The organism is Sphingomonas panni, from assembly GCF_022664435.1.
Lineage (GTDB): Bacteria > Pseudomonadota > Alphaproteobacteria > Sphingomonadales > Sphingomonadaceae > Sphingomonas > Sphingomonas panni.
Map to the genome: position 1 here is coordinate 168,526 of NZ_JAKREU010000007.1, position 57,671 is coordinate 226,196.

The window sequence follows — 57,671 nt, forward strand, 5'->3', positions numbered from 1 at the left end:
GCGCACTGCCCAGGTCTCCAGCGCGCGAGTCGCGCGGTAGCGGGCGGAGCCTTCGGTACCGGTCCCGTTGCCGACGGCAGCATCTTCCCAGAAGGCCCGGATTTCGTAGACCAGCGGCAGGTCCCGCCGCCGTGCGACGCGCAGCGCGGCGAGCGCGTCCAGCACCGGCGAATGGGCGTGGAGGATATCGGGCCGGAACGCATCCACCACCCGGTCGATCGATGCCGAAAACGCACGGATTTCGGCCAGTTCCCCCAAGGGGGCCGGCCATGCACGCGGCGGCACGGTGCGATGAAAGTCGATGCCGTCCACCGTCTCGCGCGCGACCGTCGTCGCCCCCTGTCGCGCGCCGGTGACCGCCGCGACCTGCCACCCGCGCGCCATCTGCGCGGTCAGGATCGCCCGCGTCCTGAAGGTATAGCCGCTGTGCAGGGGCAGGCCATGGTCGAGGATGTGAAGGACTCGCATGACAACCTCCTGCCACGTCAGGGTTAAAGGAGACGTAACGGCCCCTTACTACCCCGCTCAGTCGCCGGCAAAGGCGAAGGGGGTCAGCCCTCCTTCCCGATCGTCCAGCCGCATGGCGCGGGCGAGCGGCGGGGCGGAGCGTTGCGGACAATCGCCCCGCGTACAGGCGCGGCACCCCGGCCCCACCGGTACCCCTCCCGCCGACAGGTCCAGCCCGCGCGCCGCCGCCAGCGCGCCCGCCTGATCGGCAGCGACACCCAGCATCACGACGAAGCGCGCCCGCACCTCCCCGGCCAGCGCGCCGGGCGGGGTGACGGTACGCGACAGCGTCAGCCAGCGGCCACCCTCCTCCGGCTCGACCAATTGCACGATCGTTTCCCCGCCGCGCGCGAACGCGTCGAACGCGCCGAGCAACGGACAGGGTGCCCCTTCGACCAGCGGCGACTGGCTGGCCCCCGCGAAGCGCTTCGACACCTGTCCGGCGCGGTCGAGCCGGAGCAGGCAGAAGGACAGCCCCCGCGCGCCGACGCGGTGGAGGGTGGTCAGGCGGTGGGCGACATGTTCGAACCCCGCACCGAACCGCCGGCCGAGCAGCGCCAGATCATATCCGGTCGCCTCGCACGCCCGCAGGAACCGGGCATAGGGCATCATCACGGCGGCGGCAAAATAGCCGTGCAGGTGCCGCCGCAGCCATTGTTCGGCGGTGCGGTCGGACAGGCCGGCACCGCGCACTACGGCGTCGACCTCCGCCCGCGCCTCGGCATGACCGAGCGCCCGGGCGAGCGCGAAGGTCCGCGACGCCGGGTCGAGCCGTTCGGACAGTTGCAGCTGGCGGGCGTGGAGATCGGTGCGGTGCAGCCGGTCGGGCATGACCTCCACCGGTAGTAGGCGGACCGACAGGTGATGCCGCACCCGCAGCCGGTCGGCCATCGCCGCCGCCGGATCGCCACCGGCGAGGCGCAGTTCGTCGGCCAGCGCCTCCGCCTGCGCATCGAGGTCGGGGAAATGATTGCGCCAGCGCTCGATCGTTGTGCGTGCCTCGGCCGCCGGATCGGCGGTGACCGGCGCCCCCGCCCCGCTGCCGCCTAGCCGGTCGAAGACGCGGGCGAATGCCTCGGCCCCGCCGGGCGCAGCGGACAGCCATTCGGCGATGTCGGCGCGGTCGAGCGACAGGTCGGCGAACATCGGATCGGCCAGTCGGCGACGCAGCGCCTCCGCCCCGCCGCCCGGCTCGCTCGCTGCCAGCGTGCGCGGATCGAAGCCATAGCGTTCGGCCAGTGCGACCAGCAGCGTCGCGGTCAGCGGACGCTGGTTGCGTTCGATCAGGTTGAGATAGCTGGCGGAAATGCCCAGCGCTTCGGCCATCGCCGCCTGGGTCAGCGCCTGCCCCCGGCGCAGGCGGCGGACGGCATGGCCCGCGAACATCTTGCTTTCCATCGGCCCCACCCCGGCTTCGCCTGTAAAGAGATTACAGCAGCGGACGGTTGTTACAAGATGGCGTGACAGACCCTTTTTTGTCGCTTCGGTATCGGCTACTTATCCTGCAACGATGCCGTTTCGAACATCGGGTTTGCAGGAGATGATGCCATGGACACCAACAGCCTGTTCCGGCTCGACGGGCGCACGGCGCTCATCACCGGCGGATCGCGCGGGATCGGGCGGATGATCGCAGCAGGCTTCGTCGCGCAGGGGGCGCGGGTGTTCGTATCGGCGCGCAAGGCCGATGCCTGTATCGCCACGGCGGAGGAGATCGGCGCGACCGCCCTGCCGCAGGACGTGTCGAGCGTGGAAGGGTGCCGCGCGCTGGCGGACCGGCTGGCCAGCCATACCGACCGGCTCGACATCCTCGTCAACAATGCCGGCGCGGCATGGGGGCAGCCGTTCGAGGAATTTCCCGAAAGCGGGTGGGACAAGGTGATGGACCTGAACGTCAAGTCGCCCTTCTTCCTGACGCAGGCGCTGCATCCGATGCTGAAGGCCGCCGCATCGCGGGCACGGCCGGCAAAGGTCATCAACATCACCTCAATCGACGGCCAGCGTGTCAATCCGTGGGAAACCTACAGCTATCAGGCGTCGAAGGCGGCGCTGATCCACCTGACGCGACGGATGGCAGCGCGGCTGGTGCAGGATGCGATCCATGTCACCTCGATCGCGCCGGGGGCCTTTGCCAGCGAGATGAACAAGGCCGCGCGCGACCATGGCGACGGCGTGGCGAAGCGCATTCCGGCAGGCCGGATCGGCGTGGACGAGGATATGGCGGCGGCGGCGATCTATCTGGCGGCGCGCGCGGGCGATTATGTGGTGGGCGAGACGATCACGGTCGATGGCGGGCTGGTCAATGCGTCGCTCGGCGGATCGATCGACGGATAGCGGCCAAAGTTCACTAAGTTCACACTCGTGGCGTTTTGCACGTGCGGTTGGCGTCGGACTGTTGCCACGTCTTCGCAACGGGATCCCGCTCCTACTGCTGCCGGTCAGAAGAAGAAGCGGGACCCCGGATCAAGTCCGGGGTGACGGCAAGCGGAGGCCTGCTTTCGAACCTCACCGCTGTCGGTCGGCGACGTTCGCGCGTGCCCGTGACGCGCGGGTGGCGGGCTGGCAAACGATGCGAAAGAGCGTCGCCGACCATGGCAGGTCACCCGCATGTAGGAAAGTTCAGGGCGCGATCTCGGCGCCGTCCCATGCGAAGATGCGGCCGCTCTGCGCCGGGGTCAGGCCGTCCAGCACCGCCAGCAGCCGCCCGGCGCTATAGGTCGGCGAGAACAGCTTTTCCGCTGGCACGCCGCGCTGGAACGGCTTGCTCAATCCCGTGTCGACTGTGCCGGGATGGAGCGCGACGCACACCGCCTGTGGTCGGCTGCGCGCCAGTTCGATCGCGGCGGTGCGGACGACCTGGTTGAGTGCGGCTTTCGACGCGCGATAGCCGTACCAGCCGCCCAACCGGTTGTCGGAAATGCTGCCGACCCGCGCCGAGATGCAGGCGATGGCGGACGGCGCGTCCCTTGCCAGCAACGGCGCGAAATGCCGGAGCGCCAGCGCCGGGCCGATGGTGTTGATCGCGAAGAGATGCGCCAGTCGGTCGGCGTCGAGGTCGCGCAAGGACCGTTCCGGGCCGGCTTCCTCATCGTGCAGGATACCGGTCGCGACGATGACGCGGGTCAGTGGCCCGTCGATGCGCGCGGCGGCAGCGGCGATCGAGGCAGGGTCGGCGATATCGACGGGCAGATAGTCGACCCCGGCCGGCAGCGTATCGGGTTCGCGGCGGGCGGCGGCGATGACGCGGCCATGGCGGCCCGACGCGGCGAGCGCGGCGACCAGCGCCGCGCCGATCCCACCATTGGCACCGATGACGAGGGCGCTTTCCAACCGACTGCTCCTGACCGATCCGACCGACAGGAGACAACGCGCCGGCTGCAGCCCATTTCCCTGCCCCTTCAGGCAGCGAGGCGGAGCGTGTTGCGGCCCTCGCGCTTGGCGGCATAGAGCGCGTCGTCGGCGCGCTTCAGCACGGTTTCGACCGTGTCGCCATCGCGTAGCCGGGCGATGCCGATGCTGATGGTCACCGCCGGATCGGCCGGCTCCCCTTCGATCGCGGCGCGGACGCGTTCGGCGACCAGCAGCGCGGTCTGGGCCGAGGCATCGGGCAGGACGATGACGAATTCCTCGCCACCGAAGCGGCCGATGCTGTCGGTCGCCCGCACCAGCCCCTGCGCGGTGAGCGCGACCCGGCGGATCACGGTATCGCCGACCTGATGGCCGAACCGGTCGTTGATCTGCTTGAAATGGTCGATATCGAAGATCGCGACCGACAGCGGGTAGCCGTCCCGGGTTGCCGACAGGATACTGCGGTCGAGCTGGTCGAGGATGCGGCGGCGGTTGGCGATGCCGGTCAGCGCATCGGTTTCGGCCGCCATGGTCGCGATGCGCGCTGCCTCCTCCGCCCGCAACCGTGCTTCGTCGAGGCTGCGCTCCTGCGCCACCTGCGCGGTGATGTCCTGAATGATGCCGAACAGGCCGAAATCGTCGTCACCGCTGTGGCCATCGATCTCGCCGCGCGAACGGACGTGACGCACTTCGCCATCGGGCCGCACGATGCGCGCGAGGAAGTCGAACGGTTCGCGACGGTCGATCGAGCGATCGATCTGGTCGCTGACGCGGGCACGGTCGTCGGGGTGATAGGCGCCAAGTGCCTGGTCCAGCGTCGGCGGCACGTCGTCGGGCAGGCCGTGAATCCGGAACACCTCCTGCGACCAGAAGATAGTGCCCGTCGCGATCTCGACCCGCCAATGTCCGACCTGTGCGGCGCTTTCGGCCATCTGCAGCAGCCGCATCCTGTTCGACAATTTGTCGAGCAACTGCGTGCGGGCGGCCAGCAGCGACGCGATCGGCAACGCGCCGAGAAACAGCGCCAGCAGGTAGAATTGCAGGAACAGGCTGCGCGTCAGCAGGTCGAGCGCCGCAAGCCCGTCCGGTCCCCGCCCCAGCGCCACGCACACCGAGCTGACCAGCGCCACGATCAGCACCCCGCCCGCCGCGCCGAACGGCCCCAGCCGCACGACGGCGAGGATGACGGCCAGCATCGGCAGGAACAGCAGCGGATAGCGGGTCTGCCAGAAGGCTAAACCGCTCACGAGGCCGACCAACGCCAGCAGTGCCGCAATTTCCAGCAGCTGGCGCGGCGCGGGTCGGATACGACTGCCCTGAAAGCTGCGGCAGACGATTGACGATCAGCGGGGTCACGATCAGCGCGCCGAGCAGGTCGGTCGAAAACCACGACAGCCAGAAGGCGACGGAGCGAACCGGCGCGGCGGCAAGGGCGACGGTTGCGCTGACCGCCGACGCCAGCAGGACCGCCTTGCAGAAGCAGCCCAATCCCGCCGGCTGGGTAAAGGACAGGCGACAGCGCGCCCGCGTCCTGAGGAGCCACGCGGCCAGTGCGGATTCGATCATGTCGGCGGCGGCGAAGCCGAACGCGTTCGCAACGTCGAGCCCGCTTTGCAGATTGGCGACGACGCTGGCGATCGCGGCGACCGCGATGAAGGCGGCGGCATGGCGCGCCGGTACCAGCACCAGCACCGCGAGCAATATCCCGGCGGCGGGCCACAGGGTGGCGATCCCGTGCCCACCCTGCGTCAGCGTCAGCGCGCCATAGGCCACCGCATAATAGGCGATGCCGGTGGCTGCCAGAAGCAGGAGCAGCCGGCCCGTCGGGGCAGTGCGGGAAACGACGCGAACCATCCGCAATCGTTAACAGCGCGCGGTTAACGGATTGCTATTGCTCGTTAAAGCCGTTGGTACGGCGGGGACATTCGCGCGGCGAACGTCCCCGGTCCCGTCACCCCACCATGCCGCCGGCGGCCAGCACGGCAAGTGTCACCAGTTCGTTGGCGGTCGAGGTCATCGGGGCGATCTGCACCGGCTTTTCCATGCCGATCAGCATCGGGCCGATCACGTCGTCGCCGCCCAGCTCGCGCAGCAGCTTGGCCGAGATGTTCGCCGATTGCAGTCCCGGCATGATGAGGACATTGGCCGGACCCGACAGGCGAGCGAAGGGGAAGTTCGCCATCTGGCGCGGGTTGAGCGCGACGTCGGGGGCCATTTCGCCTTCATATTCGAAGCCGACCTGCCGCTTGTCGAGCGCGGCCACGCCGTCGCGGACGTTGTCGATCCACTGGCCCGACGGGTTGCCGAAGGTCGAATAGCTGAGGAACGCGACGCGCGGTTCGTGGCCCATGCGACGGGCGACGGCGGCAGTGCGTTCGGCGATATCGGCCAGTTCCTCGCCCGAGGGGCGTTCGTTGATCGTGGTGTCGGACATGAACACCGTGTGGCTCTGCCCGACCAGCAGGTGGATGCCGAACGGCACCTTGCCATCGACCGGATCGATGACGCGGCGCACGTCGCGGAACGTCTGCGCATAGGTGCGGGTGATGCCGGTAATCATCGCGTCCGCCACGCCCAGCTGCAGCAGCACCGCGCCGAAGGTGTTGCGATCCTGGTTGATGAGGCGTTCGGCGTCGCGCTTGAGGTAACCGCGACGCTGGAGCCGTTCGTAGAGGAAGTCGACCATCTGCGGCACCATCTCGCTGGTGCGGCTGTTGTGGACTTCGTAATCCTCCGGGTTGGCGACACCCAGAGCGCGCAGCCGGTCATGCACATCGTCGCGGCCGACCAGCACCGGCATGCCATAGCCGCCTTCCTTGAACGCGATCGCGGCGCGCAGCACGACTTCCTCTTCGCCCTCGGCGAACAGCACACGCTTGGGATGCGCCTTCGCCCCCTCATAGGCCATGGTCAGGACCGAGGTGGTCGGGTTCAAACGCGCGCGCAGCTGCTGGCGATAGGCGTCCATGTCGAGGATCGGGCGCGTCGCGACGCCCGAATCCATCGCCGCCTTGGCAACCGCCGACGGCACCAGTTCCATCAGGCGCGGGTCGAACGGCGCGGGGATGATGTATTCGGGGCCGAAGCTGTGCTGCGTGCCATAGGCCAGCGCGACTTCTTCCGGCACGCGTTGCCGCGCCAGTTCGGCGATGGCGTTGGCGGCGGCGATCTTCATCTCGTCGTTGATGCCGGTGGCGCGCACGTCGAGCGCCCCGCGGAAGATGAAGGGGAAGCCGATGACGTTGTTGACCTGGTTCGGATAGTCCGAACGCCCGGTCGCGACGATCGCGTCGGGGCGTGCGGCCTTGGCCAGTTCGGGGCGGATTTCCGGCTCCGGGTTGGCCATCGCGAAGATGATCGGCGACGGGGCCATGTCCTTGACCATTTCGGGCTTCAGCGCGCCGGCGGCCGACAGCCCCAGGAACACGTCGGCGCCGTGCAGCGCCTCGGTCAGGGTGCGGCGGTCGGTGGCGGCGGCATGGGCCGACTGCCACTGGTTCACGTCGTCGCGGCCCTGGTAGATCACGCCGGTACGGTCGCACATGATGACATTGTCGTGGGCCACGCCCATCGCCTTCATCAATTCGGTACAGGCGATGGCGGCGGCGCCCGCGCCGTTCACCACGACCTTCACCTCGGACAGCTTGCGCTTGGTCAGCAGGCAGGCGTTGATGAGGCCGGCGGCGCAGATGATCGCGGTGCCGTGCTGGTCGTCGTGGAAGACCGGGATGTTCATCCGTTCGCGCAGCGTCTGCTCAATGATGAAGCATTCGGGCGACTTGATGTCTTCGAGGTTGATGCCGCCGAAGCTCGGCTCCATCAGCTCGACCGCGTCGATGAAGCGGTCGACATCCTCGGTCTTCAGCTCGATATCGATCGAATCGACGTCGGCGAAGCGCTTGAACAGGACCGCCTTGCCCTCCATCACCGGCTTCGACGCCAGCGCGCCGAGATTGCCCAGCCCCAGGATCGCGGTGCCGTTGGAGATGACCGCGACGAGGTTGCCCTTGGCGGTATAGTCATAGGCGGTGGCAGGGTCTTCGTGGATCGCCTTTACCGGCACCGCGACGCCGGGCGAATAGGCGAGCGCGAGGTCGCGCTGCGTCGCCATCGGCTTGGACGCGATGATCTCGATCTTGCCCGGACGCCCTTCGGAATGGAACAGCAGCGCCTCGCGCTCGGAAAATTGGTCGGTGGTTTCGGACACTGGCGCTCTCCCGTTTGGATCGGCTTTACGCAGGGGAAGGCGGGTCGGGCAAGGGTGAAGGTCCGGCCGGATACGCTTTGACACGCTTGCGCCGCGGCATCCCCGGGCGGTATCGCCGCGCCATGGCAAGCAAGGCTCCGGGAACCGATTCCCCCGCCCCCACCCCGATGATGCAGCAATATCTGGCGTTGAAGGCGGAGGCCGACGACTGCCTGCTCTTCTATCGCATGGGCGATTTCTTCGAGCTGTTCCACGACGATGCGAAGATCGCCGCCAGTGCCCTCGACATCGCGCTGACCGCGCGCGGCGAGCATGAGGGGGCGAAGATCCCGATGTGCGGCGTGCCGGTGCATTCGGCCGAGGGCTATCTGGCTCGGCTCATCAAGGCGGGGCACCGCGTTGCGATTGCCGAACAGGTCGAAAGCCCGGAGGAAGCGAAGAAGGCCCGTGGGTCGAAGGCGCTGGTGGCGCGCGCCATCGTCCGCGTCGTCACCGCCGGCACGCTGACCGAGGAAGCGCTGCTGGATGCCCGTGCGGCGAACTGGTGCGCGTGCATCGGCGAGGCGGCGGGCGGCGTGGCGATCGCCGCCGCCGATGTTTCGACCGGCCGGTTCGAGGTGATCGAGACCGACGCCGCCGGGCTGACCGCCGCGCTTGCCCGGTTGCAGGCGGTCGAGGTGGTGGCGGCCGAAACGTCGGCGTTCGCGGAGGTCGCGACGCTGTTGCGGAACAAGGCCGATTTCGACAGTGCGGGCGGCGAGGCGCGGTTGAAGGCGCTGCACGGTGTCGCGACGCTCGACGGGTTCGGGCAGTTTTCGCGCGCGGCGCTGGCGGCGGCGGGCGGGTTGATCGCCTATCTCGACCATACCGCACGGGGGCAGTTGCCGTTCCTGCGCCCGCCGGTCTGTGCGGCGGACGGACAGTGCATGGCGATCGACGCGGCGACGCGCGAGAGCCTGGAGCTGACCCGCACCGCCGCCGGCGCGCGGGCGGGCAGTTTGCTGGCGGAGGTCGACCGGACGGTGACCGGTGCCGGCGCGCGGTTGCTGGCGAGCGATATCGCCGCGCCGTTGATGGACCGGCCGATGATCGAGGCGCGACTGGCGGCGGTCGGATGGGCGCATGACGATCCCGGCCTGCGCGACGAACTGCGCACGACATTGCGCGCGCTGCCCGATATCGGCCGGGCGCTGGGGCGGATCGCGGCGGGGCGCGGCAGCCCACGCGATCTGGGCCAGTTGCGCGACGGGTTGAGCGCGGCATGGACGCTGGGCCAGCGGCTGGACAAGATGCCCGCCGTGCCGCCGCTGATCGCCGAACTCGCCCCCCGGCTGCGCGGGCATGGCGAGCTGATCGACCTGTTGACGCGGGGCCTCGTCCCGATGCCGCCGATCGATGCGGCGGCGGGCGGGTTCGTGGCGGAAGGATTCGACGCCGCGCTCGACGCGCTGCGCGATACCGGGGCCGGCGGACGGCGGGCGATTGCCGCGCTGGAGGCGCAATATCGCGAGCGCACCGGCATCGCCGCGCTGAAGATCCGGCATAACGGCGTGTTGGGCTATCATGTCGAGGTGCCGGCGCGGGCGGCCGACAAGCTGATGGCGGCCGACAGCGGCTTCACCCATCGCCAGACGCTGGCCGGAGTGGTCCGATTCAATGCGCCCGACCTGCACGAGGCGGCGCTGAAGGTGACGCAGGCGGGCGCGCACGCGCTGGCGGCGGAGGCGGCGCATCTGGAGGCGTTTACCGAAGCGGCGCTGGCGAAGCGGGAGGGCGTGGCCGCGACGGCGGATGCGCTCGCCCGGATCGACGTGACGGCGGCGCTGGCCGAACGCGCGGCGGAGGGTGGCTGGGCGCGGCCGGAACTGGTCGACCATAGCTGCCTCGACATTGTCGGCGGGCGGCATCCCGTGGTCGAGAGCGCGGTGGCGAAGTCGGGCGGACGCTTCGTCGCCAACGACTGCCGCCTGTCCGAATCCTCGCGGCTGTGGCTGGTCACCGGTCCGAACATGGGCGGCAAGTCGACCTTCCTGCGACAGAATGCGCTGATCGTCGTGCTGGCGCAGGCGGGCAGCTTCGTGCCGGCGACCTCGGCCACGCTGGGGCTGGTCGACCGGTTGTTCAGCCGGGTCGGCGCGTCGGACAATCTGGCGCGGGGCCGATCGACCTTCATGGTGGAGATGGTCGAGACGGCGGCGATCCTGGCGCAGGCGACGCCGCGGTCGTTCGTCATCCTCGACGAAGTCGGGCGCGGCACCTCGACCTATGACGGGCTTGCCATCGCCTGGGCGGTGGTCGAGGCGATCCATGAGGATAATCGCTGCCGCTGCCTGTTCGCGACGCATTATCACGAGCTGACCCGGCTGGCCGAGCGGTGCGACGCGCTGTCGCTGCACCATGTCCGTGCGCGCGAGTGGAAGGGCGATCTGGTGCTGCTGCACGAACTCGCCGAGGGGCCGGCGGATCGCAGCTACGGTATCGCCGTCGCGCGCCTTGCCGGACTGCCGCCCGCGACGCTGCAACGCGCGAAGGCGGTGCTGGCGAAGCTGGAGGCGGGCAAGGCGAAGACCGGCGGCATCGCGGCGGGGCTGGACGACCTGCCGCTGTTCGCCGCGATGGCGCCGGTCGAGGAAGCGCCGGTCGACACCTTGCGCGACGCGCTTTCCGCACTGGATGTGGACGCGATGTCGCCGCGCGAGGCGATGGACGCGCTGTACCGGTTGAAGGGGCTGGCCTGAGCCGATCAGCGCGCCGCCAGCAGCCCCTCGATCCGCAGCAGCGCGTCGCGCATGTCGATCAGGACCTGCCGATCATTGTCGACCGGCGCGATATCGGGCGCGGCGAGCGCGTCACGCTGATCGAGGATGCGGTCGCGCACCGTCCGGGCGTCGAGCAGGCCGACCAGATCGGCGTCGGACTTGCCGTTCGGCGAACTCGACTGGCCGGCGGTTTCGATGCGCAGCCGCAGCAGCCCGAAGGCCGACAGCAACGGCCCTTCGCGGATCGAGATATCCTGAATCTTGTCGAGCGGAATGGTGAGTTCGCGGCGGAACAACAGCCCCTTGCCGATCACGACGTTGCGGTCGGTCACCTCGCAGCGCAGCGCCGCATGATAGCGCTTTACCCAATACGGCCCGATCACCAGCCAGATCGGCAGGACGAGGAGGCCGACCACCGTCGCCGCGATGACCGCCGTGCAGTAGCAGAATAGGTAGATGCGCAGCTTCTGGCTGAAGGTGCCGCGCAGCAGGACGGGCGAGCGCGGGCGGTGGTCGGTCGGTTCGTGCATATTGTCCCCCATCGCCCGTTGGTCGCATGTTCGCCACTCAATGGGAACCGGCGCGCTCCCCCTGACGTCACCCCGGACTCGATCCCGGGTGACGCGTAGATTACGCAACGACCGCTTTGCAAAGCGCCCACCGCGCGATAGCGACGCTGGTAACGACTTGGAGAGATGCGATGCAGATGACACGGCGGGACTTGCTGGCAGCCGCCGGCGCGACGATCGGCACTGCCGCCCTGCCCGCCTTCGCCGCGCCGCGCGGCGACGATGTGTTCCTGCTGAGCTATTTCACCGACAAGGATGAAGGGCGTGCTGGGCTGAAGCTGGCGCGCAGCGACGACGGGTTCGTCTTCACGCCATTGGGCGGCGGGCGCGGGTTCCTGACGCCGGAGGTCGGCAAGGACAAGTTGATGCGCGACCCGCATCTGTGCCGCGCGCCCGACGGCCTGTGGCATCTGGTGTGGACCAGCGACTGGTTCGGACCCGTCATCGGCCATGCGACCTCGCGCGACCTGATGCAATGGTCGGCGCAGCAGACGATCCCGGTGATGACCGCGTTCGAGGGCGTCCGCAACAGCTGGGCGCCCGAGACGGTGTACGATCCCGTGCGTCGCGATTTCGTGATCTTCTGGTCGAGCAGCATCGACGGCAAATATGGCGCGACCCCGGGCGAGCGGTTCGACGGGTTGAAGCTGCGTCCCTATTACACCCGGACCCGCGATTTCCGCAGCTTCAAGCCGACGAAATTGCTGTTCGATCCGGGGTTCGATTCGATCGACTTCACGCTGCTGAAGCTGCCGCAGGGTGGCTATCGCATGATCTACAAGGACGAGACGCACGACGTCGAACAGCGTCGCTGGGTCGTCAGCAGTTCGGCGGCGTCGCCGACCGGGCCGTTCGGGCCGGCGAGCAAGCCGTTCAACCCGACCATGACCGAGGGGCCGAGCGCGGTGTGGATCGATGGCCGCGCGGTCGTCTATTACGACGTGTACGAACAGGGCCATTTCGGTGCGGCGTCGACCACCGACTTCGTGACCTGGCGCGACGAGACGGCGCGGGTGAAATTCCCCAAGGAAGCGCGCCACGGCACGGTGCTGCGCGTGCCGCGCGCGTTCGTCGACGCGATCGCCTGACGCCCCGTGGACCTGTCCGCGATCGTTGCCGACATCGCCGCCGAAATGGCCGATGCGCCCGATCGGGGCGCGCCGGCCGACTATATCCCGCCCTTGGCTGCCGTCGATCCGAAGCGGTTCGGGATGGCGGTGATCGAGGCGGACGGCACCTGCCATCTGGCGGGCGATGCGGAGGAGAGCTTCTCGATCCAGTCGGTGTCGAAGGTGTTTGCCCTTACGCTGGCGCTGGGCGCGGTCGGCGATCAGCTGTGGAAGCAGGTCGGGCGCGAGCCATCGGGCAGTGCGTTCAATTCGATCGTGCAGCTGGAGAGCGAGCACGGCATCCCGCGCAATCCGTTCATCAATGCCGGGGCGATCGTGGTCGCCGACATCCTGCTCGGCCGCTACGAACCGCGCGAGGCGCTGGGCGAGTTGCTGCGCTTCGTCCGCGCGGCGGCGGGCGAGGACGGCATCTACATCGACGAAGCGGTGGCGAAGGCGGAGCAGGACACCGGGTTCCGCAATCTGGCGCTGGCCAGCTATATGCGCGCGTTCGGCAATCTCCACCATGATCCGCACATCACTTTGGGGGTGTATTTCCACCAGTGCGCGCTGGCGATGAGTTGCCGGCAACTGGCGCTCGCGGGGCGCTATCTGGCGGCGGGCGGGGTGAACCCGACGACCGGGCGCAACATCGTGTCGGCGCAGCGAGCGCGGCGGATCAACGCGCTGATGCTGACCTGTGGCCATTATGACGGATCGGGCGAGTTCGCCTTCCGGGTCGGGCTGCCCGGCAAGAGCGGGGTCGGCGGCGGTATCCTGGCGATCGCGCCGGGGATCGCGTCGATCGCGGTGTGGTCGCCGGGTCTGAACGAGCGGGGCAATTCGCAGCTGGGCACGCTGGCGCTGGAGCGGCTGGTGCAGCGCACCGGGTGGTCGGTGTTCGAGCCGCGTTGACGCGACACGCTTCTCACCGCGACCGTTGTCCCGGCGCGGGCTGGGATCTCGCCGTTATCGAGCGCGCGCCTCGCCGCGGGAGACCCCAGCCTGCGCTGGGGTGACGGTACCCGAACCGATCGATGTTCAGCCCCCATCGACAATGTTCGTCATTCCCGCGCAGGCGGGAATCCATAGCCGCTGACGTCTCGGCTCTATTTCTGACGCTGGCGTATATGGACTCCCGCCTACGCGGGAGTGACAATGGGGATTGTGTGATTCGGAAAGCCGCTGAATGTCGATCGGCCCTGGTCGCTTACCGCTGCGGTGCCGGCTGCGGGGTGAAGCTCGTCACGTTCGCCATGCCGTTCGCGCCGAAGGTGATGATGTGGCGCGATCCTTCCTGGCAGGTGGCGACCCAGCTGCCGGGCTTTTCGCCCTTTTCGGACTTGGTGACGCCCTGGCACGGCAGGCCGGCATCGCGGATCGCGCGGATGAACACGCCGTCGCGCTGGCCGGGCGACAGGGCGTCGACCTTGGCCGCGGTTTCCTGTGCTTCCTGCGCATTGGCGGCGGCGGCCTGATTGGCGGCGGCCTGCTGCTCCGCGCTCGGCCCGCACGCCGCCAGCATCAGCGATCCACCCAGCAACACCAGCAACGCACGCATGTCTTGTCTCCCCATCGAAGCCGCAGGCGCGGCGACTGTCCGTATCGGACAAAGCCTGGCCGCGCCTGCAGGTTCCCTCATCCTTACCGCTGATACGCCTTGGGCAACCCCTGTTCGGCGGGCACGAGATAGCGGTCGCGCAGCCGGGTCTGGCGGTTGGTCAGCGGCTGTTCGACACCGTCGATGAACAACTGCGTCGGGGCCGATCCGATCTCCAGCGGATCGCCGTCCCAGATCACCACGTCGCCGCGCCGTCCGACGCCGAGCGAGCCGATCTCCCCCTCCATGCCGATGGTGCGCGCGGGCAGCGAGCTGATCGTGGCGAAGGCGGCGTTCCAGTCGAGGCCGGATGCGCCCGGCACCTTCGACAGTGCGACAAGGTTGCCGGCATATTGCCGCACCAGCCGCGCCTGCCGGGCTTCGTCGTCGCCGATCATGCCGATGCCGACGACCACCCCGGCAGCCTTCATCCGGCCGATATTCGACTGGGTGGCGGCCAGCTGTTCGAAGCTGGCGGGCAGGTCGGACAGGGCGCTGGCCAGCACCGGCACGTTCGCCGCCGCGATCTGCTGCGCGACGGTCCAGCCTTCGCTGGCGCCGACCAGCACCGGCTTCAGGCCCGTAAACTCGCGTTTCAGGGCCAGCACGCCGAGGATGTCGGAGGCACGTTCGACATGGATCAGCAGCGGGACCTGTCCGTTCAGCACCTTCTGCAGCGCCTGTGCGTCGGCACGGGTCAGCAGCGCTTCCTTGCCGCGATCGGCGAAGCCGGCCGGGTTGCGGGCATAGGCCTGCGCCTCGAACAGCGCGTTGCGGAACATCGCCATCGCCGCCGGGCGGCTGCCGCCGGCCGCACGCGCGCCGGCTTCGCCCCATTCCATGAACTGGAATGCCTGCGGGCGGGTGACCGCGTCCATGTCGTTGCCGAGGTCGATGACCGCGCCTTGGCCGGCAAAGATCGAGGCGCCGTTGTCGGGCGCGACGATCGCGCGAGTGATGCCGTCGGTGCGGTTGATCGCCAGCGGGGTCGCGCGGGGGTTCACGGCCGATGCGATGTCGAGCCCGGCGTTGAACACGCTTTCGCGCGCCGAAGCGTCGTTGGTCGACGACACGCCGTCGACCTCGATGATGCCCAGCCGCGAAAAGCCCGCGACGAGGCCCGGCGTGACATAGCGCCCGCCGGCATCGATGGTGCGACCACCCGCAGGCGCGCCGCCGCGTCCCGCACTGACGACACGCCCGCCGCGCACGACGACGGTGCCGCCCTCGATCGGGGCCGATCCGTCGCCCAGCACGAGCTTCGCATTGGTGATGGTCACGTCCTGCGCGATGGCAGGGGCGGCAAGGGTGCTGCTCACGAGCAGCGCGGCGAGGAACAGGCGCTTCACTTCACATCCCCTTCGCCGGGCTGGCCGAGTTCGAAATCGGAGACCGGTCGCAATTTCGGATTGTTCGCGTCGTAGAGCAGCGCGCCGTCGACCCACACCATCTGCGGGCGGGTATAGACGCTGAACGGATCGCCGTTCCACAGCACCACATCGGCCATCTTGCCGGGCTTGAGCGAGCCGGTGACCTTGTCGATGCCCAGCGCGCGGGCGGGGTTGATGCCGAGCCACGTCCATGCATGTTCGGGCGTCACGGTGATGCCGACGCGGCGGGCAGAGGCGATGACCTTCGCCACTTCCTGGTTCAGTCGCTGGATGCCGTTGGCATCGTCGGAATGGATCATCGCACACGCGCCCTGCTGGTCGAGGATCGCGAGATTTTCGCCGATGGCGTCGTAGCTTTCCATCTTGAAGCCGTACCAGTCGGCCCACACCGCCGAGCAGACGCCCCGCGCTTTCAGGAGGTCGGCAATCTTGTAGCTCTCGACGGCGTGGTGGAAGGCGGTAACCTTGTACCCCATCTCCTGCGCCATATCCATCACGATGGCCATTTCATCGGCGCGGTAGCAATGGTTGTGGACGAGGATTTCGCCGTCCAGCACGCCGCGCAGCGTATCCATCGCCAGGTCGCGGCTGGGGGCCTCGCCACCCTCCTCCTCATATTTATCCCATTTGCGGTCGTACTCGCGCGCCTTGAGCCATGTCGCGCGATCGACCGCGACATTGCCCATGCGGGTCGAGGGCATCCGCCCCTTCGACCCATAGACGCGCTTCGGATTCTCGCCGCACGCCATCTTCAGGCCATAGGGCGCTTGCGGAAACTTCATCGCCTGCATGGTGCGACCATAGACGTTCTTGAGCGTGACCGAGCGACCGCCCATCAGGTTCGCCGAACCGGGCAGGATCTGCAGCGTGGTGACACCGCCATTGGTGAGCGCGCGGGCGAACCCCGGGTCCTGGGGCCAGACGCTGTGTTCGGCCCATACCTCGGCAGTGACCGGGCCGGTCATCTCGTTGCCGTCGCTATGCGCGTCGACGCCGGGGCTGGGATAATCGCCCAGATGGCTGTGGACGTCGATGACGCCGGGCGTCACCCATTTGCCCTGTCCGTCGATCACGGTCACGCCGTCCGCCGCCGCGATCGATTGCCCGACCTCGACGATCTTGCCATCGCGGAACAGCACCGATCCACCGTTGATCCGCCCGCCCTCGCCATCGAGGATGGTGACGTTGGTGACCAGGGTGGGCCGGCCCGGGTAGGCGCGATAGGTGGAGGGGAACGGGTCGTGGTCATAGCCCTTTCCGGCGCCCGGCCCCTTGCCCTTCGGCGCATCGGCGGATGCGGAGCGGACCCCCTTGCCATCGCTGGTACAGGCGACCAGCCCGGCGGCCAGCGCCACCATCGTCCATGTTCGGATCACGCGAAAACTCCCCTTTTTACAAACTCGTTCAGGCAAAGACGTCCGTCAGGTCATGATTGCCGGCCCCTTCCTTCGCGGTGCGGGCTTCGTGGTAGACGGCGGCGGCACCGACGGCCGGAAACACGCCGAGCAGCGTCGAGAAAAACGCCTGGATCGCCGCGCTCAGCCAGGGATCGTTGGCCCCGAGCAGCACCAGCGCCAGCCCCTGTACCATGCCGCTGACGACCAGCCAGAGCAGGCCGACCAGGACGAGCAGCAGCAACAACCGCCAGCGCATCCCGCGCATCAGGTCGCGGCTGCGCCCGAACGCTTCGATCGGCCCCTGCCCCTCCGCCGCCATGACCGGCAGGACGACGAACCAGGTGAGGATCAGCACCAGCGCGGGCACGACGAACAGCACCATGCCCACCATCAGCGCGATGCCGAACAGCATCAACATGCCGAGCGCCGGCAGCGTCCGCCGCAGCGCCATGCGCAGCGTCGCCGCCGGCTCGACCGGGCGATCGGCCAGCGTGTCGACCGCGATCCCGGTCATGAACAGCTTCAGGAAGGGATAGAGCAGCAACCACAACAGGCCGAACGGGCCGACCATCGTCACCGTCTTCACCACGCGCTCGGGATCGGTCGTACCGAACGTCGCGAACGACGTCGCCAGCGTGACCGGCACGTTCAGCAGCGCGCTCGCGCCGAACAATGCCAGCGGCGCACCCCCGATCGCGACAAAGCTGTTGGACATCACCCGGCCGATGCCGAACGCGTGGGGCGAGCGCCGCCCCTCCATCAACGCGCCACCGATCGCCACGACCAGCAGCAGCACCGGCAGCGCCAGCATCAGAATCGCGAACGCCACCATCGGATCGACCCGTTCCCCCACAGGCCGCCCCCGGCCGTCACCCGAAAGTCTGGGTGGAAAAGCGTTGCATGTAAATCGACGATTTGCTCCAAGCGTCGCCATGCCACTGCAGGCGACAGGGAGAGCGGACGTGGCGGCGGCGCAGGGGGCGGACGGACTGAGCCACGCCGTCGCGGCGGTACCGCCGATCGATTCCGCGAAGGTCGACGCCGCCTGGAAAGCGATCCGCGCCGATCCGTCGATCCAGTTCGACCTGCCCGAAAAGCTGCCCGAACCGCGCGATCCGCCGCCCGAATGGCTGGAACCGACGCTGCGCGCGATCGGCAATTTCGTCGAATGGGTCGGGGGCGGATGGCGGGTGATCCTGTGGGGGATCGCCATCGTCATCGTCGTCGCGCTGCTGTTCGCGCTGGTCCCGGGCCTGCGCGCATGGATCGCCGAAAGATTCGGCCGCAACCGCATGGTCGAGGACGCGCCGGCATGGACCCCGACCGAAACCCGCGCGCGGGCGCTGCTGGAGGATGCCGATGCGCTGGCCGCCGATGGGCGCTATGACGAGGCGGTCCACCTGCTGCTGTTCCGCAGCATCGACGATATCGTCGCATGGCGCGGCGACGTGGTGCGTCCGGCCGATACCAGCCGCGACATCGCCCGCGCCGATGCGCTGCCCGAAAACGCGCGCGGCGTCTTCGCCGGAATCGTCGCGGCGGTCGAGCGCAGCCTGTTCGGCGGGCGGGCGCTCGGTGCCGACGACTGGCAGCGGGCGCGGGCAGACTATGCCGGCTTTGCCCTGAAGGGTGCGCGATGAACCAGTCCTCGCCCTTTGCCGCGCGCACGGTCGTCATCCTCGTCATCGGCGGGGCGCTGCTGCTGCTCGCCTCGATCCTGATGTCGGGGTTCGGCGACGAGATCGCGCGCGCCACCGGGGAAGCACCGGCGGCGGACCGCAAGGACGGGGCGGGCTATCATGCGTTCCAGCGGCTGGTCGAGGCGGTGCAGCCGCCCGACTATAACGATGTCGATCCGCGCGAGAATGCGGCCATCCTGATCCTGACTCCGACGGAAGCCACCCGGCCGGCGGATATCAAGGCGATCGTCGACAAGCGCATCGCGATGGCCTCTGCGCTGTCCGATGGCGATGCGGAGGACGAGGACGGACCGCCGCTGCGCTATCCGACGCTCATCATCCTGCCCAAATGGCAGGTCGAGAAACTGCCGCTGCAGGGTGGCCGGGTGCAGCGCACCGGCGAGGTCGACGGGACGAAGCTGCAGCAGCTGGTCCCGGCCGAGGCCGACTGGCATGTCGAGGATCGCAGCGACGTTGGTCTGGTCGCCGACGACTATCCCGCGCTGCGCTCCTTCGCCCTGCCCGACCGGGGCCTCAACGCGATGGCGGGCGACGCCATCACCCCGCTGATCGGCGCGCGCGACGGGGCGGCGGTGCTGGGGCAGATCGGATCGAGCGACACGTTCGTGCTGGCCGATCCCGATCTGGTCAACAACCGCGCCATGGCCGACCAGCGCAATGCGAAGGCGGCGCTGGCGATGTTGCGCGCGATCGATCCCGAACATGACGGCCGGGCATTGTTCGACCGGTCGCTGCATTACACGCGGGGCGACCGCAACCTCGTCAAGCTGCTGTTCCTGCCACCGTTCCTGGGCGTCACGCTGGCGCTGATCGCCGCCGCCGTGCTGGCGGGGATCGCCGCCGCCGGGCGGTTCGGCCCCCCGCTGCGCGAGAAGCGGGCGGTGGCGGCGGGCAAGCGCGCGCTGATCGACAATATCGTGGCGCTGACGCGGCTGGCCGGACGCACCCCGCTGGTCGGCCCGCGTTATGCGGACATGATGCTGGAGCTGCTGTCGCGGCGGTTGCTGATGGGTGCAGCGCCATCGGCCGAGCGGCTCGACCGGGTGCATCCGGGCTATTCCGACATCGACCGTCGCCTGCGCGATGCCCGCACCGAGGGTGAGGCATTGGCGGCGGCGAAAGACCTGACCGCATGGAAGAAGGAAACAGGCGCATGACGCTCGACGAGGTACGGTCGCTGGGATCGGCGATCGACCGGGAGATACAGAAAGCGGTAGTGGGACAGCAGGACGCCGTCCGGCTGCTGACCATCGCCCTGTTCTCGGCCGGTCACGTCCTGCTCGAAGGACCGCCGGGGACCGCCAAGACGCTGCTGGCACAGAGTTTCGCGCGGACGCTGGGCCTCGATTTCGGGCGGATCCAGTTCACGCCGGACCTGATGCCGGGCGACATCATCGGGTCCAACCTGTTCAATTTCCAGACGTCGGAATTCGCGCTGACCCGCGGCCCCGTCTTCTGCGAATTGCTGCTGGCCGACGAAATCAACCGCACCCCGCCCAAGACGCAGGCGGCCTTGCTGGAGGCGATGCAGGAACGCCGCATCACCATCGACGGGCGGACCGAGATGCTGTCCGACCGCTTCACCGTGGTCGCGACGCAGAACCCGATCGAGCAGCAGGGGGTGTACCCGCTGCCCGAGGCGCAGCTCGACCGGTTCCTGTTCAAGATCGCGATCGGCTGGCCCAGCCTCGATGCAGAGCGCGCCATCGTCGCGCAGTACGGCACCCGTACCGGCACCCCAGCCCCGCAGGATTCGGGCGTGGCGCAGGTCGCCGACAACGCCGCCATCGCCGCCGCGATCGATGCGGTCGGACAGGTGCGGCTGGTCGATGAGGTGATCGACTATATCGTGCGGCTGATCCGCGCGACGCGCGACCATGGCGACCTGTCGTCGGGTGCGTCCCCACGCGCGGCGTCCGCGCTGGCGGCGGCGGCGCGGGCCGGCGCGGCGTTGGACGGGCGCGATTATGTGATCCCCGACGATGTGAAGGCGCTGGCGCCGGCATTGCTACGCCACCGCCTGATCCTGTCGCCCAGCGCGGAGATCGACGGGCGGCGGGTCGAGGACGTGGTCGCCAGCCTGATCGCATCGGTCGAAGCGCCGCGATGATCGTGCCGACGCCCCGTGCGATCCAGCTGACCGCGCTAGCCGCGCCGGTCGGGCTGGCGCTGGGCGTGCTGGCGCCGGCGGCGTGGATCGCCGCGCCGCTCTGGATCGCGGGCGTGCTGGTGCTGATCGGCGCCGACGCGGTGCTGGCGAAGAAGCCGGTGCTGGCGATGCCCGAAGGACTGCCCGCGACGCTGAACATCGGGGAGACGTTCACGATGGGCAATGCCGATATCGCCGCGGCGTTCGACGGACCGATCGAACGCACCGCGCCGGGCGGCTTTCGTGCGGAGCGGCGCGGCAAGGCGCAACTGCGGCGGCTATGGGCCAGGCGCGCCGGGCCGATGGGGCTGGCATGGCGGCAGGCGAGCGCGAAGGCCGCGCGCGATATTCCGGTCCTGCCCGATATCCGCCCGGTCCGCGATCAGGGGATGCGGCAATATCTGAACAGTGTCGCCATGGGCAACCGGCTGCGCCGCGACCATGGCGACGGGCAGGATTTCCAGGTGCTGACCGATTTCCAGCCCGGCATGGAACGCCGGTCGATCGACTGGAAGGCATCGGCCCGCCACGCCGCGCTGCTGGCGCGCGAGTTCCATACCGAACGCGACAACATGATCGTGTTCGCGGTCGACGCCGGACGCGCGATGACCGATCCGGTCGGCGACATTCCCCGTATCGACCGCGCGGTGTCGTCGGCGCTGCTGGCGGCATTCGTGGCGCTGAAGTCGGGCGACCGGGTGCGGCTCTATTCGTTCGGGGCACGGCCGCAGGTCGACAGCGGCAGCATCGGCGGCGGCACGCGCGGCTTCGCCCGGCTGCACCATGCCGCCGCAGACATCGATTACGGCGCGGAGGAGAGCAACTACACGCTCGGCCTCGTCACGCTGGATCAGAAGCTCGATCGGCGCGCGCTGGTGGTGCTCTTCACCGAGTTCACCGATACGACCAGCGCGGAGCTGCTGCTGGCGGCGGCGCAGCGGATGCTGAAGCGCCACCGGGTGCTGTTCGTGCTGTTCCGCGATGCCGAACTGGAGGAATTGCGCGATGCCGAGCCGGCACATGCCGACGACCTCGTCCGCGCCAACGTCGCCCATCTGCTGCTGCGCGACCGGGCGATCGTGGTCGAACGATTGCGGCGGATGGGGATCGACGTGATCGAGGCGACCGCCGACGCCATGCCGCTGGCGCTCGTCGAACGCTATCTGAGCCACCGGGAGCGCGGCCGATGACCGTCACCTTCGCCACCCATCATTTCCGCGCCGAACGTGAGAGCGACTGGGCGCGGCTGGAGGCGTTGCTCGACCAGCTCGAAAAGAAATCGCCGCGCCGGCTTTCGGACGACGATCTGGTCGACCTGCCGCGCCTGTACCGCGCCACGCTGTCCGCGCTGTCGATCGCGCGAGCGACGTCGCTCGACGCATCGCTGGTCGGCTATCTCGAGGCATTGTCGACGCGGGCCTATTTCGCGCTCTATTCCGCCCGCGAGCCATGGTGGCAGCAGGTTAAGACGTTCTTCGCCAGCGGATGGCCGCGCGCGGTGCGGGCGATCGCCCCCGAACTGCTCCTGTCGACCCTGCTGCTGGTCCTCAGCGCCTTTGCCGCCTATCACCTGGTCCGCAGCGACCCGGCGTGGTTTTCGGCGATGGTGTCCCCCGAAATGGCGAGCGGGCGCGACATGAACGCCAGTGCGGCAAGCCTGCGCGCCTCGCTCTATTCACCGCCCGACCAGGGCGGGCTGCATGTCTTCGCCACCTCGCTGTTTACGCACAATTCCCAGGTCGCGATCATGGCGTTCGCGCTGGGGTTCCTGTTCGGTATTCCGACGATCATCCTGTCGGTGCAGAATGGCGCGCTGGCCGGCGCGATGTTCGCAGCATTCGTGCCGCATGGCCTGGGCTGGGGCCTGTTCGCGTGGCTGATGATCCATGGCACGACCGAGATCGGGGCGATTGCCATCGCGGCGGCGGCGGGACTGCATATCGGCCGCGCCGTCGCCTTTCCCGGCGAACGCACCCGCATGGCGGCGGCGGCCGACGCCGGCCGGCGCGGCGCGGTGGTGATGATCGGCGTCATCCTGATGCTGCTGATCGCCGGCCTGCTGGAGGGGTTTGCGCGCCAGCTTGTCAACGACGACAGTGCACGGCTGGCGGTGGGCGGCGCGATGCTGGCGCTGTGGACGCTCTATTTCACCTTCGGGGGTCGCCGTGGCGCGGCGTGAGCGCAAGCCGCGCAAGCCCCGCGTGACGCGGACGCTCGACCGGCAACTGGTCACGCCCGAAGGGGTACCGCTGAACCTGCGCCTGGGATCGGCCGGCGCACGCGCGGGGGCGTTCCTGATCGATGCGATCATCATGCTGGCGGTGCTGATCGGTGCATCGCTGCTGATCGCGGCGCTGGCCATCGGTGGGCCGCGCGGGGCGACTTCGCTCTATGCGGTCATCTGGCTGCTCGGTTTCTTCCTGCTGCGCAATTTCTATTTCGTGCTGTTCGAGGCGGGCAAGCGTGCGGCGACGCCGGGCAAGCGGCTGATGAAGCTGCGCGTCGTGTCGCGCGACGGCGGGCGACTGACCGGGTCGGCGGTGCTGGCGCGCAACCTGCTGCGCGAGATCGAGGTGTTCCTGCCGCTGTTCTTCCTCGCCTTCGCCTTTGCCGAGGGGATGGCGACCGCATGGACCGCGACGCTGGCGCTGGGCTGGGCGTCGATCCTGTTGTTCCTGCCGCTGCTCAACCGCGACCGGCTGCGCGCCGGGGACGTGATCGCGGGCACTTGGGTCGTCGAACGCGAGGTGCGCAAGCTGGGCGAGGATTTGCTGATCCAGACGGCGCACGCCCACGACCAGGCCCGGATCGCCCCCTTCACTGCCGCCGAACTGGATGCATATGGCGCGTTCGAGCTGCAGCGGCTGGAAGAGGTGCTGCGCCGGAACGACCGCGCCGACCTCTATGCCGTCGCCACCGCGATCCGTGGCAAACTGGGCCGGCGCGAGGAGGGATACGACCTCGCCTTTCTCGAAGCCTATTATGCGGCGTTGCGCCATCACCTCGAACGCAAATTGCTGTTCGGTCAGCGCAAGCGCGACAAATACGATCAGTTTGGAGATAGTTAGCCGCAGGCTATACCTGCCGTTAACCGGGAACGGGTCATGTGCACCGCATGGCGACAGGCACTTTCACGCGACGGATCTGGTTGGTCACGGCGCTGGTCTATTTTCTCCTCGCCTCGCTCGCGATATTCCTGAACTGGCAGGGCGGCCTGTCGGCGGTCGCGCCCGCCACCCCGTTCCTGCTGGCGATGCTGATCGCCCGCCCCCGCCGGGATTGGCGGCCGATATTGATCGGTGCCGCGATCGGCAGCATGGCCGCGACGACGCTGTTCGGATTCGGTGCGGCGGCGGCGGTGCCGATGGCGATCGCGAAGGTCGGCGAGGTCGGCATGGCGGCATGGCTGTTCCGCAGGCTGCGGGTCCGGCGCGGCTATTTCGGATCGCTCGCACGGATCGGCCGGTTCGTCGCGGCGGTCGGCATCATCGCCCCCGCGCTGGGCGCGACGATCGCCGCCAGCGTGGTCGTCCTCCGCTTCGGCCTGCCGTTCGGGCCGCAGTGGCGTCTCTGGTTCATCGGCCACAGCCTCAGCATGATTACGCTGACGCCGATCCTGTCGCTGTTGCTGTCGGGCGTGATCGGGCGGCACTGGCGCGCCGCACCGCGCCAGCTGCGCATCGAAGCGGCCGTCTTGTTGACCACGACCGCCGTGGTGACGGCAGTCGTGTTCTTCCAGAACGCATGGCCGCTGCTGTTCCTGCCGGTATTGCCGGTGATGCTGACGACCTTTCGCCTGGGCCTGCCCGGCGCGGCGGTGGCGGCGATCATATTGGCATTGGTCGGTGGCTATGCGACCGCGCACGGATACGGCCCGACCAGCTTCATCGGCGGCGATGTGCACGAGCGCATGGCGTTCTTCCAATTCTATTTCGCCTGTGCCGTTCTGACGACCTTTCCGGTCGGCGCCGACCTCAGCCGGCGACAGGCGCTGTATCGCCGCCTGCGCGAGAGCGAGGCGCGCTATCGCCTGCTCGCCGACCATTCGACCGACATCGTGCTGGGCATCGATACCGGCGGACGCGTCACCTATCTCTCCCCCTCCATCGAGCAGATCGTCGGGCGCAGCCCGGCGCAGTTGCATGGCAGCCGCGCGCTGGAACTGGTGCATCCGGTCGACCGCGATCTGGTACTGATCGCCCACCGCGACGCGCTGCGCGATGTGGCGGGCACGCAGATCGTCGAATATCGCGCCCGGGTATCCAACGGCGCGCTGCGCTGGTTCGAATCGCATACCCGCGCGGTCCAGGGCGATGACGGTCGGGTCAGCGGTACGGTGTCGATGATCCGCGACGTGTCGCATCGCAAGGCGCGCGAGGCCGAATTGTCGCGCGCGGCATCGACCGATCCGCTGACCGGCCTGGCCAATCGCCGGGTGTTCGACGCCGCACTGGCGGAGCGCATCGCAGTTGCGGCCGACGGCGGAATCGCCGGCTGCGTCGCGGTGTTCGACATCGATCATTTCAAGGCGGTGAACGACCGCCACGGCCACGACGCCGGCGACCATGCGCTGCAGGCATTCGCCCGGATCGCGCGCGGCGTGATGCGCGATGGCGATGTGGTCGCGCGGCTGGGCGGGGAGGAATTCGGCGTCCTGTTCCCGGGCACCGGCATCGAACAGGCCCATTGCCTGTGCGAGCGTCTCCGCGCGACGCTGGCCGCGACCCGGCTGCGCCATGGCCCGGCGACGGTCGAGCTGACGGTCAGTGCCGGCATAGCTGCCATCGACGGCACGGGCAGCGCGGCCATGGTGCTGCGCGCGGCCGACCAGGCGCTTTATGCGGCAAAGGCCGGGGGGCGCGACCGGCTGCGACTGGCGGCCTGACCCCGCTTTCCCATCGCGGCACGCCATGGCCACGGATTGGCGGTGTCGACCTTGGCCGGATCGGTGCTAGGGTCGCCGGCTATCGGTGATTGGGGAGACGGTGCTTTGCGCGCAACATGGTATCGCGACCCGCGACTGGGGCTGGCGGCGGCTGGACTGGCCGGGATCGTGGTCGGCATCGCCGCCGGATCGGCCGGACAGCCCGGCTGGCGCACCGTGTTGCTGGCGCTGGCGGGCTTCGCGCTGGTCGCATGGGGATGGTTCGCGGTGCAGGGCATTGCGTGGGTCTGGCGCCAGCCCGATCGCGCCGACGTGCTGCGCGCGCTGACGCTGCAACGCAGCCAGCACGCCTTCAACCAGGCCGCCTGGAACCGGTTCGACCGGGATGCGGCGATGCTACGGATGCTGCTGGCCGAACGCGCGCTGATCCCGATCGAAGCGGAACTGGTGCGCCACGCCATGGCGGTCGAACGCTTCGACGCGGTCGCCGCGACCCTGCCCGATTTTTCGCAGGCGGCGGCGCATTGGTACGACATCGCGTCGCAGGGCCATGCCGGCCTGCCCCCCGCCACCCCGGTCCCGACACCCGCCGCGCTGGAGGAAGCCGCGCAGCAGGTGCCCGCGTCGCTGACCGGCGAAGAGGATCGCCGTGCCGCGCTCCATTATCTGGCGGTGCGAAAGCGGCTGGCCGCCGACCGGGCGGCGGTGGAGCGGGAGCGGACGGCAGCGCTCAGGAAACTGGCCGCGCCGCCGCCCGGCGTCCCGGTGGAATAGATCCTCCGCCCGCGGGGAGGAATCAGCGTGTTGCCAATATCCGCCGCGCCTGTTTCAGGTGCGGGGCATCGACCATGCGGCCATCGACCTGCAGCGCGCCCGCCTGCGGGTTAGCGGCGAAGGCGTCGACGATCGCCTGCGCCCGCGCGACCGCTTCGGCCGAGGGGGTGAAGGCGGCGTTGATCGGCGCCACCTGTGCCGGGTGGAGCGCCATCATCGCCGTAAAGCCGTCACGCGCCGCCCGCGCGGCATAGGCGGCGAGGCCCGCTTGGTCGCGGATCGCCGGATAGACGGTATCGATCGCCGCGACCCCGGCGGCGTGGGCACCGAACAGGGTCAGCGACCGGGCCAACTCGTAAGGCGCGGTGTAGCGGCCATCGCCCTCGCGCGAGGTCGTCGCACCGATGGCGGCGGGCAAATCCTCCGCGCCCCAGGTGATGCCGGCAAGGCGGTGCGCGACCGCCGCGTAACTCCCGAGTTGGAAGATCGCCGCCGGAGTCTCGGTCGCGATCGGCAGGAGCGGCATATCGGCGAGTCCGCGCTCGGCCAGCAGCGTATCGAGCGTGGCGATGGTCGCCGCCCCTTCCGCCTTGGGCACCATGATCCCGTCCGGGCCGGTGCCGGCCAGCGCGTCGAGGTCGGCGAGCGCCAGCGGGGTGTCGACCGGGTTTATCCGCACGAAGCGCGGCAGCGACGCCCCCTCGCCCAGCCAGTCCCGGACCGCAGCGCGCGCGCCGTCCTTCGCAGCGGGGGCGACGGCATCCTCCAGATCGAGGATCAGCGCGTCCGCCCCGCTTGCCGCCGCCTTGGCAAAACGGTCCGCCCGGTCGCCGGGAACGAAGAGGAGCGAGCGCAGCGTCATGGCCGGCGCTGCATCAGCGCGGTGCGCAGGCAGCGGCAGACGACCTCGCCCCGCTGGTTATGGAGTTCATGGGTGAAGGTGACGATGCCGGCATCGGGACGCGAGCGGCTGTCCTTCAGGGCGGTGACCTCCGTCGTGGCGCGCAGCGTATCGCCGAGGAACACGGGCTTGGGCATCACCAGCTGGTCGTAGCCGAGGTTCGCGACGAGCGTGCCGAGCGTCGTCTCCCCTACCGACAGCCCGACCATCAGCGCGAAGGTGAAGGTGCCGTTGACGAGGATCTGCCCGAACTCCGACGCCTTCGCCGCCTCCGCATCGATGTGCAGCGGCTGCGGGTTGTGGGTCATCGCCGAGAAGAGGAGATTGTCGGTCTCGGTCACCGTCCGGCGGATCGGGTGGTCGATCCGGTCGCCGACCTGCCAGTCGTCATAATAGCGGCCGGTCATGCGGCGTCCTTTTCGATGCGGGCCAGCACCACGCCCTCCGCGACCTGCCCACCGGGGGTGGCGACAAGGTCGGCGACCGTGCCGTCGAACGGGCTGAGCAGCGCCTGCTCCATCTTCATCGCCTCCAGTACCACCAGCCGCTGGCCGGCGGTGACGCGGTCGCCCGCTGCAACCTCCACCGCGACAATGCGGCCGGGCATCGGCGAGAGAATCGCGCCGTCGCCGGCCGAGGCACCCCCGCCCTGCCCCGCGACCGGCGCGGCAAAGGGAAAGGCTTCGCCATCGGCGAACAGGACGCGTTCCTGGCCGACCTGTGCGACGGTACCGGTAGCCTGCGGCGTGGCGAGGCGGGTGCTGCCGCCGATCGCGACCGCCACCCGGTCGTCGGGCGCGGCGTTAAGGCGGAAGCCGGTGAGCGCGCGCCACGGGTCGGTCGGGTCGCGTTGGACCAGTGCCGCCGCCGCCGCTCCGGCGATGGCGGCCGACGCGGTGCCATCGGGGACGAGCCGGTCGGCATGGCGTTCGATGAATCCGGTATCGATCGCTTCGCCGACAAAGTCCGGGTCGCCGGCGCAGCGGGCGAGGAAGGCGGCGTTGGTGCGCACCGGCCAGACCTGTACCGACGCGGCGGCGGCAGCCAGCTTCGCGGCAGCGGCGGCGCGGTTGGGGGCGTGGACGATCAGCTTGGCGATCATCGGATCATAATGCGGCGTCACCGCATCGCCCTGGCGAACCCCGGCGTCGACGCGGATGTCGGTCGGGAGGTAGAGATGGGTCAGCGGCCCGGTCGACGGCAGGAAGCCGGTTGCCGGATTTTCGGCATAGAGCCGCGCTTCCATCGCCCAGCCGGTGATTGACAGGTCGCCCTGCGTCCTGGGCAGGGGTTCGCCGGATGCGACGCGCAACTGCCATTCGACCAGATCGGTACCGGTGATCGCCTCGGTCACCGGATGTTCGACCTGCAGCCGGGTGTTCATCTCCATGAACCAGATGCGGTCGGCGCGCAGCCCTTCGGAGGCGTCGGCGATGAATTCGATGGTGCCCGCCCCGACATAGTCGACCGCACGGGCGGCGCGGACGGCGGCGTCGCACACCGACGCGCGGGTCTCCGCGTCCATGCCGGGCGCGGGCGCTTCCTCGATCACCTTCTGGTGGCGGCGTTGCAGCGAACAGTCGCGTTCGAACAGGTGGACGGCGTTGCCATGGGTGTCGCCGAAGACCTGCACCTCGATATGGCGGGGCGACAGGATATATTTCTCGATCAGCACGCGGTCGTCGCCGAACGAGGCAGCGGCTTCGCGGCGGCAGCTGTCGAGCGCGTCGGCAAAGGCGGCCGCATCGTCGACGCGGCGCATCCCCTTGCCCCCGCCGCCGGCCACCGCCTTGATGAGGACGGGGTAGCCGATGGCGTCGGCCTCGGTACGCAGGCGTTCGCCCGATTGGTCCTCGCCGAGATAGCCCGGCGTCACCGGCACGCCGGCGGCGATCATCCGCGCCTTGGCCGCGTCCTTCAGGCCCATCGCGCGGATGGCGGAGGCCGGTGCGCCGACCCAGACGAGGCCGGCGGCGGCGACTGCCTCGGCGAACTCGGCATTTTCGGACAGGAAGCCGTAGCCGGGGTGTATCGCGGCCGCGTTCGTCGCGCGGGCGGCGGCGAGGATCTTCGCCTGGTCGAGATAGCTCTCGCGTGCCGGGGCCGGGCCGATACAGACGGCTTCGTCCGCTTCCGCCACGAAGGGCAGGCCGGCATCGACGTCGCTATGCACCGCGATGGTGCGCACGCCCAGCCGGCGCGCGGTGCGGATGATGCGCCGGGCAATCTCTCCGCGATTGGCGATCAGCAGCGATTCGATCATCGCGCCGCTCCAAAGTTCACGAAGTTCACACTCGTGCGCAATGCGTGCGGTGCGCGACCTCGGCCGGGGGACGACGCCGCCCGCCGATGGTCTGCCACGGCGGGCGGGTTGTAGGAAAGGGTCATGGATGCGCCTCCGGGAAACCGTGACGGACGTGCAGCGCGTGAAGCAGCCCCTTGAGATCGCTTACGAAATAGGTTCCGTCATGCCGCCCGTCGGCCAGCGCCGGATCGGCGTTGGCGCTGAGGACCAGCAGCGGGAGGTTCTGGTGTGCCTCGCCGACCACCGCGATCACCTGTTCGCGCGGGCGGGAATAGGGGATGCGGATGACCTCCAGCATCGTCGCCTTGTCCGGGAAACGCGCCAGCAGTCCGTCGACGGTGATGCAGTCGCGGCAATAGAAGGTCCGGTCGGGATAGGCCGGGTCGGTGAAGCTCGGGTCGAGCAGGTAGAGGCGGTCGCGCATGGGCTGTTCCGTGGGCAGGGCGTCGCGGTCGGGATCGGTCGCGAGGCGGTCGGAGGTCGGGATCGGGCGGTCGGGGTCGATCCGCGCGCCCATCAGGGCGGCGGCGGCGAGCGCGAGGTCGCGGGCGCTGACCTCCGCCGGGGTGGCCGGCGGCGGTTGCAGCGGATCGGCGATGGCAGCGCGGGCGGTGGCGGGATCGGCGGCGAAGGCGGCAGTCAGCGCCCGCGCGACCGCTTCGGGAAGCGGGGTGGTCGGGTTGGCCACGTCCGCAGTGCCGGGCATGGGGGGCGCGGTCGGTGAGGTCGCCTGCCCGGTCGGCTGCGGATGCGCGGCGAGTTGCGCCTCCACTTCCGCGGTTACGCGGGCGACGGTCGCGATGAAGCTGGACAGTGCCGTGCCCGGCGGCAGGCTGGCGATGGCGCGGGTAACCATCGCCACGATCGCGTCATAGGCGACGGTGTCGACGCCGAGCGCGGTCGTCGGGGTGGCGGGCGCGGCCGGGGGTTGGGGCTTGCCGGGGGTGACGCCGACGTCCTGCGGGCCGGGCGGGCGGATGGGGGGCAGGCCGGAGATGCTGGTCATGCTTCCCCTTCCCCACGCCAAGCGTACCCCGGCAGTGGCGAAACCTTCGCAGACCAACCCAATCCGTACCCCGGCGAAGGCCGGGGTCCAGTTGCGGGTCGGGTGCGGTTATGCGGGAAGGTCACCCAACTGGGCCCCGGCCTTCGCCGGGGTACATCCAGTTTGCTGGGTAAGGCTCCGCCCCACGCGACCGCGTACCCTCGCGCAGGCGGGGGTCCAGGGTTGCCTAAGACCGACGTCGGCCTGCTTGGCTCTGGATCCCCGCCTGCGCGGGGATACGGTTGGGAGGCGGAGCGTGTCGCCATCACATCCGGAAGATGCCGAACTGCGCCCGATCCGCAATCGGTGCATTCAGCGTCGCCGACAGCGCGAGGCCCAGCACGTCGCGGGTCTGTTCGGGCAGGATCACGCCGTCGTCCCACAGGCGGGCGGTGGCATACCACGGGCTGCCCTCGGCCTCATAGCGGTCGCGGACGGGGGCCTTGAACGCCTCGGCCTGCTCCGGCGTCCAGCTGTCGGCGTCGCGGTGGACGGTCGCCAGCACGCTCGCCGCCTGTTCGCCGCCCATCACCGAAATGCGGCTGTTGGGCCAGGTGAACAGGAAGCGCGGGGAATAGGCGCGGCCGCACATGCCGTAATTGCCGGCACCGAAGCTGCCGCCGATCAGCACGGTGAGCTTGGGCACCTGCGCGGTCGCCACCGCGGTCACCAGCTTCGCGCCGTGCTTGGCGATCCCCTCCGCCTCATATTTCCCGCCGACCATGAAGCCGGAGATGTTCTGGAGGAAGAGGAGCGGCGTGCGGCGCTGGCAGGCGAGTTCGATGAAATGCGCGCCCTTCTGCGCGCTTTCGGAGAACAGCACGCCGTTGTTGGCGAGGATCGCAACCGGCATCCCCCAGATGCGGGCGAAACCGCAGACGAGGGTCGTGCCGTAGAGCGGCTTGAATTCATGCAGTTCCGATCCGTCGACCAAGCGGGCGATGACCTCGCGCACGTCATAGGGCGCGCGGACGTCGGTGGGGATGATGCCGGCAAGGTCGGCCGGATCGTGCAGCGGCGGGCGCGGTTCGGCCAGCGCCATCTCCGCGCGGCGCGGCGGTGGCAGGGTCGCGACGATGTCGCGCACGATCAGCAGCGCCTGTTCGTCGTCCTCCGCCACATGATCGACCACACCCGACTTGCGGCCATGGGTATCGGCCCCGCCCAGTTCCTCGGCACTGATGACCTCGCCGGTCGCGGCCTTGACCAAAGGCGGGCCGGCAAGGAAGATCGTGCCCTGGTTGCGCACGATCACCGTTTCGTCGGACATGGCGGGGACATAGGCACCGCCGGCGGTGCAGCTGCCCAGCACGCAGGCGATCTGCGCTATGCCCTTCGCCGACATCGTCGCCTGGTTGAAGAAGATGCGGCCGAAATGGTCGCGGTCGGGAAAGACCTCGGCCTGATGCGGCAGGTTCGCGCCGCCGCTGTCGACCAGATAGATGCACGGCAGATGGTTTTCGGTCGCGATCTCCTGTGCGCGGAGATGCTTCTTGACCGTCATCGGGAAGTAGGCGCCGCCCTTTACCGTCGGGTCGTTGGCGACGATCATCACCTGCCGGCCATGGACCTGCCCCACGCCGGCAATGACGCCCGCCGCCGGGGCCTCGTCGCCATACATGCCATTCGCCGCCAGCGCGCCGACTTCGAGGAACGGCGATCCGGCATCGAGGACGCGGTGGATGCGGTCGCGGGGCAGCAGTTTCCCACGGGAAACATGACGCTCGCGGCTGCGCTCCGGCCCGCCCAGCGCGGTCGTCGCGATCCGCTGGCGCAGCTCGTCGGCCAGCGCGGCATTATGCGCGGCATTGGCGGCGAAACCGTCCGAGTTCCGGTCGATCAGGCTCGGCAGCACCGTCATTGTGCGCGCGTCCCCTCGCCCAGCAATTCGCGACCGATCAGCATCCGACGAACTTCGTTGGTACCCGCGCCAATGTCGAGCAGCTTCGCATCGCGGAAATAGCGCTCGACCGGCCAGTCCCGGGTGTACCCTGCCCCGCCCAGCGCCTGGATCGCGTCATTGGCGACCTTCACCGCATTTTCCGACGCGAGCAGGATCGCGCCCGCCGCATCGTGGCGGGTGGTGCGGCCGGCGTCGCACGCCTTCGCCACGGCATAGACATACGCACGGGCGGAATTGAGCGCGACGGACATGTCGGCGATCTTGCCCTGCATCAGCTGGAACGCGCCGATCGGTTTGCCGAACTGCTTGCGCTCCGCGACATAGGGCAGGACGGTGTCGAGGCACGCCTGCATGATGCCCAGCTGAATGCCCGACAGCACGACGCGTTCGTAATCGAGGCCGCTCATCAGCACGCCGACGCCGCCGTTCAGCGGACCCATGACATTCTCATCGGGCACGAAACAGTCGTTGAAGACCAGCTCGGCAGTCGGCGAGCCGCGCATCCCCATCTTGTCGATCTTCTGCCCGATCGAGAAACCGGCGAAATCCTTTTCGATCAGGAAGGCGGTGATCCCCTTCGATCCGGCGTCCGGCTGGGTCTTGGCATAGACGACCAGCGTCGCGGCATAGGGGGCGTTGGTGATCCAGAATTTGGTGCCGTTCAGCCGCCAGCCGCCATCGACCTTGTCGGCGCGCAGCTTCATCGAGACGACGTCGGACCCGGCGCCGGCTTCGGACATAGCGAGCGATCCGACATGCTCGCCGCTGATGAGCTTCGGCAGATATTTCGCCTTTTGCTCGGGGTTTCCCCAGCGCGCGATCTGGTTAACGCATAGGTTGGAATGCGCGCCATAGGACAGGCCGACCGAGGCGGAGGCCCGCGCCACTTCCTCACACGCGACGACATGTTCGAGATAGCCGAGGCCGAGGCCGCCATCTTCCTCCTTGACGGTGATGCCGTGCAGGCCGAGCGCGCCCATTTCGGGCCATAGCTCGATCGGGAAGCGGTCCTCCGCATCCACCGCCGCCGCGATCGGGGCGATCCGGTCGGCGGCAAAGCGCTGCGTGGTCTCGCGAATGGCATCGGCCATCTCGCCGAGCGCGAAATCGAGCATGTCTCTCTCCAATGGTCCGGTCTGTGCCGGATCGTATCTGTCGTTACTATTAGGCCGGGTCAGGGGGTTAGCGCAAGCATGGCATCGTCACCCCGGGCTTGACCCGGGGTCCCGCTTCTTCTGCGGCCGGGGGTAGCAAGCGGGACCCCGGATCAAGTCCGGGGTGACGAAGATGATAGGGTTTCGAACTCACCGCAGTGCGCTGCCCATCGGGCCATCCAGACAACGCAGGACCGCGGCACGATCGAACGTCGCTGCGGCAGGCGTGTCCATCGGGGCGATGTCGACCGGGCGGCCGATCGCGACCGCGCCGAAGCGGCGGTCGGCCTGCCCCGCACAGCGTTTCGCGGCAGTCAGCAATTTGGGTGGCGTCGCCCAGCCTTCGTATGACAGGCGGAATGTGCCCCAATGGATCGCGATACCCCGCGACGCGCCCAATCGGCCGAACACGTCGAGCGCATCGACCGGGCCGATATGCGCACCGCTGGCCATCTGGCCCGGCTGGAACCGGAACGCGCCGATGGGGATCAGCGCGAGGCGGATCGGGCCGAGCGCCCTCGCCTCCTCCACCCACGTCCCATCGCCCATGCCGGTGTCGCCGGCGAAGAACAGATTGCCACCGGGCAGTTCGACCACGAATGCCGACCACAGGGCGCGGTTGCGGTCGACGAACCAGCGGCTGGACCAGTGATGGTTGCGCACGACATGGACGGTCGCCCCGCCGATCCGCTCCGCCTGTCGCCAGTCGAGCGCGGTCGCCTCCATCCCCGCACCGCGCAGGATCGCGTCGTTGCCGAGGCTGGTGACGATGGCCGGGCGGTCGCGATCGTACAGCTTCTTCAGCGTCGACAGATCGAGATGGTCGTAATGATTGTGGCTGATGAGGATCAGATCGATCTTCGGCAGGTCGGCCAGCGCGATGCCGGGGGCCGCCACCCGCTTCGGACCGAAGCCGAACGGGCCGGCACGCTCGCTCCACACCGGATCGGTCAGGATGTTGAGGCCGGGCGTCTGCACCAGCACCGACGCATGGCCGATCCAGGTAACGCGCATCGGCGTGGCCGCGGGGTCGCGCGCCGGACGGGTAGCGGCGGGAAGTAGCTCGGCAGGTTTTGCGGGGGTCACCGGGACCCGCACCGGCCAGTCCGGGCGGCCGTCCGTGCCTGTCACCTGTTGCCAGAGATAATGGGCGCGGCCGCCGGTGGGGCGCGACGTATCCTCGCCATCGGGATTGAAGAAGCGCGCGCCATCGAAATGATCGCCCGCCACCCCCTGATAATAGATGCGATCGAGAAAGCGCGGGACGATCGTCACGGCCAGACAGAGTGCCGCCATGATCCACACGCCGGTCCAGACCAGCCCCCTGACGATGCGCCCCATCATGCCCGAACGCGTTCCCCGAACAATCGATGCGACCGGCATCTTGTGTTGCTCATTTACCACACCATATCGCCGACAACATCACAGGGGAGTATCCCATGAACCTAGAGAAATTCACCGACCGCGCGAAAGGATTTTTGCAGGCCGCGCAGACGGTGGCGATCCGCAATTCGCACCAGCGGATCAGCCCCCAGCATATCCTCAAGGCCCTGCTCGACGACGAACAGGGCATGGCGTCGGGCCTGATCGCCGCTGCCGGGGGTGACGCGCGCCGGGCGAACGCCGAAACCGATGCCGCGCTGGCCAAAGTGCCGGCAGTGTCGGGATCGGGCGCGCAATCCTCGCCGGGCCTCGACAACGATACCGTGCGCCTGCTCGATCAGGCCGAGCAGATCGCGAGCAAGGCGGGCGACAGCTTCGTCACGGTCGAGCGGCTGTTGCTCGCGCTTACCCTGTCGAACGGCGCGGCGGGCAAGGCGCTGACCAGCGCCGGGGTGACGCCGCAGGGGCTGAACGCCGCGATCGACAAATTGCGCGGCGGGCGTACGGCGGACACCGCCGGGGCCGAGGATCGCTATGATGCCCTCAAGAGATTCGCCCGCGACCTGACGGCGGCGGCGCGCGACGGCAAGCTCGATCCGGTGATCGGCCGTGACGAGGAAATCCGCCGCACGATCCAGATCCTCGCCCGCCGGACCAAGAACAATCCGGTGCTGATCGGCGAACCCGGCGTGGGCAAGACCGCCATCGCGGAAGGCCTCGCGCTGCGCATCGCCAATGGCGACGTGCCCGACGGCCTTAAGGACCGCAGCCTCATGTCGCTCGACATGGGGTCACTGATCGCCGGGGCCAAATATCGCGGCGAGTTCGAGGAGCGGCTGAAAGGCGTCCTCGACGAGGTGAAGGGCGCCGAGGGGCAGATCATCCTGTTCATCGACGAGATGCACACGCTGATCGGTGCGGGCAAGTCCGAAGGGGCGATGGATGCCGGCAACCTGCTGAAGCCCGCCCTTGCGCGCGGCGAACTGCACTGCATCGGCGCGACCACGCTCGACGAATATCGCAAGCATGTCGAAAAGGACCCCGCGCTGCAGCGGCGGTTCCAGCCGGTGTTCGTCGGCGAGCCGACCGTCGAGGATACGATCAGCATCCTGCGCGGCCTCAAGGAGAAATACGAGCTGCACCATGGCGTGCGGATCACCGATGGCGCGCTGGTGTCGGCGGCTACCCTGTCGAACCGCTACATCACCGACCGCTTCCTGCCCGACAAGGCGATCGACCTGATGGACGAGGCCGCCAGCCGTATCCGCATGGAGGTGGAGAGCAAGCCCGAGGAGATCGAGAGCCTCGACCGCCGCATCCTGCGCATGAAGATCGAGCGCGAGGCGCTGCGCCGCGAGAGCGATGCCGCGAGCATCGACCGGCTCGACACGCTGGAAGAGGAACTGGCCAATCTCGAGGAGCAGCTGGCCGGCCTTACGACCCGCTGGCAGGCCGAGCGCGACAAGATTTCGTCGGAGGCGAAGCTGAAGGAACAGCTCGATGCCGCGCGCGTCGCGCTGGACCAGGCGCAGCGGTCGGGCGACCTCGCGAAGATGTCGGAGCTGACCTACGGCACCATCCCGACCCTGGAAAAGCAGCTGGCCGAGGCGGCGGGCGCGTCGGCGGGCGCGATGCTGCGCGAGGAGGTGACCGCCGACGACATTGCCGGCGTCGTCAGCCGCTGGACCGGGATTCCGGTCGACCGGATGCTGGAGGGCGAGCGCGAGAAGCTGCTGAACATGGAAGAGGCGCTGGGCAAGCGGGTGATCGGGCAGGCCGATGCCGTGCGCGCCGTCGCCACCGCGGTGCGCCGTTCGCGCGCCGGTTTGCAGGACCCGAACCGGCCGCTGGGGTCGTTCCTGTTCCTGGGGCCGACGGGCGTGGGCAAGACCGAGCTGACCAAGTCGCTGGCCGAGTTCCTGTTCGACGATCCCAACGCGATGGTGCGGATCGACATGAGCGAGTTCATGGAAAAGCACGCGGTCGCCCGGCTGATCGGTGCCCCTCCGGGCTATGTCGGCTATGAGGAAGGCGGCGTGCTGACCGAAGCCGTCCGCCGCCGCCCCTATCAGGTCGTGCTGTTCGACGAGGTCGAGAAGGCGCATGGCGACGTGTTCAACATCCTGCTGCAGGTGCTGGACGATGGTCGCCTGACCGATGGGCAGGGCCGCACGGTCGATTTCTCGAACACGATCGTGATCCTGACGTCGAACCTCGGGTCGCAATATCTGACCAACCTTGCCGACGGGCAGCCGGTCGAGGAGGTCGAGCCGCAGGTGATGGACGTGGTGCGGGCGCACTTCCGGCCCGAATTCCTCAACCGGCTGGACGAGATCATCCTGTTCCACCGGCTGGCGGCGGACCACATGGCGCCGATCGTCGACATCCAGGTCGGCCGCGTCGGCCGCCTGCTGGCGGACCGCAAGGTAAAGGTCGAACTGACCGACGCCGCGCGGAGCTGGCTGGGGCGGGTCGGCTACGACCCGGTATACGGCGCACGGCCATTGAAACGCGCGGTACAGCGCTATTTGCAGGACCCGCTCGCCGACCTGATCCTGCGCGGCGAGGTCCGCGATGGATCGACCGTGCGGGTGGATGAGGGTGACGGGGCGCTGAGCCTGAGCGTCGGGTAACGAAAAAAGGGCGCCTCCCCCAAAAGGGAAGGCGCCCTTCATCCTACGTATCTACTCGATCAGAAACGGAACCGCGCACCGGCGGTGTAGCGGCGACCGAACAGATCGAAGTTCGGCGACGTTTCCAGACCGGTCGGGGTACCGAACGGCGTTCCCGGCAGATACTGCGGCTTCGTGTCGAACAGATTGTCGACGTTGAAGTAGAAAGTGAACGTCTTACCGACATCCTGGCTGATCTGAATGTTGTGCAGCCAATAATCCTTGACGTCGTTCAGCGCGCGAACCGCAGGATCGTTGCTGATGAAGCCGTTCACGACAAATGGACCGCCGCTGGTGAAGGTCGACTGCCAGCTAAAGCCAGTGCCGTTCGTCTGATAGGTGGCACGAGCATTCAGGCGATGGGTCGAGGTGCCGGCGCCGAACGACCCTGCGAACTCGTCTTCGGGTGCCGACGGATCGGTCCGTGTCTTGTAGTCAAGCAGGTAGGTGTAGTTCGCAACAACGGACAGCAAATCCTCGCTCGACAGGCCCAACGGCTGCGAATAGCGCAGGCTGGCATCCACACCCCGGACCTTGAACCCCGCGATGTTAATCAGTTGTGCGTTGACCGTCTGCAGATAGCCGGTCGACGCGAAACGGATGACGTTATCGCAATAGACGCTTTGGCCGGTCGAGAGACACTTTTCGACCGTGTCCGACCGGTCCAGCGTCGAGATGGCACCGTCGACACGGATATCGAAATAATCGGCTGTGAACTGCAGGCCTCGCACGAACGCCGGCGTGTAGGTGAAGCCTGCCGTGATGGTCTTGGCGGTCTCTTCCTGCAGGTTGCGATTGCCGCCGACAAAGCCGTTGATGCCCTGAGTATCCGCCAGCGTATAGGCGAAGGTGCCGTTCGGGTTGGCGGCGAAGAACGCTGCGATGCCCGGAACGGTGCGGCAGGCTGCGTCGGTCGCCCCGGTCGAGGTACGGGTGATGCCATCGCAAGGATCGGTAACGCCCGCGAAGGTTTCCGACGGCGCGCTGAACAGTTCCGAGTTGTTCGGGGCACGGTTGGCCACCGCGTAGCGACCGCGGAAGCGGAAGCCGTTAAACGGTTCCCATTCGGCACCCGCGTTCCAGCTGAGAACGCCACCGACCGTCGAGTAATCCGAATAACGGATTGCGCCGGCGACACCCAGATATTTGAAGAACGGCCGATCGGAGAGCAGCGGCACGTTGAGTTCGCCGAAGACTTCGCGAACGTCCTGCGACCCGCGAAGATCGGGGATTTGGTTGCCCGAGTTGCCGCCGGTGTTGGTCAGCGCATCGAGGTCGTCGACCACGGATTCATACCGATATTCGACGCCAACGGCCAGACCGACGCCTCCCGCGCCCAGATCGAACAGCGAGCTGTTCGAGATGGATGCCGTGACGACATGCTGTTCGTTGGTGATGTCTTCCGACTTCGGGATCACCGCCTGGACATAGGCGGCGGCACGGGGATCCGCGGTCCCGCGACCGAACAGGTTGATCGGGATACAGCCATTCGCACGCGCATCAGCGTCGCGGCAGATGATGTCGACACCAACAACATTGCCGTTGCCAACCCGAATCGAGTCCAGCGACTGGCGATAGCGGGCGGTATCGATATCCTCGCTGGCGTTGAAGTCGTTCAGATGCCCATAGACGTAGCTGACATCGTAGTTGAAGTCGGAGCCCAGATCGCCCCGGACACCGGCCACGGCACGCCAGGTGTTACGCTCGGCGCGGTTGCTGCGATCGAACACGTCATTCTGGCGACGACGGAAGCCGAGCGATGAGACGTTGTTGTTGGGATCGGCATCCGAGTTCGCAGCGGCAATCGCCTGCGCCACCGTCGTCGGGATGAACGCGTTGGTGATCGGAATACCGCCCGATGCATAGACGTCTGTGTTGGCGAGGGCGAACGGTTCGATCGAGGAGTTGGACGCCGTGCGACCGAACGTCACTTCGGCATAGGCCTGCATGCCGCTGGTGACTTCGTAGTTGAAAATGCCGCTGACGAGATAGCGTTCCAACGGCACGGCGATACGACGCAGACCGTTACGGTTGAAGCCGAACTGCCCCGATTGATACCCGCTGAGCAGCGCCAGCGATCCGTCCGGACGATAGGAGAAGTTGTTGTTATTGCCCGGCAGCACACGAACCGACCCGCCATTTGCGCCGAGCAGCTGGAACTGGCCCTGCGGCGCGAACGAGCTGTACGAACCCGGACCGCAGACCAAATTGGCGCAGTCCTGCGACGAAATGGCCCGGTCAGCCGACTTGAGGCCGTTGTCCCGGTCGTAGGAGAAGTTGATCATGGCGTTGCCACGGTCATCCGCACCCCATTTGGTGCCGCCGGTCACGCTGATGAAATAACGCCCATTGTCTCCGCGTTCTGTCACACCGCCCTGCGCACGGACCTGTAGTCCTTCGAAGCTGTCACGCAGGATGAAGTTCACCACGCCCGCGATGGCGTCCGACCCATAGACCGCAGCCTGACCGCCCGTGATGTTGTCGACGCGCTCCAGGAAATCGGTCGGAATGTTGTTGATGTCGACAGCGGTATCGCCACCGAAGCCACCGACGAAACGGCGCCCGTTGACGAGGACGAGGGTACGGTTCGACCCGAGCCCACGAAGGTTCACGGTCGAGATACCGGTGCCCGAGGTCAGGAAGTTCGTGTTGGTCCGGGTCGAGCCGATCGCGACCTGGGGCAATTCGTTCAGAATGTCCGAAACGTTCTGCGCGGCGCGCTGCAGGATTTGCGCGCTGTTGACCGTCGTGACGGGAACAGGCGAATCGATTTCGGGGCGCGCAATGCGCGATCCGGTCACGAGGATTTCCTTGTCCTCACCTTCGCCGGCCTGCTGCCCGTCCGCGCTGGTCGCGTCCGGGGAGACCTGTGCCCATGCGGGCGTTGCGAAACCGATCATCAGTGTAGACGCGAGCAAGGCGACGCGAACGGTCTGCTTCATAATTTTCGTTTCCCCTTAGCACCGTAACCATGGTGCAATGTTGAGAAACTAACGGTCCAAAAACTTGCGATGCAATCTGTTAAAGATGCCGGAACAATCAAAAGACGAGCAACGTGCTTTTTCGGTAACAGTGGCAACTACCCGATGTTGCACATCAGAAGTTTACAACCATCTGATTCAGCGAGACTATTAGGAATACTGCCATAATCAATATACCTGTATTGTGATTTTTCGATTTATGCACCGATAACCGGATGGTGAAGATCATTAGTGTTGCCGTATTATATCAGCAACACAATAATCGGTTTGGGTAGATGCAGGAAGGTGGACACAAGAAAAGGGCGCCCCGTTGCCGGAGCGCCCCACAGTTTCACCAAGGTCGGCGGGTTTAGAAGTCGACCCGCGCACCGACGCGCACGAAGCGGCCGAGGATGTTCGCGCCGGCCCAGGCCGGGTTGTACTGGTTGATGCTGTAGCCCGCGCTGGGGTCGAAGGGCGCCTTCAGGTCGAGGATGTTCAACACGTTGGCGTAGATCGAGAAGCGATCGTTGACCTTCAGGGTCGCCGACATGTCGACGTTCCACGTTTCCGGGCCCTTGCAGAGAACCGGGGTCACGTTGTCGCGATAGGTCACGACCGACGCGCCGATGCTGCCCAGGCAGTCGCCCTTCGTACCGTCATAGTCGATCGAGGCGAGGTCGTAGCCGCTGGTGTAATAGGCCGTGACCGACACGGTCGCGGGACCCATTTCCAGCGTGTTCTGCCACGTCGCGCGCCAGCGCGGCGAACCTGAGCAGGAGGTGACGTCGCACGGGCTGAGCGTACCGGCATAACGCTGGCGGTTGCCGTTCTCGGTCACGCGGTCGAAGTTGATGAGATAGGTGCCTTCGAACCCGCTGACGAGGCGGACGGTGTCGCTGAACGGGAAGTTCACGTTCACGCCGAGGTCGATACCCGACACTTCCTGCGAGTCGCCGTTCTGGAACGACGATTCGATGAAGCCGAGATGCGGCAGGGCGTTCGGGTTTTCGTTGTCGACCAGACCCGGACGGACGTTGATGCCCGGTACGTTCACGACGCCGTTGTTGGCGTAATATTGTTCGAACACGCCGGTATCGTCGGCGGCGCCGATGATGCCCTTGATCTTGATGTTGAAGTAATCGACCGTCAGGCTGACGCGGCGGATCGGTTCGAAGATCGCGCCGACCGTCCAGCTGGTCGACTTTTCAGGGTCGAGCGCCGGATTGCCTTCCGTCGTCTGCCCGACCGAGAACTGGCCGGTCGCGTAGTTGTTGCCACCATGCGCGGCGATGAAGGCGGCCTGTGCCGGATTCTTCGCATCGAGCTGGCGCGTGATGTAGCCGGTGGTCGGCAGGCCGAACGCTTCGTTGAAGCTCGGGATGCGGAACCCCTTCGACCAGGTACCGCGGATCGCGGCCTGCGGGATCGGCGTGAACTTCGCGCCGAACTTTGGCGAGAAATTCTTCTGGCCCGACGAATAGTCGTCATAGCGGCCCGAGGCGTTGACCTCGAACTGCTTCACGATCGGCGCGCTGACTTCGTAGAAGGCCGACTTGACGTTGCGGCTGCCGATCGCACCCACCGAGTTCACGCCATAATAGCGATCATAGGGGTTGGAGTCGTTCGCCGGGTTCGCGCTGGGGTTGTTGATCGATTCGTGGCGATAGGCGACGCCGACCGCCGTCTGCAGCGGACCGCCGGGCAGCTGGAACAGATCCTTCGAGATCGTGCCCTGTGCCTGCCACAGGTCCGACGTCGAGCGGGTCTCGTTCAGCGGCGCGATATAGTCGCGGATTTCCTGCGAGTTCAGTTCGGGATTGACGAAATTGTAGGTGCCGCGCGCCACGACGTCGAGGATGCGCTGCGGGATCAGGTAGTTGGCCTGACGAATGTCGAGCTGGACGTTCGAGGCGGTGAAGTCCGCCGCATAGCGCCAGTCGTCACCGAACGAGCCCGACACGCCGACGACGCCGCGCAGCGCGCGTGCCTTCGATTCGATTTCGCGCGTACGATCGTAGAGCGACAGGATCTGCGCGCGCTGACCCGCTGCCGCGAACGGGTTGTTGGGGTTGAGCGTGCCGTTGGTCGCGTTGCAACCGGTGTTCAACATGTCGAGCGTGCCGACGCCATTCGCGCAGACATAGGTCGGCAGGAACAGCGGGTTCAGCAGGACCGATCCCGGCGGGGTCGTCTGGTTGTTGAAGCCCAGCGGGGTGAGCTGCGTGCGCGTGATCGTCTGGTAATAGTTCGCGATCGCGTAGAATTCGGCGCGGTCGCCGAGCTTCGCGGTGAACCGACCGGCAAAGCCCAGACGGTCCTGATCGGGCAGCAGCTGCGCATACTGGCTGCGGAAGTCCTGCTGGCACTGGACCGGGCCGGCGGTGGCCGACGCGCCGGTCGGCACGTTGACCGCGACGAGATCGCGGCAACCGGCAGCGGCGTTCAGCAGGTTGTAGCGGGTCGTGCCCGTGCCGGTCGCGTCCACGCCGCGGACGACGGGAACGGTGGTGCTGAGCAGGCCGTTGAAGCCGCCATCGGCGTTGAAGCCGTTGCGGATGCCGTTGGCGCGGCAGGTGACGGTGCCCGCCGCGATCGCGGTCTGGGTGATCGTACCGGCAGCGTTGCGGATTTCCGGGCGACCGATCGACGGTGCGCACTGGCTGCTGAGATCGGCGGTGTTGTACGGGAAACCACGATCGCGGGCATAGAGCGCTTCGTTGCGCTGATATTCGCCGTTGACGTAGAAGTTGAAGCCCTGCTCTTCCAGGTCGCCATAGCCAAGCGTCAGGTCGATCCGCTGTTCGGCGGCATCGCCCCGCTGCGAGATACCGGCCGAGCCGTTCAGGTGGACGCCCTGAATCTGCTTCTTGGTGATGACGTTGATGACACCCGCGACCGCGTCGGCGCCATAGGTCGACGATGCGCCGTCGCGCAGCACTTCGATGCGCTCGATGATCGCGTTCGGGATCGTGTTCGGGATCGTGTTCAGATCGACGAAGTTGCGGTGGCCGTCATCCGCCAGCGGATAGGGCGCCATGCGCAGGCCGTCGAACACGGTCAGCGTCGACTGCACGGTCAGGCCGCGCAGCGAAACCGCGTTCGCACCGGTCGCGAAGTTGTTGCCGGTGTTCCAGCCCTGCGAGATCGTGCCGGCACCGTTGGCCGACAGGCGCTGCACCGCTTCGGCGACGGTGTTGATGCCGCGCAACTGGAGCGATTCCGCGCTCAGCACGGTGACCGGAGACGGGGTTTCCGCGTTGGTACGACGCAGGATCGAACCGGTGACGACGATTTCCTGCTCGCCATCGCCCTGGTTTGCGGTGGTTGCCGGAACCGTGGTCGGCTGGGCGGGCGGTTCGTCGCCCGTTGCGGTCGACTGGGCGAAGGCCGGTGCGGCGATCGTGCTGACGATGAGCGCGGACAAAGCCGCTCCGTGGCGCAACGACGTGCGCATTGAGATGGCAACCATGGAAACAGCAATCCCCTTAAACCCAGACGGGCGTTCCAAGCAGCCGGCCCGCATCGTTGGCGGGCCGAACGTGGCAAGTATCAGTCGTTACAAGGGGATTTGTAAATACGGCTCACCGTATTTCTAAAATATCATGTCAGCTGTAACCAATCCGCAACACAATGTCATGCAACGGATATAATGCCGAAACGATCCGGCTGGTGCGGCGTGCCGGCGTTGCCATCCCGCCCAGCGTAGCGGGATGGTTGCGACACGAACCGTGGAGATGGCGTCAGAGAAAGCTCGCCCGTACCCCGTCGATGACGAACTGCGCCGCCAGCGCGGCCAGCAGTACGCCCAGCAGGCGGGTGATGACCGCTTCGATCCGGGCGCCCAGCAGCTTCATCAGCGGACCCGCAGCCAGCAGCGCCGCCAGCGTCAGCGCGAGGATCGTGGCGAGCGCGCCGAGCACCACGGCCCGCGCGGTCCAGTCTCCGACCTGGCTCATCAGCAGCATGACCGACGCGATCGACCCCGGCCCGGCGATCATCGGCATCGCCATCGGGAAGGTGGAGACGTCCTCCACCTCCGGCGTCTCGATGATCTTCTGCGCGCGGTCCTCGCGACGCTGGGTACGCTTTTCGAACACCATTTCCAGCGCGATCAGGAACAACATGATGCCGCCGGCGATGCGGAAGCTGTCGAGGCTGATGCCCAGCGCCTTCAGCAGCGCCTGTCCGAACAGCGCGAACACGACGAGGATCGCGGTGGCGATGCCGACCGCGCGGATCGCCATCGTGCGGCGCTGGATATCGGACGCGCCGGTAGTGAGGCCCGCATAGATCGGCGCGCAGCCCGGCGGGTCGATCACCACGAAAAAGGTGATGAGCGACGAGACGAACAGCTCGATCACAGCGTGGTGTCGTCGAAGGCGATGCCTTCCCGCCGATGCGCCGCGACCAGCGTGTTGCGCAACAGGCAGGCGATGGTCATCGGCCCGACGCCGCCCGGTACCGGGGTGATCGCGCCAGCGACCGCCTTGGCCGAGGCGAAATCGACATCGCCGACCAGCCCCGCATCGGTGCGGTTGATGCCGACATCGATGACGGTCGCGCCGGGCTTGATCCAGTCGCCGGGGACGAAATTCGCCCGGCCCACCGCCGCCACGACGATATCGGCGCGGCGCACATGGTCGGCGAGGTCGCGGGTGCGCGAATGGGCGATGGTGACGGTGCAGCTCTCGGCGGTCAGCAGCGCCGCCATCGGCTTGCCGACGATGTTCGAGCGGCCGACGACGACCGCGCCCATGCCCGACAAATCGCCCAGCACATCGCGCAGCAGCAACAGGCAGCCATAGGGCGTGCACGGCACCATCCCCGGCAGTCCGGTTGCCAGCCGTCCGGCATTGACCGGGTGGAAGCCGTCGACATCCTTGTCCGGGTCGATCGCCAGCAGCACGGCATCGCTGTCGAGATGCTTCGGCAAAGGCAGCTGGACGAGGATGCCGTCGACCGCCGGATCGGCGTTCAGCTGCTCGACCAGCGCGATCAGCTCGTCCTGCCCCACATCGGCGGACAGGCGGTGTTCGAAGCTGGCCATGCCCGCCTCGCGCGTCGCCTTGCCCTTCGAGCGGACATAGACGGACGATGCCGCATCCTCCCCGACCAGCACGACCGCGAGGCCGGCCGGGCGACCGGCGGCGGCCGCGAAGGCGGCGGCATGGGTGGCGACACGCGCGCGCAGGTTCGCGGCGAAGGCTTTTCCGTCGATGATCCGGGCAGTCATGGCGGTTGCATAGAGGGTGTGGCGAGGGTTCGCCAGTCCCGGATTGCCCCAAGCGCGCGTCACCCCGGGCTTGACCCAGGGTCCCGCTTCTTCTTCATCCGACAATCGTTGGAGAGAGATCACGCCAGTCGGGGTTGCTGCGCTCGATCAGGTCGAACTTCCAGTCGCGATGCCAGCGTTTCATGCGCTTCTCCTGTGCGATGCAGGCGAGGATGTCGCCGCCGCGGTCGGCCCAGACGAGGCGGTCGAGATTGTATTTGGAGCAATGGATCGACCCGCCGCCCGTGCGATGCTGGTGGATGCGTGTCGCGAGATCAGCGGTGACCCCCACGTACGTCACGCCGCGATAGCGGTCGGCCATGATGTACACCCGGCCGCCCCGCATCTCTTTTGCCATGTCGCGAGGAAAGAAGAAGCGGGACCCCGGGTCAAGCCCGGGGTGACGTATGAGCGCATAGGATGCACCTCCACGTCAAAATACACCGCACCTGCGAAACGATTTCACCCGACCCCGCGTTCATCGGACCGATGCCGTACCAAGACCTCCCTCCCCCGCCCGCCGGCCTGCTCGACGATGCCGGCCTGTTCCTCGATTTCGACGGCACGCTCGTCAAACTGGCCGACAAGCCCGATGGCGTGACCGTCGACCCGGCGCTCCGGGCGCTGCTCGCCCGCCTGCCCGCCCGGCTGAAGGGCCGCGTCGCGATCGTCAGCGGTCGGTCCATCGAACAGATCGACGGCTTTCTGGGCGACACCATCCGCGACTTCGCGGTCGTCGGCAGCCATGGCGCGGAAATCCGCCCCGCCGGCGGCACCACCCTCCTGCCCGACCGCCCCGCAAGCTTGAGCGCGGCCGAACGCGCCTTTACCGACCGCTTCGCCGACGATCCCCGGATCGTGATCGAGATCAAGACATTGGGCGTCGCGATCCATTATCGGGGGGCCCCCGAGGTCGAACAGGAGGCGCACGCGCTGGTCGATGCCTTCGCCCAGCGCGACGGGCTGACGGCGCAGGCAGGCAAGATGATGATCGAATTGCGCATGGCCGGCCATGACAAGGGCACCGCGATCGCGACCCTGTGCGAGGACGCACCCTTTGCCGGGCATTCGCCCGTCTTCGTCGGCGATGACCTGACCGACGAACCGGGCATGGTGGTCGCCGCGCATCATGGCGGGGCGGGCATCCTGATCGGACCGATGCGCGACACCGCCGCCGCCTACCGGCTGGACGATGTCGCCGCCTTCCTCGACTGGCTGGAGAACAACGCATGACCGCGACGATGGACCTTTGGCCGATCGGTAATTGCCAGGTGTCGGCGCTGGTCGACCGCAACGGGCGCTTCGTGTGGGGCTGCCTGCCGCGGGTCGATGGCGATCCCGCCTTTTCCTCGCTGCTGGACGACCGGCGGCGCGGATCGGACGGGGCGTTCGGTTTCTGGGAAATCGACCTCGACGGCTGTGTCGAGACGCAGCAGACCTATATCCGCAATACGCCGGTGCTGGTGACGCGCCATGTCGATGCGGACGGCAATGCGATCGAGGTCGTCGACTTCTGTCCGCGCTTCAAGCGGCATGACCGGATGTACCGCCCGGTCGCCTTCTGCCGGATCGTCCGCCCGCTGGCCGGTTCCCCTCGCATCCGCGTCCGGCTGCGCCCCTCGGTCGACTGGGGCAGCGCGCCGGCCGAGCGCACGCGCGGGTCGAACCATATCCGCTACCTGCTGGATCAGGAGGCGATCCGCCTGTCGACCAGCGCACCGGTCGGCTGGATCGAGGACGAGCGGCTGTTCCGCGTCGAGCGCACGCTGCACTTCTTCCTCGGCCCGGACGAAAGCTTCGCCGACGAACTGCCCGCCTCGGTCGAGCGGATGCTGAAGAACACCATCGACGAATGGCGCCACTGGGTGCGCGGCCTCGCCACGCCGGTCGAATGGCAGCAGGCGGTGATCCGCAGCGCGATCACGCTCAAGCTGTGCCAGCATGAGGAAACCGGCGCGATCGTCGCCGCGCTGACCACGTCGATACCCGAACATGCGAATAGCGGGCGCAACTGGGACTATCGCTACTGCTGGATTCGCGACGCCTATTATACGGTGCAGGCGCTGAACCGCCTCGGCGCATTGGACGTGCTGGAGGGGTATCTCGAATATCTGCGCAACATCGTCGACAATGCCGCCGACGGGCAGATCCAGCCGCTCTACGGTGTGGGTGGCGAGGCGACTTTGGTCGAGCGCGAGGCCGAGGGGCTGGACGGCTATCGCGGCATGGGGCCGGTGCGGGTCGGCAACCAGGCCTATGAACAGGTCCAGCACGACGCGTACGGCCAGATCATCCTGTCGAACGCGCAAGGCTTCTTCGACCAGCGGCTGTTCCGCGTCGGCAAGCAGGCCGATTTCGAGGCGCTCGAACCCATTGGCGAGCGGGCGTGGCAAGCCTATGACAAGCCCGACGCAGGTCTCTGGGAACTGCGCACCAAGAGCCATGTCCACACCTACAGCGCGGCGATGTGCTGGGCGGCGTGCGACCGGCTCGCCAATGTCGCCGGCACGCTGGGGCTGACGGAGCGCGAGACCTTCTGGCGCGACCGGGCGACCGCGATGCGCACCAAGATCGAGCGCGAGGCATGGCGGCCCGAGACGAACCGCATGTCGGCGACCTTCGGCGGCGACGACCTCGACGCCAGCATCATCCAGCTGCTCGACCTGCGCTTCCTCGAACCCAGCGACCCGCGCTTCATCGGCACGCTGGAGGCGGTGGAAAAGGGCCTCCGGCGCGGCAGCCACATGCTGCGCTATGCGATCGAGGATGATTTCGGCCTGCCGCACACCGCGTTCAACGTCTGCACCTTCTGGCTGATCGAGGCGCTGCACGCGACCGGCCGCGACGAGGATGCGCGCGAGCTGCTGGAAGAGATGCTGTCGCGCTGCACGCCTGCGGGTCTGCTGTCCGAGGATATCGACCCCGAAACCGGGGAACTCTGGGGGAATTACCCGCAAACCTACTCGCTGGTCGGCATGATCAATTCCGCCGTCCTGTTGAGCAAGTCATGGAATGTCGTCAGATGAGTCGCCTTATCGTCATCTCGAACCGGGTGCAGGCCCCGCAGCCGGGCACCGGCGGCGGCGCGCAGGGCGGGCTGGCCGTCGCGCTGAACGCCGCATTGGCCGAAGAGGACGGCATCTGGTTCGGCTGGTCGGGCGACACCAGCGACAATCGCGAACTGCGGTTCCAGACCTATGGCGGCGTCACCAGCGCGGTGATGGATCTGTCGGAGCAGGACGTCGAGGAATATTATGACGGCTATGCCAACCGCACCTTGTGGCCGCTATTCCACTACCGATTGGACCTGACCGAGTTCGAACGCGATTTCCAGGGCGGCTATGAACGCGTAAACCGCGTGTTCGGCGAGCGTATCGGCCCGCATATCGAGCCGGACGATCTGGTGTGGGTCCATGATTACCACATGATCCCGCTCGGCTGGGTGTTGCGGCAACAGGGGATCACCAACCGCATCGGCTTCTTCCTGCACATTCCCTGGCCGCCGCGACGGTTGCTGACCGCGCTGCCCGACCATCGCCGCATGGTCGAGGCGCTGTTCGCCTATGACGTGGTGGGGTTCCAGAACGAGGAATGGCTCGACAGCTTCTTCAACTATGTGAAGGAGGAGATGGGCGGCACCATCGACGGCAACAACGTCACCGTCGGCGGGCGCACCATCTGCGCGATCAGCTGCCCGATCGGGATCGAGGCGAAGGACTTCATCGCCGGGGCCGCCGGGCCGGTCGCGCGCGCGGCACAATTGAACCAGCTGGAAAGCGCGGTCGGGCGCAGCCTGATCGTCGGGGTCGACCGGCTGGACTATTCGAAGGGGCTGCCGGAGCGGTTCGCCGGTTACGAACGCTTCCTGCAGAACCATCCCGACCGGCGGGCTTTGGTCTATCTGCTGCAGATCGCGCCGCCGTCGCGCACCGCGGTGCAGACGTACCGCGACATCCGCAACACGCTGGAACAGATGTCGGGGCGGATCAACGGCGCCTATGCCGATACCGACTGGGTCCCGATCCGCTATGTGAACAAGGGCTATCCGCGCGAGGTGCTGGCCGGCATCTATCGTGCGGCGCGCATCGGGCTGGTGACGCCGCTTCGCGACGGCATGAACCTGGTGGCGAAGGAATATGTCGCCGCGCAGGACCCGCGCGATCCGGGCGTGCTGATCCTGTCGCGCTTTGCCGGCGCGGCGCAGCAGCTGTCGGTCGGCGCGCTGATGGTGAACCCCTACAGTGCCGAGGATATCGCCGACGGCATCGACAAGGCGCTGAGGATGCCGCGCGCCGAACGCATCGACCGGTGGCAGGCGATGATCGAGAATGTCGTCGACGAGGACGTCATCTGGTGGCGCAAGCGGTTCATCGGCGCGCTGTCGGCGGAGTAGGTCGGCGCGACGCCCTTTCCGTGGCGTCACCCCGGGCTTGACCCGGGGTCCCGCTTATACCCGCCGCCAGAAGAAGAAGCGGGACCCCGGATCAAGTCCGGGGTGACGATGGTGGGGGGCGAACCGCCCGCCCCACCCCAATCGCCGTTCCCGCGCAGGCGGGAACCCATAGACGCTAACGGTTCAGGTAGAATTGCAAGCGTCAGCGTCTATGGATTCCCGCCTTCGCGGGAATGACGGGAGGGCCGGACTCACGCCCTCTCGAGCAACCGCTCCTTCGCGATCTTCTCCCGCCACACCAGCGGCGCGAGGTGGTGGACATTCTGCCCTTCGCTGTCGACCGCGACGGTGACCGGGAAATCCTGCACCTCGAACTCGTAGATCGCTTCCATGCCGAGGTCCTCGAACCCGACGACCTTCGACCCCTTGATCGCGCGGGCGACGAGATAGGCCGCACCGCCCACCGCCATCAGATAGGCTGACTTGGCTTCCGCGATAGCCTTGGTCGCATCCGCACCACGCTCGGCCTTGCCGACCATCGCCAGCAGCCCCTGGTCGAGCATCATGCGGGTGAACTTGTCCATGCGGGTGGCGGTGGTGGGGCCGGCCGGGCCGACCACTTCCTCGCCGACCGGATCGACCGGCCCGACATAATAGATGACTCGCCCACGGAAATCGACGGGCAGCTCCTCGCCCTTCGCCAGCATGTCGGCGATCCGCTTGTGCGCCGCATCGCGGCCGGTCAGCATCTTGCCGTTGAGCAGCAGCCGGTCGCCATGTTTCCACGTCGCGACGACTTCCGGGGTCAGCGTGTCGAGATCGACGCGGATCGCCGCCTTGTCCGGCGTCCAGTTGACGTCGGGCCAGTCGGCAAGGTTCGGCTGTTCCAGATAGGCCGGACCGCTGCCGTCCAGCGTGAAATGCGCGTGACGGGTCGCGGCGCAGTTGGGGATCATGGCGACGGGCTTGGAGGCGGCGTGCGTCGGCCAGTCGAGGATCTTGACGTCCAGCACGGTCGACAGGCCGCCCAGCCCCTGCGCACCGATGCCGAGCGCATTGACCTTGTCCATCAGTTCGATGCGCAGCGCCTCGACATCGGTCTGGGGGCCGCGCGCCTTCAGCTGGCCCATGTCGATCGGGGCCATCAGCGATTCCTTGGCCAGCAGCATCGCCTTTTCGGCGGTGCCGCCGATGCCGATGCCGATCATGCCCGGCGGGCACCAGCCGGCCCCCATTTGCGGGATCATCTCCAGCACCCAGTCGACGATCGAATCGCTGGGGTTCATCATCTTGAACTTGGACTTGTTTTCCGACCCGCCGCCCTTGGCCGCGACATCGACGGATACCGTGTCGCCGGGCACCATTTCGACGTGCAGCACCGACGGCGTATTGTCCTTCGTATTGCGGCGGGTGAACGCCGGGTCGGCGAGGATCGATGCGCGCAGCTTGTTTTCCGGGTGCAGATACGCACGGCGCACGCCTTCGTCGACGACCTCCTGCAACGACCGGTCGCTGTCGAGGCGGCAATTCTGGCCCCATTTGACGAACACGGTGACGATGCCGGTATCCTGGCAGATCGGGCGATGCCCCTCCGCGCACATCCGGCTGTTGGTCAGGATTTGTGCGATCGCGTCCTTGGCCGCCGGGCTGGTCTCGGCGGCATAGGCTTCGCCCAGCGCGCGGATATAGTCCATCGGGTGATAATAGCTGATGAACTGCAGCGCGTCGGCGACGCTGTCGATCAGGTCGGCTTCGGTGATGGTTACGGTCATCGGGATCGGTCCGTGTCTGTCCAGAAAAATCTTTCCCGCCCTACAGGGGGACCGCGCCCGCTTGCAAAGAATTCGTTCATTCATCGCGCGCTATCCTCCTTTGGTAGCATGGCGGAGGACGCACATTGACGGGCGGCGGTTTGAAGGCGGCATTGCGATCGCTGGTCCAGGGGACCGACGACAGCGCACGCGCGCCCGCCGACCGGGCCGAACGGCTGCTGCGCGAGGCGGAGAATCACAGCCCGAACTGGTTCTGGCAGACCGATCGCAACGGGCGCATCGCGTATCTGAGCGACAAGATCGTCGCGGTGTTCACCGGAATCGGGATCGATCCGATGGGCAAGCCGCTGGTCGACCTGTTGCGGATCGCCGGCGACGATGCGGCACAAGCCCCCCCGCCGGGCGACGCCGAACGTACCATCGCCTTCCATTTTTCGGCGCGCACCGCCTTTACCGACTATGCCGTCGCCCCGGCATCGCGCGGTCCGGGCGAGCATCACTGGACCGTCTCGGGCAGCCCGTTCACCGACCCTTATGGCCGGTTCGAAGGGTTCGTCGGCACCGGAACCGACCTTGCCGCCGTGCGCCAGTCGGACGCCGCGATCACCCGCCTCGCCCTGTTCGACAGCCTGACCGGGCTGGCCAACCGGCAACGGATGCGGATGTCGCTGGAACAGACGCTGGCCCAGCCTAGCTATGACGGTACCGCGCTGTTCCTGCTCGATCTCGACCGGTTCAAGGCGGTCAACGACACGATGGGCCATCCGGTCGGCGACGCATTGCTGAAACAGGTGGCGCAGCGGCTGCTGCGCACGGTCGGCGATGCCGGGCTGGTCGGGCGGCTGGGCGGCGACGAATTCCAGGTCGTCCTGCCGCGCATCGGCAGCCGGGCGGAAATGGCCACGCTGGCGCAGGCGATCATCACCGCGCTGTCGCAACCCTATTTCCTGAACGGTGCCGCCGTATCGATCGGCTGTTCCGTGGGCATCGCCGTATCGCCCGATCACGGTGTCGACCCCGACGCGCTGGTCGCCAATGCCGACCTCGCGCTCTATGCCGCCAAGGGCGCGGGACGCGGGGTCGCGCGCTTCTTCAACGACGCGATGCTCGATGGCGAACGGTCGCGGCGGCAGATGGAATCCGACCTCCGCGTCGCACTGTCGCTCGACCAGATGCGGGTCGTCTATCAACCGGTGGTGGCGCTGGACGACAGCCGCATCACCGGGTTCGAGGCGCTGTTGCGCTGGGAACATCCGACGCGCGGCACGTTGCTGCCGCACGAGTTCCTGCCCATCGCCGAGGAATGCAAGCTGATCGAATCGATCGGCGAATGGGTGTTGCGCACCGCGTGCCACGACGCCGCCGCCTGGCCGGGCGACACCCGGCTGTCGGTCAACCTGTCGGGCACGCAGTTCGCCAACCCCGCCCTGCCCGCGATCATCGCCAACGCCGTCGCCCGCTCGGGCCTGCCGGCCGAACGGCTCGAACTCGACCTCGAGGAAGCCGCCGTGCTGCGCGACGTGCCGGCCGCGATCGGCACCTGCGCGGCGCTGCACGGCATCGGCGTGCGGATCGCGCTCAACGATTTCGGCGCGGGGCCGGGGTCGATGTCCTGCCTGCGCCGCGTCCCGTTCGACCGGATCAAGATCGACCGGTCGTTCGTGCGCGGGGTCGGCGACCCCGAAGGGCGCAACGCCGCCGTCGTCCGGGCGATCGCGACGATGGCCGACGCGCTCGGCATCGACACCACCGCCAAGGGCGTCGAATATCACGACGAACTGACCGTCCTGCGCGAACTCGGCTGTTCGGAGGTGCAGGGCTTCGTCTATGGCCAGCCGCTCGATGGCGCCAATGCGGCGGCGCGCCTGCTAGACGAGGGCGGCGCGCTCACCCCGCGCGGTCCCAAGGCACCCCGCCTGCCCCGTACCCGGATGCTGCGGTCGACCACGATCGAGGTGAACGGCACGCGCCGCTCCGCCCGCATCCGCGACCTGTCGAGCAACGGCGCGCTGATCGACCTGATCGATTTCGACGAATCGGCGATCGGCACGACGCTCAGGATCGATATCGGCGGTGGCCAGTGGACGGCGGCGACGCTGCGCTGGGCAGAGGACGGGCGCGCCGGGCTGCATTTCGACCATCCGATAGTCGTGGAACGCCGCACGACCATCCGCCGGGCGGCGGGGCGCGGCACGGGCCAATAGGACGTCCCGCCGCATCGCGCCCATCTCCCCTTGATCGCCCTGCATCGCCCCGATAGCGGTCGGCCATGACCACCCAGCCCCTGCCCGCCACCGAAGACGAAGCCCGCGCCGAACTGGCCGAGCTGGCCGACCGTATCGCGCGGGCCGACACCGCCTATCATGGCGAAGACGCGCCGGAGATGACCGACGCCGATTATGACGCGCTGGTCCGCCGCAACCGCGCGGTCGAGGCGGCGTTCCCGGCCCTGGTGCGCAGCGATTCGCCCTCGCTGCGGGTCGGCAGCACGCCGGCGGGGCATCTGGCCAAGGTCGCCCATGCCCGGCCGATGCTCAGCCTCAACAACGCCTTCGCCGATGAGGACGTGGCGGAATTCGTCGCCAGCATCCGCCGCTTCCTGCGCTTGTCGGACGACGAAGCCGTCGCGATGACCGCCGAGCCGAAGATCGACGGCCTGTCCTGTTCGCTGCGCTATGAAGACCGCCGGCTGGTCCGCGCGCTGACGCGGGGCGACGGTGCGGTGGGCGAGGACGTGACCGCCAATGTCGCGACCATCGCCGACATTCCGCAGACGCTGCCCGACGCCGCGCCGGCGGTGTTCGAGGTTCGCGGCGAGGTCTATATGGCGAAGGACGATTTCGCCGGCCTCAACGCCCGGCTGCTGGCCGAAGCGGTCGACCCGGCCAGGGCGCGGCAATTCGCCAATCCGCGCAACGCTGCCGCCGGATCGCTGCGGCAGAAGGATGCCGCCGTCACCGCATCGCGCCCGCTCAAGTTCCTCGCGCATGGCTGGGGCGAGGTCGCGGCCCTCCCCGCCGATAGCCAGGCCGGCGTGGTCGCGGCGCTCCGCGACTGGGGCTTCCCGATCGCCGATGCGTTCCAGCGGTGCGACGGTGCGACCGAAGCGCTCGCCGTCTATCGCGCGATTGAGGCGGCGCGTGCCGACCTGCCCTACGACATCGACGGCGTGGTCTATAAGCTCGACCGGCTCGACTGGCAGGAGCGGCTGGGGTTCGTCGGCCGCGCACCACGCTGGGCCGTCGCGCACAAGTTCCCGGCCGAACGCGCGCAGACGACGCTGAAAGCCATCGACATTCAGGTCGGCCGCACCGGCGCGCTGACCCCGGTCGCGCGGCTGGAGCCGGTGACGGTCGGCGGCGTCGTCGTCACCAACGCGACACTGCACAATGCCGACGAGATCGAGCGGCTGGGCGTCCGCCCCGGCGACCGTGTCGTGGTGCAGCGCGCGGGCGACGTCATCCCGCAGATCGTCGACAACCTGACCCGCGAGGAAGCGCGCACCCCCTGGACCTTCCCGACCGAATGCCCCGAATGCGGCTCGCTCGCCGAACGCGGCGAAGGCGAAGTCGTCGTGCGCTGCACCGGCGGCCTCGTCTGCCCGGCGCAGCGGGTCGAACGGCTGATCCATTTCGTGTCGCGCCATGCCTATGACATCGCCGGGCTGGGCCTCGTCCGGGTCGAGGAGTTCTTTCGCGACGGCCTGATCGCCTCGCCCGCCGATATCTTCCGCCTCCACACCCACCGCGAGGCGCTGGTCCAGCGCGAGCGCATGTCCGACCTGGTCGTCGACAAGCTCCTCGCCGCGATCGACGCGCGGCGCAGCATCGGCCTCGACCGCTTCCTCTTCGCGCTCGGCATCCGCCATGTGGGGGAGGTGACCGCCCGCGACCTCGCCCGCCGCTACGGTACGATCGAGGCGTTCCTCGACATGATCGAGCGCGCGCTGGCGGTTCGTGCCGAAACCGTGCCCGCAATCGGCGAGAATGATCGCAAATTCGTGCTGCGTCGCGGCCGCGCGCTGGTGGCAGCGGTCGAGACGGCGGGCATCGGCCCCGAAGTCGCCGACGCACTGCTCGCCTTCTTCGCCGAGGAACATAACCGCGCGGTCGTCGACGACTTGCTGCGCGAAGTGACCCCGACCCCGGTCGAACACAAGGCGGTCGCCTCCGAACTGACTGGCAAGACTGTCGTCTTCACCGGCAAGCTCGAAACCTTGAGCCGCGACGAGGCGAAGGCACAGGCGGACGCGCTGGGCGCGCGCGTATCGGGATCGGTATCGAAGAAGACCGACTTGGTCGTGGTCGGTGCCGATGCGGGATCGAAGCGGGCGAAAGCGGAGGAACTGGGTATCCGCGTGATCGACGAAGCAGCCTGGGCGGAGATCGTATCCGCTGCAACAACGTGACGTTTTTGCAACGCACCCAAAGAGACTGAGTTCCCCGCTTCCGGTTGTAGCAAAATAGAAATATGGCGCGTCCATTGGCGCCGGGACGGTGAATGCCACCGCCTGAACCAGCGTACTCGAGTCGCGCCACGAAACTGCGATTCAAAGGGGACTTATGAACACCAAGCTTTACGCCGGCGTGGCCTTCGCCGCGCTCCTCCTGCCTGCCTCGGCCTTCGCGCAGTCGACCGGTTCGACCGATTTCGAATCGGAAGAAATCGTCGTCACCGGCTCGAGCGTCCAGAACGGCGTCGACGGCATCAAGATTCCCGACAGCCCCAAGGCGCGCGTCGTGCTGGATCAGGAATTCATCGCGAAGCAGGCTCCGGGCAACACCGTCCTCGACGCGCTGAACATCGTGCCGGGCGTGAACTTCACCCAGAGCGATCCGTTCGGTTCGGCCGGCGGCAACATCCGCATCCGTGGCTTCGACAACAACCGCGTCTCGCTGACCTTCGACGGTTTCCCGCTGAACGATTCGGGCAACTATGCAATCTATTCGAACCAGCAGCTCGACCCGGAGCTGATCGACGAGATCAACGTCAACCTCGGCGCGACCGACGTCGACAGCCCGACCGCGTCGGCGGCGGGCGGCACGATCAACTATCGCACGCTGATCCCGTCGGAAACGCTGTCGGCGACGCTGGTCGCATCGTACGGCGATTATGATTTCCACCGCGTGTTCGGCCTGATCGAAACCGGCAACCTGACCTCGTTCGGCACCCGCGCCTTCCTGTCGGCGTCGAAGGCATCGAACGACAAGTTCCGTGGTCCGGGCGGCATCCGCAAGCAGCAGTTCAACGCCGGCATCTACCAGCCGCTCGGCGACAATGGCGACTTCATCCGCATCTCGGGCCACTACAACGAGAACCGGAACAACTTCTACCGCTCGGTCTCGGTGGGCGACATGCGCACGCTGTTCGGCACCGGCGTCATCCCGGCGAACGCCAATGCATCGCCGTCGAACCCGATCCGCATCGACCTGACCGACAGCCAGTTCGAAACCGTCAACAATTTCGAGAATGACGAGTTCTGCTCGACGCCGACCCCGGTCAACGGCACGGCGCAG

General features: G+C 67.6%; 42 protein-coding genes and 1 pseudogene (2 of these 43 only partly in view). 19 read left to right on the top strand and 24 right to left on the bottom strand.

The genetic code is table 11. The features are described 5' to 3' along the window. On the bottom strand, window positions 1–468 hold the start of the coding sequence (locus MF609_RS14525; protein ID WP_242417004.1) for a TIGR04063 family PEP-CTERM/XrtA system glycosyltransferase. It extends 774 nt beyond the left edge of the window; only the first 468 of its 1,242 coding nucleotides appear in the window; it begins with the start codon at window positions 466–468; its stop codon lies off the left edge, out of view. A 57-nt stretch (window positions 469–525) separates the two neighbouring features. Continuing rightward, entirely contained in the window at window positions 526–1,905 is a 1,380-nt protein-coding gene (locus tag MF609_RS14530; protein WP_242417005.1) for a helix-turn-helix domain-containing protein, read from the bottom strand. 150 nt (window positions 1,906–2,055) lie between these two features. Here MF609_RS14530 and MF609_RS14535 point away from each other — a divergent pair, with 150 nt between their 5' ends. Beyond that, window positions 2,056–2,838, top strand: coding sequence for an SDR family oxidoreductase (locus tag MF609_RS14535; RefSeq protein ID WP_242417006.1), 783 nt, complete (start codon window positions 2,056–2,058; stop codon window positions 2,836–2,838). Between the two features lie 285 nt (window positions 2,839–3,123). Here the strand turns inward: MF609_RS14535 and MF609_RS14540 are convergent, their stop codons facing one another. The 4 genes and pseudogenes from MF609_RS14540 to MF609_RS14555 form a co-directional block, all read right to left on the bottom strand. After that, window positions 3,124–3,834 (bottom strand): SDR family NAD(P)-dependent oxidoreductase, encoded by a 711-nt coding sequence (locus MF609_RS14540; RefSeq protein WP_242417007.1) that lies wholly within the window; start codon window positions 3,832–3,834, stop codon window positions 3,124–3,126. A gap of 68 nt (window positions 3,835–3,902) precedes the next feature. After that, window positions 3,903–5,099: a GGDEF domain-containing protein gene (locus tag MF609_RS14545; protein WP_242417008.1), complete on the bottom strand. Its 1,197-nt coding sequence runs from the start codon at window positions 5,097–5,099 to the stop codon at window positions 3,903–3,905. Window positions 5,100–5,247: 148 nt separating this feature from the next. Further along, window positions 5,248–5,706: pseudogene (locus MF609_RS20085) on the bottom strand (MASE1 domain-containing protein); the annotation flags it as partial. Window positions 5,707–5,803: 97 nt separating this feature from the next. Then, window positions 5,804–8,059 carry an NADP-dependent malic enzyme gene (locus MF609_RS14555; RefSeq protein ID WP_242417010.1) on the bottom strand — a complete coding sequence of 752 codons (2,256 nt, stop codon included), beginning with the start codon at window positions 8,057–8,059 and terminating at the stop codon, window positions 5,804–5,806. 167 nt (window positions 8,060–8,226) lie between these two features. On the opposite strand from MF609_RS14555, the gene mutS reads away from it, so the two are divergent. Further along, window positions 8,227–10,797 carry a DNA mismatch repair protein MutS gene (gene mutS, locus MF609_RS14560; RefSeq protein WP_242417088.1) on the top strand — a complete coding sequence of 857 codons (2,571 nt, stop codon included), beginning with the start codon at window positions 8,227–8,229 and terminating at the stop codon, window positions 10,795–10,797. A 5-nt stretch (window positions 10,798–10,802) separates the two neighbouring features. Here mutS and MF609_RS14565 read toward each other — a convergent pair whose 3' ends face one another. Further along, window positions 10,803–11,348 carry a PH domain-containing protein gene (locus tag MF609_RS14565; protein WP_242417011.1) on the bottom strand — a complete coding sequence of 182 codons (546 nt, stop codon included), beginning with the start codon at window positions 11,346–11,348 and terminating at the stop codon, window positions 10,803–10,805. A 176-nt stretch (window positions 11,349–11,524) separates the two neighbouring features. On the opposite strand from MF609_RS14565, the gene MF609_RS14570 reads away from it, so the two are divergent. Both MF609_RS14570 and MF609_RS14575 read left to right on the top strand, forming a co-directional pair. Then, on the top strand, window positions 11,525–12,475 hold the full coding sequence (locus MF609_RS14570) for a glycoside hydrolase family 43 protein (protein WP_242417012.1): 951 nt from the start codon (window positions 11,525–11,527) through the stop codon (window positions 12,473–12,475). A 6-nt stretch (window positions 12,476–12,481) separates the two neighbouring features. After that, window positions 12,482–13,411, top strand: a complete 930-nt coding sequence (locus tag MF609_RS14575; RefSeq protein WP_336944663.1) for a glutaminase — start codon at window positions 12,482–12,484, stop codon at window positions 13,409–13,411. Between the two features lie 295 nt (window positions 13,412–13,706). Here the strand turns inward: MF609_RS14575 and MF609_RS14580 are convergent, their stop codons facing one another. From MF609_RS14580 to MF609_RS14595, 4 genes are all read right to left on the bottom strand, one after another. Next, window positions 13,707–14,057, bottom strand: a complete 351-nt coding sequence (locus MF609_RS14580) for a hypothetical protein (RefSeq protein ID WP_242417013.1) — start codon at window positions 14,055–14,057, stop codon at window positions 13,707–13,709. 83 nt (window positions 14,058–14,140) lie between these two features. Further along, window positions 14,141–15,445: an amidohydrolase family protein gene (locus MF609_RS14585; RefSeq protein ID WP_242417014.1), complete on the bottom strand. Its 1,305-nt coding sequence runs from the start codon at window positions 15,443–15,445 to the stop codon at window positions 14,141–14,143. Further along, the gene (locus MF609_RS14590; RefSeq protein WP_242417090.1) at window positions 15,442–16,845 is read right to left on the bottom strand and encodes an amidohydrolase; all 1,404 of its coding nucleotides are present in this window, start codon (window positions 16,843–16,845) and stop codon (window positions 15,442–15,444) included. The genes MF609_RS14585 and MF609_RS14590 overlap by 4 nt, the downstream gene beginning before the upstream one ends. 46 nt (window positions 16,846–16,891) lie before the next feature. Next, complete coding sequence (locus MF609_RS14595; RefSeq protein WP_242417015.1) at window positions 16,892–17,713, bottom strand: hypothetical protein; 822 nt, start codon at window positions 17,711–17,713, stop codon at window positions 16,892–16,894. Window positions 17,714–17,816: 103 nt separating this feature from the next. On the opposite strand from MF609_RS14595, the gene MF609_RS14600 reads away from it, so the two are divergent. From MF609_RS14600 to MF609_RS14635, 8 genes are all read left to right on the top strand, one after another. Further along, a complete protein-coding gene (locus MF609_RS14600; protein ID WP_242417016.1) occupies window positions 17,817–18,524 on the top strand; it encodes a DUF4129 domain-containing protein in 708 nt (235 codons plus the stop codon). Further along, window positions 18,521–19,741 carry a hypothetical protein gene (locus MF609_RS14605; RefSeq protein ID WP_242417017.1) on the top strand — a complete coding sequence of 407 codons (1,221 nt, stop codon included), beginning with the start codon at window positions 18,521–18,523 and terminating at the stop codon, window positions 19,739–19,741. The genes MF609_RS14600 and MF609_RS14605 overlap by 4 nt, the downstream gene beginning before the upstream one ends. Then, window positions 19,738–20,694: an AAA family ATPase gene (locus MF609_RS14610; RefSeq protein ID WP_242417018.1), complete on the top strand. Its 957-nt coding sequence runs from the start codon at window positions 19,738–19,740 to the stop codon at window positions 20,692–20,694. The genes MF609_RS14605 and MF609_RS14610 overlap by 4 nt, the downstream gene beginning before the upstream one ends. After that, entirely contained in the window at window positions 20,691–21,923 is a 1,233-nt protein-coding gene (locus MF609_RS14615; RefSeq protein WP_242417019.1) for a DUF58 domain-containing protein, read from the top strand. Before MF609_RS14610 ends, MF609_RS14615 begins: the two co-directional genes overlap by 4 nt. Next, window positions 21,920–22,912 (top strand): stage II sporulation protein M, encoded by a 993-nt coding sequence (locus tag MF609_RS14620; RefSeq protein WP_242417020.1) that lies wholly within the window; start codon window positions 21,920–21,922, stop codon window positions 22,910–22,912. Before MF609_RS14615 ends, MF609_RS14620 begins: the two co-directional genes overlap by 4 nt. After that, complete coding sequence (locus MF609_RS14625; protein ID WP_242417021.1) at window positions 22,899–23,801, top strand: RDD family protein; 903 nt, start codon at window positions 22,899–22,901, stop codon at window positions 23,799–23,801. The genes MF609_RS14620 and MF609_RS14625 overlap by 14 nt, the downstream gene beginning before the upstream one ends. A 47-nt stretch (window positions 23,802–23,848) precedes the next feature. Next, window positions 23,849–25,618, top strand: coding sequence for a sensor domain-containing diguanylate cyclase (locus MF609_RS14630; RefSeq protein ID WP_242417022.1), 1,770 nt, complete (start codon window positions 23,849–23,851; stop codon window positions 25,616–25,618). A gap of 105 nt (window positions 25,619–25,723) precedes the next feature. After that, window positions 25,724–26,392 (top strand): hypothetical protein, encoded by a 669-nt coding sequence (locus MF609_RS14635; RefSeq protein WP_242417023.1) that lies wholly within the window; start codon window positions 25,724–25,726, stop codon window positions 26,390–26,392. A 22-nt stretch (window positions 26,393–26,414) separates the two neighbouring features. Here the strand turns inward: MF609_RS14635 and MF609_RS14640 are convergent, their stop codons facing one another. The 7 genes from MF609_RS14640 to MF609_RS14670 form a co-directional block, all read right to left on the bottom strand. Further along, the gene (locus MF609_RS14640) at window positions 26,415–27,254 is read right to left on the bottom strand and encodes an HpcH/HpaI aldolase/citrate lyase family protein (protein WP_242417024.1); all 840 of its coding nucleotides are present in this window, start codon (window positions 27,252–27,254) and stop codon (window positions 26,415–26,417) included. Continuing rightward, complete coding sequence (locus tag MF609_RS14645; RefSeq protein ID WP_242417025.1) at window positions 27,251–27,700, bottom strand: MaoC family dehydratase; 450 nt, start codon at window positions 27,698–27,700, stop codon at window positions 27,251–27,253. The genes MF609_RS14640 and MF609_RS14645 overlap by 4 nt, the downstream gene beginning before the upstream one ends. Next, entirely contained in the window at window positions 27,697–29,556 is a 1,860-nt protein-coding gene (locus MF609_RS14650; protein WP_242417026.1) for an acetyl/propionyl/methylcrotonyl-CoA carboxylase subunit alpha, read from the bottom strand. Before MF609_RS14650 ends, MF609_RS14645 begins: the two co-directional genes overlap by 4 nt. A gap of 121 nt (window positions 29,557–29,677) precedes the next feature. Next, complete coding sequence (locus MF609_RS14655; RefSeq protein WP_242417027.1) at window positions 29,678–30,604, bottom strand: DUF3088 domain-containing protein; 927 nt, start codon at window positions 30,602–30,604, stop codon at window positions 29,678–29,680. Between the two features lie 304 nt (window positions 30,605–30,908). Then, a complete protein-coding gene (locus MF609_RS14660) occupies window positions 30,909–32,504 on the bottom strand; it encodes a carboxyl transferase domain-containing protein (protein ID WP_242417028.1) in 1,596 nt (531 codons plus the stop codon). Beyond that, window positions 32,501–33,661 (bottom strand): acyl-CoA dehydrogenase family protein, encoded by a 1,161-nt coding sequence (locus tag MF609_RS14665; RefSeq protein WP_242417029.1) that lies wholly within the window; start codon window positions 33,659–33,661, stop codon window positions 32,501–32,503. Before MF609_RS14665 ends, MF609_RS14660 begins: the two co-directional genes overlap by 4 nt. Before the next feature lie 189 nt (window positions 33,662–33,850). After that, the gene (locus MF609_RS14670) at window positions 33,851–35,041 is read right to left on the bottom strand and encodes an MBL fold metallo-hydrolase (RefSeq protein ID WP_242417091.1); all 1,191 of its coding nucleotides are present in this window, start codon (window positions 35,039–35,041) and stop codon (window positions 33,851–33,853) included. 98 nt (window positions 35,042–35,139) lie between these two features. On the opposite strand from MF609_RS14670, the gene clpB reads away from it, so the two are divergent. After that, complete coding sequence (gene clpB / locus MF609_RS14675) at window positions 35,140–37,716, top strand: ATP-dependent chaperone ClpB (RefSeq protein WP_242417030.1); 2,577 nt, start codon at window positions 35,140–35,142, stop codon at window positions 37,714–37,716. 59 nt (window positions 37,717–37,775) lie between these two features. Here the strand turns inward: clpB and MF609_RS14680 are convergent, their stop codons facing one another. The 5 genes from MF609_RS14680 to MF609_RS14700 form a co-directional block, all read right to left on the bottom strand. Then, window positions 37,776–40,697 carry a TonB-dependent receptor plug domain-containing protein gene (locus MF609_RS14680; protein WP_242417031.1) on the bottom strand — a complete coding sequence of 974 codons (2,922 nt, stop codon included), beginning with the start codon at window positions 40,695–40,697 and terminating at the stop codon, window positions 37,776–37,778. Between the two features lie 388 nt (window positions 40,698–41,085). Beyond that, window positions 41,086–44,187 carry a TonB-dependent receptor plug domain-containing protein gene (locus tag MF609_RS14685; protein WP_242417032.1) on the bottom strand — a complete coding sequence of 1,034 codons (3,102 nt, stop codon included), beginning with the start codon at window positions 44,185–44,187 and terminating at the stop codon, window positions 41,086–41,088. Between the two features lie 271 nt (window positions 44,188–44,458). After that, window positions 44,459–45,079 (bottom strand): MarC family protein, encoded by a 621-nt coding sequence (locus MF609_RS14690; RefSeq protein ID WP_242417033.1) that lies wholly within the window; start codon window positions 45,077–45,079, stop codon window positions 44,459–44,461. Then, window positions 45,076–45,951 (bottom strand): bifunctional methylenetetrahydrofolate dehydrogenase/methenyltetrahydrofolate cyclohydrolase FolD, encoded by an 876-nt coding sequence (gene folD, locus MF609_RS14695; protein ID WP_242417034.1) that lies wholly within the window; start codon window positions 45,949–45,951, stop codon window positions 45,076–45,078. The genes MF609_RS14690 and folD overlap by 4 nt, the downstream gene beginning before the upstream one ends. 94 nt (window positions 45,952–46,045) lie before the next feature. Continuing rightward, window positions 46,046–46,348 (bottom strand): GIY-YIG nuclease family protein, encoded by a 303-nt coding sequence (locus MF609_RS14700; RefSeq protein WP_242417035.1) that lies wholly within the window; start codon window positions 46,346–46,348, stop codon window positions 46,046–46,048. A 131-nt stretch (window positions 46,349–46,479) separates the two neighbouring features. On the opposite strand from MF609_RS14700, the gene otsB reads away from it, so the two are divergent. Genes otsB through MF609_RS14715 form a run of 3 tightly spaced genes read left to right on the top strand, consistent with a single transcriptional unit; the run spans window position 46,480 to window position 50,383 of the window. Further along, a complete protein-coding gene (gene otsB / locus MF609_RS14705; protein WP_242417036.1) occupies window positions 46,480–47,223 on the top strand; it encodes a trehalose-phosphatase in 744 nt (247 codons plus the stop codon). Continuing rightward, the gene (locus tag MF609_RS14710) at window positions 47,220–49,016 is read left to right on the top strand and encodes a glycoside hydrolase family 15 protein (RefSeq protein ID WP_242417037.1); all 1,797 of its coding nucleotides are present in this window, start codon (window positions 47,220–47,222) and stop codon (window positions 49,014–49,016) included. The genes otsB and MF609_RS14710 overlap by 4 nt, the downstream gene beginning before the upstream one ends. Continuing rightward, entirely contained in the window at window positions 49,013–50,383 is a 1,371-nt protein-coding gene (locus tag MF609_RS14715; RefSeq protein WP_242417038.1) for an alpha,alpha-trehalose-phosphate synthase (UDP-forming), read from the top strand. Before MF609_RS14710 ends, MF609_RS14715 begins: the two co-directional genes overlap by 4 nt. Window positions 50,384–50,634: 251 nt before the next feature. Here MF609_RS14715 and MF609_RS14720 read toward each other — a convergent pair whose 3' ends face one another. Next, a complete protein-coding gene (locus tag MF609_RS14720; RefSeq protein ID WP_242417039.1) occupies window positions 50,635–52,155 on the bottom strand; it encodes a fumarate hydratase in 1,521 nt (506 codons plus the stop codon). 125 nt (window positions 52,156–52,280) lie between these two features. On the opposite strand from MF609_RS14720, the gene MF609_RS14725 reads away from it, so the two are divergent. From MF609_RS14725 to MF609_RS14735, 3 genes are all read left to right on the top strand, one after another. After that, window positions 52,281–54,359, top strand: a complete 2,079-nt coding sequence (locus tag MF609_RS14725; protein ID WP_242417040.1) for an EAL domain-containing protein — start codon at window positions 52,281–52,283, stop codon at window positions 54,357–54,359. 65 nt (window positions 54,360–54,424) lie between these two features. After that, the gene (gene ligA, locus MF609_RS14730) at window positions 54,425–56,563 is read left to right on the top strand and encodes an NAD-dependent DNA ligase LigA (protein WP_242417041.1); all 2,139 of its coding nucleotides are present in this window, start codon (window positions 54,425–54,427) and stop codon (window positions 56,561–56,563) included. Between the two features lie 154 nt (window positions 56,564–56,717). Then, window positions 56,718–57,671: the start of a TonB-dependent receptor gene (locus MF609_RS14735; protein WP_242417042.1), read on the top strand. The gene runs 1,524 nt beyond the window's last position; the window shows 954 of its 2,478 coding nt (coding positions 1–954); it begins with the start codon at window positions 56,718–56,720; its stop codon lies off the right edge, out of view.

Coding starts and splice junctions, on each gene's coding strand:
- MF609_RS14530 (WP_242417005.1), bottom strand. CDS start 1,905: ATGGAAAGCAAGATGTTCGCGGGCCATGCCGTCCGCCGCCTGCGCCGG.
- MF609_RS14535 (WP_242417006.1), top strand. CDS start 2,056: ATGGACACCAACAGCCTGTTCCGGCTCGACGGGCGCACGGCGCTCATC.
- mutS (WP_242417088.1), top strand. CDS start 8,227: ATGATGCAGCAATATCTGGCGTTGAAGGCGGAGGCCGACGACTGCCTG.
- MF609_RS14565 (WP_242417011.1), bottom strand. CDS start 11,348: ATGCACGAACCGACCGACCACCGCCCGCGCTCGCCCGTCCTGCTGCGC.
- MF609_RS14570 (WP_242417012.1), top strand. CDS start 11,525: ATGACACGGCGGGACTTGCTGGCAGCCGCCGGCGCGACGATCGGCACT.
- MF609_RS14580 (WP_242417013.1), bottom strand. CDS start 14,057: ATGCGTGCGTTGCTGGTGTTGCTGGGTGGATCGCTGATGCTGGCGGCG.
- MF609_RS14590 (WP_242417090.1), bottom strand. CDS start 16,845: ATGGTGGCGCTGGCCGCCGGGCTGGTCGCCTGTACCAGCGATGGCAAG.
- MF609_RS14600 (WP_242417016.1), top strand. CDS start 17,817: ATGCCACTGCAGGCGACAGGGAGAGCGGACGTGGCGGCGGCGCAGGGG.
- MF609_RS14605 (WP_242417017.1), top strand. CDS start 18,521: ATGAACCAGTCCTCGCCCTTTGCCGCGCGCACGGTCGTCATCCTCGTC.
- MF609_RS14610 (WP_242417018.1), top strand. CDS start 19,738: ATGACGCTCGACGAGGTACGGTCGCTGGGATCGGCGATCGACCGGGAG.
- MF609_RS14615 (WP_242417019.1), top strand. CDS start 20,691: ATGATCGTGCCGACGCCCCGTGCGATCCAGCTGACCGCGCTAGCCGCG.
- MF609_RS14620 (WP_242417020.1), top strand. CDS start 21,920: ATGACCGTCACCTTCGCCACCCATCATTTCCGCGCCGAACGTGAGAGC.
- MF609_RS14630 (WP_242417022.1), top strand. CDS start 23,849: ATGGCGACAGGCACTTTCACGCGACGGATCTGGTTGGTCACGGCGCTG.
- MF609_RS14640 (WP_242417024.1), bottom strand. CDS start 27,254: ATGACGCTGCGCTCGCTCCTCTTCGTTCCCGGCGACCGGGCGGACCGT.
- MF609_RS14645 (WP_242417025.1), bottom strand. CDS start 27,700: ATGACCGGCCGCTATTATGACGACTGGCAGGTCGGCGACCGGATCGAC.
- MF609_RS14650 (WP_242417026.1), bottom strand. CDS start 29,556: ATGATCGAATCGCTGCTGATCGCCAATCGCGGAGAGATTGCCCGGCGC.
- MF609_RS14655 (WP_242417027.1), bottom strand. CDS start 30,604: ATGACCAGCATCTCCGGCCTGCCCCCCATCCGCCCGCCCGGCCCGCAG.
- MF609_RS14660 (WP_242417028.1), bottom strand. CDS start 32,504: ATGACGGTGCTGCCGAGCCTGATCGACCGGAACTCGGACGGTTTCGCC.
- MF609_RS14665 (WP_242417029.1), bottom strand. CDS start 33,661: ATGCTCGATTTCGCGCTCGGCGAGATGGCCGATGCCATTCGCGAGACC.
- MF609_RS14670 (WP_242417091.1), bottom strand. CDS start 35,041: ATGGGGCGCATCGTCAGGGGGCTGGTCTGGACCGGCGTGTGGATCATG.
- clpB (WP_242417030.1), top strand. CDS start 35,140: ATGAACCTAGAGAAATTCACCGACCGCGCGAAAGGATTTTTGCAGGCC.
- MF609_RS14680 (WP_242417031.1), bottom strand. CDS start 40,697: ATGAAGCAGACCGTTCGCGTCGCCTTGCTCGCGTCTACACTGATGATC.
- MF609_RS14685 (WP_242417032.1), bottom strand. CDS start 44,187: ATGGTTGCCATCTCAATGCGCACGTCGTTGCGCCACGGAGCGGCTTTG.
- folD (WP_242417034.1), bottom strand. CDS start 45,951: ATGACTGCCCGGATCATCGACGGAAAAGCCTTCGCCGCGAACCTGCGC.
- MF609_RS14700 (WP_242417035.1), bottom strand. CDS start 46,348: ATGGCAAAAGAGATGCGGGGCGGCCGGGTGTACATCATGGCCGACCGC.
- otsB (WP_242417036.1), top strand. CDS start 46,480: ATGCCGTACCAAGACCTCCCTCCCCCGCCCGCCGGCCTGCTCGACGAT.
- MF609_RS14710 (WP_242417037.1), top strand. CDS start 47,220: ATGACCGCGACGATGGACCTTTGGCCGATCGGTAATTGCCAGGTGTCG.
- MF609_RS14715 (WP_242417038.1), top strand. CDS start 49,013: ATGAGTCGCCTTATCGTCATCTCGAACCGGGTGCAGGCCCCGCAGCCG.
- MF609_RS14720 (WP_242417039.1), bottom strand. CDS start 52,155: ATGACCGTAACCATCACCGAAGCCGACCTGATCGACAGCGTCGCCGAC.
- ligA (WP_242417041.1), top strand. CDS start 54,425: ATGACCACCCAGCCCCTGCCCGCCACCGAAGACGAAGCCCGCGCCGAA.